Origin of the sequence: Faecalimicrobium dakarense (assembly GCF_000499525.1) — a bacterium.
Classification (GTDB): domain Bacteria; phylum Bacillota; class Clostridia; order Peptostreptococcales; family Peptostreptococcaceae; genus Faecalimicrobium; species Faecalimicrobium dakarense.
On the sequence record NZ_HG529431.1, the window covers coordinates 1 to 57671 of the forward strand.

A 57671-nucleotide genomic window follows, 5' to 3' on the forward strand; every position below is an offset into this window, starting at 1 on the left:
ATTGTTTTTCAACTTCCTTAGTTTACCAAAGTTATTTAACCTTGTCAACTTTTTTCTGTTGTCTTTCTTTTTGTTCGCCCTTTTCTTAAGGACAAGTATAACTATACCATCTCAAATTTATATCGTCAATACTTTTTAAAATTTTTTAAAATTTTATTTATTTTTTATTTATTCATATATTTCTATAAACTATATATACAGTTAAATTGTAGATATTTATAGTATTTTGAATACTATATCTATTTTGTGTAAAACTATATATAATCTAATGCAATATTATAAGGAGATGATTTTGTGACTAGTTTTAATGATTTAAAAAGTTTATATGAAGATGGATATAGATGCATTTATCATGATTGTACAAATAGCAACCATACAATATATCTTAAAAACTTTGATAATGAAAATTCACAAGCTCTTGAAATTGAAGTTAATGATGAAAATGAGTTCTCCCAATTTCAGAATTACATGAATGACTTAAAAATGTCATAGCTTTATAAATACATTTTCACAATAAAATAGGGAGTATTAATACTCCCTATTTTATTGTAACTATTCTCTTTATTAAGTTCAAAAGTTCTTCTCTATCTGTTTGTAATTGTTTTTTCTTCTCTTTATATTCTTGAAGATTAACAACTTTTTCTCTATGTTTATTCATAAAATCACATCCTAATTAACATTATTAACTATACTAATTAATTCTATACTTTAAGCCTATAACCTTCTATTTATTATAAAAATTTTCATAAAAATTTTCATTTTTTAAAGTAATATAGCTTAAAATGCGTATATAAATTATAATATTAAATTTAATTTTATAAATTGTTTTATTTATTAACTTTTTACTACTTCATTTGATCTTTAATCCATTTAGTAGCAACATCTAATTGTTTTGTTTCATTTTTTTCCTCAATTGTTGGCTTTATACCTTTTCCATTTATATAGTCTCCATCTGGAGTAAAGTACTGTGCTGTTGTTAACTTATATCCTGTTCCATCTTTTAATTCTCTTACACTTTGTACTAATCCTTTTCCAAATGTAGTTGTTCCTACAGATATTCCAGCTTTATTATCTAAAAGAGCGCCCGTAAGTATTTCTGATGCAGATGCACTTCCTTTATTAGTTAATATAGCAATAGGTAAATCTACTTTTCCTTTACCTGATTTTAGATACTCTGTATTTCCTTTATTATCCTTAGTATATACAATCGTTCCCTCACCTATTAATTCATCCGCAATTTTTTGACATATATCCAATAATCCACCGCCATTATCTCTAACATCTAAAACTAAACCTTTTATTCCTTTTTCTTGTAACTTATTAAGTGCAGCTTTAAAGTCTTTATATGTATTTTCACTAAATGAAATTATTTTTATATATCCAATGCCATCCTCTAACATTTCACTTTCTATACTCTTTGAAACTATTTCTTCTCTCTTAACTTTAACATTAAATTCTTTTCCATCTCTGTTTAATGTTAATTCAACTTCAGTTCCTGCTTTTCCTTTCATCATTCCTACTGCCTCATCAGAATTTTTAGAGAAAACAGGCTTTCCATCTACTTTTATTATTTTATCTCCAGATTGCACTCCACTCTTTTCAGCTGGAGAGCCTTCTATTGGAGCTATTACTGTTATGTAATCATCCTCAGATGTAGGACTTATATATATACCTATGCCTACATAAGATCCACTTGTTTGTTCTTTTAATCTTTCAAACTCTTCCTTTGTGTAGTATTGAGAATATGGATCATCAAGTCCAGAGAATAATCCTTTTATTGCTCCATCTACTAATTTTTTATCAGTTGGCTTTTGATAAAAGTCTTCCTTTATCATACCTTCTAATCCAACCATCTTGTTATACTTTTTATATCCCTCGTACATATCTTTAGATATTACAACTTTATCACCTAGTGCAATTTGAAAAGTTGATGTAAATAAAGCTGTAACTACTACGAGAACTATACCGTATATAATAGCTTTTTTCTTTGATATCATGTTTGATGCATCTCCTTTATCCTAATCTATTATATATTATATGACTAGCTATTCTTTTTATTACTATTTAGCATTTGTATTGATTTAAGTTATTTACTTATACTAAAATTCATGTTAGATGGATGTGTGAATTCATATCCACATTATACCATAGTAAAAGGGGTAGATTTTATGAAAAAAGAATTTAGAAGTAAGGTTATATCTAATAGAAAAAATCAAAGTTCTGATTTTGTATCTAAGCACTCATCAATAATTGTAGAAAAATTATTAGCAATGGACTGTATTAAAAATGCAGAAAATATTATGCTTTATCTAGATTTTAATAATGAAGTTCAAACAGATGAATTAGTCAATAAACTTTTATCTCTTAAAAAGATCGTTTCATCTCCAATAACTATACTTAATGAAAGAAAACTTATTCCATGCCAAATTAATGATTTGAAAAATGATATCCAAATTGGCGCTTATGGCATAAGAGAACCTAAAAAAGAATCTTCATGTGAAGTAAATATCTCTGACATTGATATAGTAATAGTTCCTGCTGTTGCTTATGATGAAAAATGCTATAGACTTGGATATGGTGGTGGATTTTATGACAGATTCTTAGAACAGTTAAGAGATGATGCCATAACCATAGGAATAGCTTTTGATATCCAAATATTTAATGATGTCCCAAAAGAACCACATGACGCTCAATTAGATTACATAGTTACAGAAACGAGAATACTAACCTCTTCATTATAATTATAAAAATATAAGCAAAAGCATTTTAATAAAGTAAATTTAATTAAGTGCTTTTGCTTTATCAATCCTTATATTAGGTATTTTATACTTATATTACTTTTTATCTTTCTTATCGCTATCGTCTTTATCACTTTCCCTATATTTTTCTAGTATGCCATTAACTTTTTTATCAATTTCATCTATTTCTTTTCCTGTAAGTATTTGTAATCCTTCTTCAATGCTTGATATTGCATATATATTAAACTTACCTTCTTGAACAGCTTCTACTACTTCATCTTTAAGAACTAGATTTTTAACATTTTGTATAGGCATCATAACACCTTGATTTCCTGTAAATCCTTTTATTTTACATACATCAAAGAATCCTTCTATTTTTTCATTTATTCCACCTATTGGCTGTATCTCTCCTTTTTGACTTACAGAACCTGTAACTGCTATATGCTGTTTAATCGGAATATCCGCTATACTAGAAATTATGGCATATAGTTCTGTACTTGATGCACTATCTCCATCTACTCCACTATAATTTTGTTCAAATGTAATAGATGTAGTTATTGATAGTGGTTTTTCCTTTCCATATCTAGACCCTAAGTATCCACTTAAAATCAATACGCCTTTATCATGAATACTTCCACTTTGCTTTATTTCTCTTTCTATATTTACAACACCACTTCTACCCTTATATGTAGAAGCTGTTATTTTAGATGGCTTTCCAAAAGAGTACTCTCCCGTACCCATTACAGCAAGTCCATTTATTTGACCTACTTTTTCTCCCTCTATATCAATTAATAAAGTTTGATCTTCAAACATTTCATTTAATTTTTCTTCATATTTATTACTTCTATATATCTTTTGATTTATAGCATTTTGGACATCGTCTCTAGTTACATATTCATTATTTTCATCACTTATAGTTGATGATTCATATATTATATCTACTATTTTATTAAACCTAGCTGTAAGCTTATCTTTATTGTCGCTCACTCTAGTACTATATTCTATTATTCTTTCTACTGCAGACTTATTAAAATGCTTTAAACCATCTTCATTGCATTTATTAGCTATTAATTGAACTGTTTTATATATGTTTTCTTCATTTTTATCAATTTCTATATCAAAGTCTGCCATTATTTTAAATAGATTTCTGAAATCTTCTTCATATGCATAAAGAAGACTATAATAATAGCTATCTCCTACAAGTATAACTTTTACATCTAAGTCTATCGGTTCCGGCTTTAATGTAGATGTAACTACATATCCATATTGCTTGTTCAAAGACTCTATTGCTATTTTCTCAGTCTTTAAGCTTCTTTTTAAAGAATCCCAAGAAAATGGATTCGATAATAAATCTTTTGCATTTATAATCAAATATCCTCCATTTGCTTTATGAAGTGCTCCTGGTTTTATTTCCATAAAACTAGTTGTTAGTGCTCCTATTTCATTTTTATATTCAATACAACCTATCATATTGTAATATGTAGGATTATTTTCAACTATTATTTTGCATTCATTACATTCGCTATTATCTATAAATAAATTAACCTTATATTTACTAAATAACTTTTCTTCATTTTTAGGAGACATCATACCTAATAGAGCCATTGGATTTTGTTGATTTTCTTCATTATCAACTTTAAATTTAGAAATGTTATTAACTATATCATCACATAAATCATTAATATATTTTTTAGTTTTTTCATCATCTCCATATTTACCTATTAAATACTGTCCGTAGAAATTCACTAAACTCTTTCCAACATTTTTATCTAACTCGAAATTTTTATTTTTATAATCTTCTTCACAGGCTTTAATCTTATCTATATATTCTTTGCTATCTTGATTAAGCTTTATTCCTTCTTCTCGTAGTCTTTTTATTTCTACTGTTGTAAGGTTCCCTAGTTCTTCTTCTTGCATTAGTGTTCCATCTTCTTTTATTGGAATACTCATTAAGCCCCTATCTGTAACTTGAAACTTAAATCCTCTGGGTTTTGAAAACTCATTTAAGTCTTCTATTATCTTTTGTATATTATTTTCTAATTCACTCATTAACAACCTATTATGATATTCGTACTCTTTAGAGTTAAATATTTTAGGAATTTCAGATTTAAGTTTATCTATAATATCTTCTATATCTTTTTTAAATAACTTACCTTCGCCTGATTTAAATGATAGTGATGTAGGCTCATTTGAATTCTTAAAGTTATAAACATATACCCAGTCTTTAAGTTCTTTTTGCTTTGCATGCTTTTTTATAAGTTTATTAGTATAGCTAGTCCTTCCAAGTCCGCTAGAACCTGCTACATATATGTTATATCCATTTTGCTTCATTTTAAGTCCAAACTCTATAGCACTAACAGCTCTATCTTGTCCAATTATTTCTCTTATTGATGTTATATCCTTAGTTGTATTAAAATTCATTCTATCTAAAACATTTTTACATTTTAAATTTTCTATATCTACTTTATATTTATCTATATTTAACATTTATTCACCTCTATGTAGTATTTTAATTTTTATTTTTCCCTACTTCATGGTAAATAATTAGTTATTATTAAATTTTCTTTAAATAAAAAAACCTAATAACCAAAATGATTATTAGATTCTTTATATGTACTTATAAATAGTATTATTATTCTGATTTAGATGTATTTAGTTCTATCCTATCTGGTAAATCAGTTAGGTTTGTTTCTACAACTACGTATGGAGAAGATTTTTCTTTATCTTTATATGTAGCCTTTACTCTCATTATATTTTTCTCATCTTCTTTTAAAAGGTCTATTTTGTCTATTTGAATTCCATGTTTACTATCATTACCTCTAGTTACTATTACGTATATTTTTTTATCTAACTTTACAGCTAATGCTCTCTCTTCATTTGTATATTTGTCCATTATATCTAATATTTTTTCTGGTATTGATTCTCTTTGTAATATCGTATAATCTACTGGCTTTGATTTTTCCATAAACATATTAGGTATAAACACGAATCCCCCAATTATAAGTATTAATACTAAAACGCCATATATTACGCCCTTAATATTAAATTTTATATTCAAATATATCACCCCCTTGTCTATTTAAAATATATGAAACTTGTTCAATTATTAGAAGAAAATTTATTAGTTTTCATACAAACTTGTAGGCGTATATTTTTAAACAATAAAAAAAGATATAACCTTACAAGGTTATATCTTTTTTATTATTTCTTAGATATTGTTTCTTTTATAGCTTTAACTATATCATCAGATGTTAATCCATATTTTTTTAATAATTCAGCTGGCGTTCCAGATTCTCCGAATGTATCTTTAACTCCTACTCTCTTAACAACAACCGGATATTCTTCACTTACTACTTCACTTACACTTGATCCTAATCCACCGATTATATTGTGTTCTTCAGCAGTTACTATAGCACCTGTCTCTTTTGCTGCATTTATTATTATCTCTCTGTCTATAGGTTTTATAGTAGACATATTTATAACTCTAACATTTATACCTTCTGATTTTAATGCTTCATGAGCTATAACCGCTTCATTTACCATTATTCCGCAAGCTATTATAGTAGCGTCATTACCTTCTCTAACTACTGTACCTTTTCCGATCTCGAATTTATAATTTTCGTCAAATAATGTAGGAACCGCACTTCTTCCAAGACGAACATACATAGGTCCATTGAATTTAGCTGCTTCTAATATCATTTGTTCAGTTTCTACACCATCTGCAGGAACTAAAACAGTCATGTTTGGTACAGCTCTCATTATAGCTATATCTTCTACACTTTGATGAGATGCTCCATCTTCACCTACTGTAAGACCAGCATGTGTTGCACATACTTTAACATTTAATTTAGGATATGCCGCTGAGTTTCTTATTATTTCGAAAGCTCTTCCTGTTGCAAACATAGCAAAACTACTTGCAAAAGGAATCTTTCCTGCTGCTGCAAAACCACAAGCTGCTCCTATTAAGTTTTGTTCAGCTATCCCCATATTGAAGAATCTGTCAGGGAATGCTTTATAAAAATCATTTGTTTTAGTAGATTTTGATAAATCTGCGTCTAAGACAACTACATTATCATTAATTTGACCTAATTTAACTAATGCTTTTCCATATGCCTCTCTAGTTGCTATCTTACTCATTATCTGCACCCCCTAATTCTTCTAATGCTTTTTCTAAATCACTATCGCTTGGAGCAGTTCCATGCCATCCAGCTTCATTTTCCATAAATGATATACCTTTACCTTTTACAGTTTTAGCAACTATCATAGTTGGTTTTCCTACTGTTTCTTTAGCCATATCAAGAGCTGCAAATATTTGATCAAAATCATGACCATCTATTTCTATTACGTTCCATCCAAAAGCTTTAAACTTATCTACTATTGGCCCGATATTCATTACTTTTGATACGTCTCCATCTATTTGAAGTCCATTATAATCTAAAAATGCCACAACATTATCAAGGTTATAGTGTGCTGCACTCATTGCTGCTTCCCACACTATTCCTTCTTGAACTTCTCCGTCACCAAGTAAAGTATATACTCTCCACGGTGCATTATCTAACTTAGATGCCATAGCCATACCGCAAGCTACTGAGAAACCTTGTCCTAATGAACCTGTAGACATATCAATCCCTGGGATATTTTTCATATCTGGGTGTCCTTGTAATAGGCTTCCAGTCTTTCTTAGTTTACTTAGCTCAGTCTTATCAAAGAATCCTTTTTGAACTAAAGTTGAATATAACACTGGTGCTGCATGTCCTTTTGATAAAACAAATCTATCTCTATCTTCCATTTTGCAATTATTAGCATCTACATTCATTTCATCAAAGTAAAGGGCTGTTAATATCTCAACAGCTGATAATGATCCTCCTGGATGTCCAGACTTAGATTCATGTATCATAGAGACTATATCTTTTCTGATATTACGTGCAATCTCATTTAATCCTTTATGGTCTCTCATGTAATTACCTCCCTGTGTTTGTAAAGTAAAAATTACTCATTATGTAATGTATTTTTTCTTTCAATCTCATATTATTATATCACTTTTGTATAGTTTTTTACTCATAATTTTTAAATAAAAGCTATTATGTGTATTTTTTAGCTATATTGAGATGCTTTATGTAAGATAATTTTAAATTTCTTATTTTTACATTTTAATATATAGCTATATTTATAAATATAATCCCTATTTTTAAAATTTTATTTATAATTTAGTTTGAAATGTTATATATATAAAATCATACATTAAATATATAATTTATACTCTTTCCATAAATATCATAATTATAATTTTTTTAAATAAAAAAAGATATTGATATTAAAAATAATATCAATATCTTTATAGTACAAATAGCCCTAAGCTTATCTGAAGGCTATTATCTACTTTTACCATCATATTCTTATCTAGACAACCAATCTTTTCTCTTAGCCTCTTTTTATCTATAGTTCTTATTTGTTCTAAGAGAATAACAGAATCCTTATTAAGCCCATATTCATTAGCACTTATTTCTATATGAGTAGGCAACTTAGCCTTATTAATTTGGGACGTTATGGCTGCTACTATAACAGTTGGACTATACTTGTTCCCTATATCATTTTGTATTATCAAAACAGGTCTAACACCTCCCTGTTCTGAGCCAACAACTGGGCTTAAATCAGCATAAAATAAGTATCCTCGCTTTATATCTGGGCTAGTACTCACCTTGAGCAATCTTCCCTTCTGAATTATCATCAGAAGATACTTCATTTGTCATACCTAATTCAGCTAATGATAGGTTAATTTGACCCATTTCCTTATAACCCTTGATCATATGCTCCTTGAAGTCTATTTTTTTCTTTTGAGTTATATAGAATTGAAAAGCAGCTTTTGCAAAATCTTCTCTATTGCTATTCTCCATCTGGACGATATAATCTACTTCAGATATTAGAGAATCCGGTAAAGTAAATATTATTTTTTCCTTGCTTTTATTACGCACAAAATCGCCTCCCGGAGTATACTATCAATTTTATTTTATCAAATAACTACCCGCTTGTAAAATTGCATCTTTTACCATATAAACACGGCTAACCCTTCTTGATACCATGCATAAAATTTCATAGTTTATAGTTCCTAAATCTTTAGCCATTCTTTCAACGGTCATATTATCTTCTCCAAATATTATAACCTCATCTCCTACTTTTATGTCTATTTCTTTATCTATTTTAACCATGCATTGATCCATGCATATTCTGCCAACAATATCAAAGGCCTTACCTTTTATAAGTACCTTAGGACTTCCTTGCATTCTTGTAAACCCATCAGCGTATCCAATAGGTATAGTTACGATTTTTTCTTTTTTACTACTTTTATACTTTAATCCGTAACTTATACCTGTGTCTGACTCAATATCTTTAATATGAGCTATTGTCGTTTTTAACTTCATAGCTGGTTTTAATTCCAGTCTATCTTTAATAACTTCATCAGATGGATAATGTCCATAAAGTACTATACCACATCTTACCATATCAAATTTCAAGTCTAGACAATCCATAATTGCCGCACTATTAGATACATGTTTTATAGGTATTTTTATACCCTTAGAAAGTAAGCTATCTACCATAAACTTAAACTTTTCTACTTGTTTATAAGTAAATTCTTTATCCTCTTCATCTGCCTTAGCAAAATGAGTATACATACCTTGTAATTCTATAAACTCTAAATCATGTATCTTTTCTATGTCATTCACTGAAGATTCATTACATAAAAATCCTATTCTAGACATACCTGTATCAACCTTAATATGAACAAAAGCTTTTTGTTTTATACTACTAGAAATATTGTTAATTTTTTCTGCCATTTCTAAAGAATAAACAGTAAGAGTTACATTATTTTTAATAGCTATTTCTAAAGAGTTTTCCGGAATATAACCTAAACATAATATAGGAAGTTTTATGTTATTTTCTCTTAATTCTATAGCTTCTTCCAATCTAGCTACTGCAAAGTAATCTACGTTTTCATTTTCTAAGTATTTTGCGACTTCAACTGACCCATGTCCGTATGCATTAGCTTTTATTACTGCACAAATTTTAGTATCTTCATTTAATAATTTTTTTATATTACTTAAATTAAATTTTATGTTATCTAGATTTATCTCCGCCCACGTAGGAGCTGTTATTATATTTTTCATATCTTTCTTCCCCTTATTTCTTATACTCAAAATCCTTATATGTCACTGTAAATCTAATATCATTTTTATCATCTAGTATTTCCATTTTTTCAGGTACTTTTGTCTTTGAATTAATGTATAAAACTTGCTTATTAAAATATTGATTATCCCCAGGTATTGAAGTTTCTAGGCATAAGTTTCCCTTAGATAAATTTATCATTACTTCCTCACTTTGAAGATAGTTTTTTATAAAATCACCTATAAACATATACTGGTCATTCTTTCCTACGTTAGGTAATTCTACAGTATCATTTATATCCGGGTTTTTTACTAATATTTTATCTTTATTATACTCTATAGTTTTACCTTTTAAGTGCTCAGGAGAAACTACTTCTAATTTATAATTGTCTGGCTTATTATAATTATGAATAAACACATAATTATGTGCACTTTTATTTCCTACAACTTCTACACTTGCTGTACATTTGTAAGAAGACATAGTTAATATTTTCTTTTGAAATTCTTCATATAATTCTTCTTTTGTGGACTCTTTCTTTTGACATCCTATGACAATACCTAAAATGCCGATAGTTACAATAATTATTACGGCCCACTTTTTCACTTAAGATCCTCCTATTGTATATTATTCATTATACATTGATTTAATTATATCATATCTGCATATTATTCCTTTTAAATTATTATCATCATCTACTACCGGAACTCTATTTATAGATTTCTTTATCATTAGGTTAGCTATATCATCAAATTTATCATTTTCATGAACCTTAACTATATCCTTAGACATTAAATCTTCTACTTTATATGCTGCTACCTTCTTCATATCCTCTTCTAATTTTTTATAGTCATCTAAAAATATTAGGCCTTGCATGAAATTTATTATGTGAGGAGATTCTATGTAAGTTTCTTTTTTCATTATATCAGTTTCAGAAATTATCCCTACAACCTTACTGTCATTATCTACTACAGGTAACCCTCCTATCTTTTCTTGAATTAATAATTTAGCTACACTTGCTAAACTATCATCTTGTTTTGCAATTATTACATCTTGAGTCATTATATCTTTTGCTGTTTTATTCTTCATTTTATCACTCCTTAATTATAGTCATTGCATTTGCTACTGCATATTCCTTACAGTGAGATATTGAAACTTTTATTTCTAAAACATTATAATCTATGCAAATTTGTCTTAGATTATTATAAGTTTTAACAACTGGCTTTCCTAAATCATTTCTTAAAACTTCAATATCATTAAAATTATAATTTCTTATGCCTGTACCTATAGATTTACTAACTGCTTCTTTAGCTGCAAAATTACCTGCTATAGTCTCAGCTTTAAATCCTTTTGACTTAAAATAATCTATTTCATTTTTTGTAAATATTTTATCCAAAAACCTTGGATTATTTTCTAAAATATTTCTTATTCTCTCAATTTCTATAATATCTACACCAATATCTAATATATTCATTATATCCTCCCAAAATTACCTATAGTATTATTGTATTACTATTAGATGATTCTATTCAATGACTTCTACTTTAAATTAAAAATATTTTATATACAAAAAGAGCTAGAAAAATTCTAGCTCTTTTTATATATAAAATTATAAAATCTTTTTTATATCCAATCAGCAGATTCAGTTACGATAACTATCTTTTCCTTATCTACATTCATGAATCCTCCAGAGATTTTAGCCTCTTTATATTTTCCGTCTTTTTTAATACGTAGAGTTCCAGTTGATAATCCAGCTACTAAAGGTCTGTGGTTTTTAAGTATACCTCTATCTCCTTCAGTAGTTCTAACTATTATCATCTCAGCTGTTCCATTGTAAAAGGTCTTATCAGGAGTAACAATTTCAAGTGCAAATTCGCTTGCCATTATTATCTACTCTCCTTTGATTTAGCAACAGCTTCTTCTATGTTCCCTACGAATAAGAATGCTGATTCTGGTAAAGCATCATGCTTTCCTTCTAATATTTCTTTGAAACTTCTTATAGTTTCTTTTAATGGTACATATTTACCAGCGAATCCTGTAAATTGTTCTGCAACGTGGAAAGGTTGAGATAAGAATCTTTGTATCTTTCTAGCACGAGCAACTGTTAATTTATCTTCGTCTGATAATTCGTCCATACCAAGTATAGCTATTATATCTTGAAGCTCATTATATCTTTGTAATATAGATTGAACTCCTCTTGCTACTTCATAATGTTCTTTTCCAACTATATGTGGGTCAAGAACTCTTGAACTAGATTCTAATGGATCAACCGCTGGGAATATACCTAATGATGCTATTTGTCTAGATAAAACTGTTTTAGCATCTAAGTGGTTGAATGTTGTAGCTGGCGCTGGGTCAGTTAAGTCATCGGCAGGTACATATACAGCCTGAACTGATGTTATAGATCCACTCTTAGTAGATGTTATTCTTTCTTGTAATCTACCCATTTCTGTAGCTAATGTTGGTTGGTATCCAACTGCTGATGGAGTACGTCCAAGAAGCGCTGAAACCTCAGATCCTGCTTGAGTGAAACGGAATATATTATCTACGAATAATAAAACGTCTTGGTTTTCTTTATCTCTGAAATATTCCGCCATTGTAAGTCCTGTTAATGCAACTCTCATTCTTGCTCCAGGTGGCTCATTCATTTGTCCAAATACTAGTGCAGTCTTGTTTATAACTCCAGACTCACTCATTTCACCATAAAGGTCATTACCTTCTCTAGTTCTTTCTCCAACACCTGCGAATACTGATATACCACCATGTTGAGAAGCTATATTGTTTATAAGCTCTTGTATAAGAACTGTCTTTCCAACTCCGGCTCCACCAAATAGACCTATCTTACCACCTTTTAAGTATGGCGCTAATAAGTCAACTACTTTTATACCTGTTTCTAGTATTTCAGCAGCTGGTTGTAATTCTTCAAAACTAGGTGCTGGTCTATGTATAGGTAATTGAGGAGCATCTTGTGGTGCCGCCTTTCCATCTACTGGTTGACCTAATACATTGAATATTCTTCCTAAAGTTGCATCTCCTACTGGAACACTTATTGGAGCTCCTGTATCTACAACTTCCATTCCTCTTACAAGTCCATCCGTTGAACTCATTGATATACATCTAACAGTGTCATCACCAACGTGTTGTGAAACTTCTGCTACTATTTCTTTATCTCCATGCTTTATCACTAATGCATTTAATAGATTAGGTAAGCTTTTTTCACTATTAAACTTAACGTCTAATACGGGCCCTATGACCTGAACTATTTTACCTACATTTGCCATGTCCTAACCTCCTTAATTATTGAGCTGAAGAAGCCCCTGCAACTATCTCAGATATTTCTTGAGTAACTGCTGCCTGTCTAGCTCTATTGTAAACTAATTCTAATTTAGATATCATCTCGTTAGCATTATCTGTAGCTGATTCCATAGCAGTTCTTCTTGCAGCTTGTTCAGATGCATAAGACTCTGCTATAGCTCCATACACACTTCCTGAAACATACTTAGGTAATATATAACCAAGTACTGCATCAGCTGAAGGTAAGTATTCAACTGCAGATTTATCTTTTTTAACTTCTTCTTTATTCTTATCTATTGTAACTGGTAGTAATCTAACTACTTTTGGTTCTTGAGTTAATGCAGATATAAACTCTGTATAAACAAGGTTCACCTCATCAACTTCCCCATTTTTATAAGCTTCCATAGCTCTTTGAGCTACTCTATTTGCATCTTCATATACAGCATCTTCTACAGAATATATAGAATCTATTATTTCGTAACCTCTCTTAGATAAAGAGTCTTTCGCTCTTTTACCTATAGATATTACTTTTGCTGTATTTTTTGAATTATGAGCAAGTACTGCTTTTAAAATATTAGAGTTGTAACCTCCAGCTAATCCTCTATCTCCAGCTATAACTATATAACATGCGTTATTAACTTTTCTTTCTTTAAGAAATACATTCTTACTGTTACCCGTATTTTTAGCTATATCTTGAACAGTGTTGTATAAAGTATTAAAGTAAGGTCTTGAACTTTCAGCTTGTTCTTTAGCTTTTCTAAACTTAGAAGAAGAAACAAGTTCCATGGCCTTAGTTATTTGCTTAGTACTCTCAACGCTCTTAATACGAGTTTTAATTTCCTTCATTCCAGCTCCTGCCAATTTGGTTACCTCCTTTTTTAAAAAGGATTACGCTTCTATAACAAATTTTTTCTTAAATTCATTTATAGCGTTAGTTAATTCTTTAGTGAAGTCTCCACTTTCAAGAATTTTCTTTCCTATTTCTGGATAGTTTGCATTTATAAATTCATACATTTCTTTTTCAAATCTTTGTATATTATTAACAGGTATATCTGCTAATAAATCATTAGTAACTGCGTGTATTATCATAACTTGATTTTGAACATCTATTGGTTGATGCTCACCTTGCTTTAATACCTCAACTATTCTTTCCCCTTGAGCAAGTCTCTTCTTTGTATCTTCATCTAGGTCAGATCCAAACTGAGCGAATGCTGCAAGTTCTTTATATTGAGAGTAAAGAAGCTTTAATGGTCCAGCAACTTTTTTCATTGATTTTATTTGAGCAGATCCTCCAACCCTTGATACTGATATACCTGGGTTAACCGCTGGTCTTACACCTGCGTAGAATAACTCTGGCTCAAGATATATTTGTCCATCCGTTATAGATATAACGTTAGTTGGTATATATGCAGAAACGTCTCCACCTTGAGTCTCGATTATAGGTAATGAAGTTATAGAACCTCCACCTAATTCATCAGATAACTTAGCAGATCTTTCTAATAATCTTGAATGTAAGTAGAATACATCCCCAGGATAAGCTTCACGTCCTGGTGGTCTCTTAAGTAATAATGACATTTCTCTGTATGCAACAGCATGCTTAGTTAAATCATCATATACTATAAGAACATGTTTACCTTCAAACATAAACTCTTCACCCATTGCAGTACCTGCATATGGTGCTAAGAATTGTAAAGGTGCAGATTCAGATGCAGAAGCAGATACAACTATTGTGTAATCCATTGCTCCACCCTTTTCTAATGTACTAACTAATTGAGCTACTGTAGAACGTTTTTGTCCTATAGCAACATATATACATATAACATCTTTACCTTTTTGGTTAAGTATTGCATCTATACATATAGATGTTTTACCTGTTTGTCTATCACCTATTACAAGCTCTCTTTGACCTTTTCCGATTGGAACCATTGCATCGATCGCTTTTATACCTGTTTCAAGTGGTTGATGAACAGATTTTCTAGCTATTATTCCTGTAGCTTCAGACTCAACTGGTCTAAATTTATCTGTATTTATAGGTCCTTTTCCATCTATTGGTTGACCTAATGCATTTACAACTCTTCCTACTAAGGCTTCACCAACTGGAACTGAGACTACGTTTCCAGTTCTCTTAACGATGTCACCTTCTTTTATTCCTTGATCACTACCAAGCATAACAGCCCCAACCATATCTTCTTCTAGGTTAAGAGCCATTCCGTAAACTTCACCTGGGAATTCTAAAAGTTCTCCTGCCATAGCATTTTCTAATCCGTAAACACTAGCTATACCATCTCCAACTTTTAAAACACTACCTGTATCAGTTAACTCAACTTTATTCTCATAATTTTTTATTTGTTCTTTAATTATAGAACTTATTTCTTCAGGTCTTAAGTTCATGGTTTCACCGCCATTCTAAGATATTACTTGAGATAATTGATTTTTCATATCGGCTAAACGCGCCTTAACAGTACCATCTATCTCTTCGTTTCCAAGTCTAACTAGAACTCCTCCTATTATAGACTCATCAACTTTATTTTCTAAAGTAACATTTTTATTGTATTTGCTTGAAAGTTTAGCCTCAAGCTGCTTTATTTCTTCTTGGCTCATAGATACTGCTGTTATTGCAATACCTTCTATGATATTATTCTTTTCATTTAATAACTCTTTGAAAGATTTTTGTATAGCTTCTATAGCTGATACTCTATCTTTATCTGCCATTATTTTTAAGAAATTGTTTAAGCTAGAGCTTATTTGTCCTGCAAAAACTTTTTCTAATAATTCTTTTTTTTCTCCCTTTCCTACAAGTGGAGATTTTAAAACACCATAAAAATCTTGATTCGATTTTAGTGTATCTACTACTGCATTTAGTTCTTCATATAACTTAGTAGTTGAGTTTGTCTCTTCTCCTACTTGAAATAGGGCTTCGGCATATCTTCCTGCGATTACATTTATCATTTAGCTTCGCCTACCTCTTTTATAAAGTTATTTATTAACTCTTCATGCTTAGATTTATCTAAGTCTTTCTCAATAACCTTAGATGCTGCTAATAATGCTATGTCTGATATATCATTTTTGATTTCGTTCATAACCTTTTGTCTTTCTTGAGCTACATCTTTGCTAGCTTTTTCTCTTAAGCTTTGAGCTTCTTGCTTTGCAGTAGATATTATTTCAGATTCTTTTTGCTCTGCTCTTAAAGTAGCTTGCTTTATTATTTCTTGCCCTTCATTCTTAGCAGAACTTATCTTTTCTTCGTATTCTTTCTTTAAAGATATACCTTCATTTTTAGTTCTTTCTCCATGAGCTAAGTTTTCTTGTATATCTTTTTCTCTAGCTTCTATTATACCTAGTACTGGTTTAAATAAAAGTTTCTTTAAAAGCATAAATACTAAAAAAGTATTTATAAGTTGAAATAATAATTCATATGATACGCCTATAAGTGGCTTTAATTCCATGTGTTATCCTCCTTTCTACTAATCACAATTTATAATTAGGAGATGGTAAAGCCATCTCCTAATTATAAAAATATTCTAATATTCTTAACCTAAAAACTTCATAAGTGGGTTAGCGAATAGAAGGATTATTGCTATAACTAATCCGTATATTGCTGAAGATTCTGCAACTGCAGCTCCAAGTAACATTGTTTGAGTTATATCTCCTTTTGCTTCTGGTTGATTACCAACTGCCTCTGCTGCCTTTCCTGCTGCGAATCCTTGTCCGATTCCTGCTCCTATACCTGTCATAACTGCAAGACCTGCTCCTATTGCTGAACCTGCTGCTAATATAGCTGTTTCCATAATTAATTTCCTCCTTAAATTTTTTAATTTTTAATTTTTTAAATTATTTTCGTTAATCTCCTACTGCTGCATTTCCAACGAAAACCATCGTTAACATTATAAATATAAACGATTGTAGTAACCCTGCAAATATATCAAAGTATAAATGTAGTGGTACTGGTATTAATAACTGACCAATTGGTATTGATAATCCTGGGATAAGTGTTGATAAATATCCTAAGAAATCATATAGTAATTTCATTATAACTGATCCACCTAATATGTTACCAAATGGACGGAAACTTAATGATATAGGCTTTGCTAACTCTCCTATTAAGTTAAGTGGTAGTAAAAGTGGAATTGGTTCAAGTAAACCTTTAAAGTAACCAAACCCATTAAACTTAACACCTGCATAGTAAATCATAAAGAATGTTATCAGTGCCCATGCTATTGTTGTATCTAAGTCTGTCGTAGGAGATCTAAATCCTAATAAACCTATTAGGTTTGAACATGCAAAGAATAAGAATAAACTACCTAGATAAGGTATCATATTTGGCATTCTTTTTACTGTCTTTTCACCCATTGTATCAGTTATGAATTTAGATAGTCCACCTATAGCAAACTCTAAAAATATTTGAACTTTACTTGTAGGTACTTTCTTTAAGTTTCTAGTTAGTAAGAACGATATTAAAGCTAAAGCAGCAATTATAATCCAACTTGTTACTACTGTATCACTTATTTTAAAGTTTCCTAAAAATAAAACCCATTTTGCCTGACTCATATTTACGCCTCCTTTCTTTTTAGCTTATCTATTAGTATTCTTCTTAACAATATGACGAACTTAGGACTAAGTAGACCTATTGCCACCCCTAGTATATTCAAATATGGGGCTTTTGCAGAAACTAACAGAACTATACCTATTATAGTCATCCTCACTACATATCGACTTGACATATGTATTTGAGCTTTGGAAGCAGTCATAGTTACTGCTTTGTCTATAGATAATGCTAACAATCTAAAGTTCAATATTGCTATGATTGCTCCAAAAACAATTCCTAACAGCATTGCTTTAGTAAAGTTTGATGTAATTAGTAATATTGCTAGTACAATGATATCAAATACTATAACTCCTTTTGTTATGTATTTTATCTCATTTCGCATCTTTATATCCATGATATCACTTCCTTTTCGTATAGGTAACCAAAGTCTTATAAACAGACATAAATGCTCCACCAATTCCAAGTATTATAAATATCAATAAAAATATTGGACTTGTATTCAATTTGGAATCGATAAATTGACCTATAAAGGCGCATCCTAATATAGGTATTAATATCATTAATCCCACTTGAGTTAGTAAAGAAAGCATAGTAGCTATTTCCAAATACGGATTTCGTTTACTCATAAATAGTACCTCTCACTATCATAAGATTATTTATTTTATTAAATTTTTATGCTTAATTTTTTAGTAAATTATATTTGATACCCAAAAAACTCTAATACAATTTTACCACTTTTTATGTGTTTTTCAAATGTTTTTTATCAAATTGATTAAATTTGATTTTTATTGACCTTTTTCGAGTATTTTTTTTCATTTTTTATTTTTTGACCTTTTTCGTATAAAGTTCTATAAAATTCGTGCTTATATATAAACTAAATTATAATTTTTATACATTATCTTTAATCTTAGACATATTTTTATTTTTATTATACGCCTAATATACGTAATTATCCATAAATACATTAACTTTTTTAGAAAATTATAGTTTGCTTTTTATATTCTGTATACAATCTTATTTTTCATTTTTTTTATAATTTTTTATGAAATTTCATTAAAATTTTTTAATATATGACAAAAGGGAATCTATATTTAATATAGATTCCCAATATTTCATTGATTATTTTGTTCCAAATAATCTATCTCCTGCATCACCTAATCCAGGTACTATGTATCCGTGATCATTTAATTTTTCATCTATAGATGCTACGTATATATCTACATCTGGATGATATTTTTGAACCTCAGCTATTCCTTCTGGAGCCGCAACTAAATTTACTAATCTTATAGAATTAGCTCCTCTCTTCTTAAGCACATCTATAGCTGCTACAGCTGAACCACCTGTTGCAAGCATTGGATCTACTACTATCATTTCTCTTTCTTCTATATCTTGTGGAAGTTTACAGTAGTATTCTACTGGTTGTAAAGTTTCTGGATCTCTATATAATCCTACATGTCCAACTTTAGCAGCTGGTATTAAACTAACTAACCCATCTACCATTCCAAGTCCGGCTCTTAATATAGGTACTATCCCTAACTTTTTCCCAGATATAACTTTAGAAGTTGCCTTCACTACAGGAGTTTCTATTTCTACATCTTCTAATTGTAAATCTCTTGTTATTTCATACCCCATTAACATTGTTATTTCTGTTAAAAGTTCTCTGAAATCTTTAGACCCAGTGTTTTTGTCTCTCATAAATGTTAACTTATGTTGTATTAATGGATGGTCTGTTACTATTACTTTATTCATATTCTTTTCCTCCTACTTACTGTACTTCTCTTCTATTGCTTTTATCATATCAACTCTTCTTGAGTGTCTATCGCCTTCAAATCCTGTATTTATCCAAGCTTCAACTATTTCTAAAGCTAAACCTCTACCTAAAACTCTTTCACCTAGAGATAGCATATTGGCATTGTTGTGAGCTTTTGACATCTTTGCAGAAAATACATCTGATACAACTGCGCATCTTATTCCTGGAATCTTATTAGCGGCTAAAGATATACCTATACCTGTTCCACAACATACTATTCCATAATCTACTTCGCCGTTTTTAACCGCATTAGCAACTGTTTCTCCATATATAGGATAATCAACTGATTCTAAAGAATTATTTGGTCCAAAATCTACACATTTAATTCCTTTTTCCTCTAAATATTTTACTATTTCTGTTTTTAAATTATATCCTCCGTGGTCACTTCCTAAGCCTATGATCATATGTATATTTCCTCCGAATTATATTTTAGTAAATTTTTCGTATATCATATAAATACTCAAATTATCAATATTATACACTATTTTTACAACTTTAGGAATAGTATAATCTAAATTTGTGAAAATGTTTTATTTTATACTTCTATAACTTTATATCCTGCTGATTTTAACAGTCTATTCATAATAGCTTGTCCAACTCCTTCAGTTGGAAATGCTTCTGAATATATTATATCTACATTTCTTTTATCCATTTCCCTCAATACATCAAATAAGTTACTTCCTACTTCTTCTAGTGAATCACCTAACGCTATAACTTCTCCAATATATTGTTTTTTATTCTTGCTTATACACATTACTCCTGTTTTTATATTATTTTTAGAATTATCTTCTGTCATGTTATTGATTCTATCTATTACCTTATCTTCATCACCAGATACGATATATACGTCTGCATTTGGTGCATAATGTGTGTATTTCATTCCAGGCGCCTTAGCCTTTTTATTATCTTCTTTCTTAGATAATGATGGGTCTATAGTAACTTCATTAATTACTTTTTCCAAATCTTCTTTTGTTATACTACCCGGTCTTAAAATCATTGGTATATCCACCGTTAAATCTAATACTGTCGACTCTAATCCAAAATTACTATCTCCACCTAGTACTATTCCACTAACCCTACCATTCATCTCTTCATAAACATGATTTGCTTTGGTTGGAGATGGTCTACCTGATATATTTGCAGAAGGTGCAGCTATAGGTACACCCGCTTCTTTTATTATTTCTCTAGCTATTTTATGAGATGGCATTCTAATAGCTACTGTATCTAATCCACCACTTGTAGTTTTAGGAACTATATCTTTTTTATTTAAAATTATTGTTATAGGTCCTGGCCAAAACTTATCCATTATAACTTCAGCTTTTTCGCTTACATCTTTGGCTAAATCATAAACTTCACTCTTATCATATATATGTACTATAAGTGGATTATCGCTAGGTCTACCTTTCGCTTCATATATCTTTTTAACTGCACTTTCATCTAATGCATTTGCACCTAATCCATACACTGTTTCTGTTGGAAATATAACTGTTTTTCCTTCTCTTAATAACTTAGCTTGCTTTTTCAATTCTTCTAAATCTATATTATTCATATCAATTTTGCTTATTATAGTTTTCATCTTTCGTGTACCCACCTTCATTTTTAGTTTTAGATGCAATTTACAATAACTGTTCCTACTAAAAAACCTATTATACAATATAGACTTCTTGATTTAGGAAATATCTCTTCTAATACAACATACATCATTGTACCTGCTGCAGTAGCAAGAAATACACCTATTAGAGAACTAAAAATACCTCCAAAGTATGCACCTAAAAAACTTCCTATACCCATAGGTATCCCTGCTATTACTGTAAATAATATTATTTTTGAAATCTTCATTTTTGATCCTACTAATCCCAAAGCCATCGCCAGCCCTTCAGGTATATTATGAAGTCCTATAATTATAGCTAAAGTCATACCTAAAGATTCTGCAGACATAAATGAAGACCCTATAGCTAACCCTTCTGGTAAGTTATGAAGTAGTATACTTATAAATATAAGATATCCTGACTTCATATCTTTTGATACATCTAACCTAGTTTTTATGTACATAGTCAAAAGTACTCCAACAAAGGTAAATATTACAGTATAAAGTACTCCCATTTGATCCATAGATTCACTCATTAAATCAAATGTAACTACTGCTAACATTATTCCCCCAGATAGGCCCATAAAAAAATCTAAATACTTGTCAACGTTTCTCTTGAAAATGACGGATATAATTCCTCCAAATCCAGTTCCTATGACTCCTGCTAAAAGTCCTATTATCGTTATTTTAAGTATCATATTTCCCCTCCTTATAAGCATATATAAACATTATATACTTGCTAAAGGTATAAGATAACTTAAAAATTCACTTGGCTTATGTCAATTGTATATAACTAAGTTTGGGTTTAATCCTTAAATCACTATAGAAAAATCCCTAAATTAATAGGGATTTATATTGCTAACATCTTTTCTGTTTGATCAACAGTTATTAAAGCATCTATCATTTCATCGATATCTCCATCTAGGAATGAATCTAGCTTGTATAATGTTAAGTTTATTCTATGGTCACTTACTCTTCCTTGAGGGAAGTTATAAGTTCTTATTCTTTCAGATCTATCTCCTGTACCAACTTGACTTTTTCTCTCTGCAGCTATACCTTTATTTTGTTCAGCTATAGCTTTGTCATTAAGTCTAGCTACTAGTATCTTAAGGGCTTGTTCTTTATTTTTCAATTGTGACTTACCGTCTTGGCAAGATACAACTTCTCCTGTAGGTATGTGTGTTACCCTTACTGCAGAGTCAGTAGTATTAACACTTTGTCCACCATTTCCTGAAGAACGGAAAACATCTATTCTTAAATCATTTGGATTTATATTTACTTCTACTACTTCAACTTCTGGAAGCACCGCTACTGTTGCAGTTGACGTATGTATTCTTCCCCCTGATTCAGTTGAAGGTATTCTTTGAACTCTATGAACTCCTGATTCATACTTAAGTCTTGAATAAGCTCCTTTACCTTTTATTAAGAAAGATACTTCTTTATATCCGCCAACACCTGTATCACTTGCACTTAGTAATTCTATCTTCCATCTTCTTCTTTCAGCATATCTAGAATACATTCTAAATAAGTCTCCTGCAAATAGAGCAGCTTCATCTCCACCAGCTCCACCTCTAACCTCAACTATAACGTTCTTTTCATCGTTAGGGTCCTTAGGTAATAACAGTATTTTAAGTTCAGCTTCTAATGGTTCTACTTGATCTTCCATTTCAGATAATTCCATTTTAGCTAATTCTCTTAATTCTTCATCTGATTCTTCTTGTAATATTTCTTTTGATTCTTTTATAGCATTTAATACATCCCTATACTCTTTGTACTTCATTACAATTGGCTCTAAATCAGAATGTTCTTTCATTAGTTTTTGCCAAGTCTTTTGATCGTTTATTATTTCTGGATCACTTATCTTTTCATTTAACTCTTTATATTTATCTTCTAGTACCTCTAGTTTTTTTAGCATACTTTCACCTCGTTAATTGTAACATATCAATTGTTCATTATATCATAGTTTAAAGCCTATAACAACTCTATCAATACCTTGTATATCCTTCTTTGTGTATATTTTAGTATATCCATTATTCTTCATAATCTCACAAACATCTTCAGCTTGATCATGTCCAACCTCATAAGCTAGTATTCCATTTTGTTTTAAAAACTCATGAGATCCTTTTGTTATATCCCTGTAAAAATCAAGACCATCAACTCCACCTTCTAAAGCATTATATGGTTCATAATCTTTAACTTGAGTATGTAAAGTCTTCATATCCTCTCTTCTTATGTAAGGAGGATTAGAAACTATAACATCAAATTCAACATCTTCATCTTCTATAGCGCTAAATAAATCTGATTTCACAAAATTTATTTTATGTTCTACATTATTACTTATAGCATTTTTCTTTCCTACTTCTAAAGGAATATCTGATATATCAAATGAAGTCAAGCTAGCATTTTCTAAATATTTAGCTAAACTTATAGTTATAGCACCTGACCCAGTACCTATATCTAATATATTGATGTTATTTTTATCTTTGCAAAGTTCTATTAATTCTTCTACTAATGGTTCTGTATCCGGTCTAGGAATTAATACACCCTCTTTTACATAAAAATCAAGTCCCATAAATTCTCTATTTTCAACTATATAAGCTACCGGTCTTCCATTTAATCTATCATTTATTAATTTTAAAAATATTTCTTCTTGCTCTTTCGTTAACTCTTTATTTAAATTCATATGTATATATATTCTATCCACATCTCCAAGAGATTTTTGTAGTAATAATTCTACATCTAACCTTGGAGTATCACTCATTTGAGTTAGATCTTCTGAGTATTTAATAATTATATCTCTTATTGTCATATCTGCTCCTCTATTTTTCATCTATTACAGCTTTTAATGCAGCTATTGCTACTTCTAATTGTTCATCATCCGGTTCTTTTGTTGTAAAGTTTTGCAACATCATACCTGGATATGCGACAATCTTAGTAAATTTATTATTATATTTCCCAAGAAATCTTATTATTTCATAAGATATTCCAGCAACCACCGGTATACATATTATCCTCATAGCTACTCTCATTATAGGATTTGGCCAGCCAAAGAAAGAAAACAGTATTATAGATATAAACATAACTATAAATAAAAAGTTAGTTCCACATCTTGGATGTAGTCTTCCAAATTTCCTTGCATTTTCAACCGTAAGGTCTAAATTATTTTCATAGCAATATATAGATTTATGCTCTGCTCCATGATATTGAAATACTCTTTCAATATCTTTATTTTTTGAAATTAATATTATGTACCCAAATAGTATACTTATTCTAATTAAACCTTCTATTAAATTAAGTAATAAATCGTTGCTTGCAAATTTAGAAAATATCCCTCCAACCATAGTTGGAAGTAGTATAAATAAACCTATTGATAATATTAATGATAATACTAACGAAAATAATAGTATTACATCATTTGCTTTATCTTTAAATACTTTCTTTATAAGCTTATCAAAGAAATCTTCCTCCTCCTCTTCTAAAAAGAACTCTGAAGAAAAATTTAAACTCTTTATTCCTTCAATCATAGTTTCAATTAATACAAACGACCCTCTTATAAAAGGAATTTTATCTATATTCTTCTCACTTATCCAGCTTTTTATTTTATTTTTCTTTATTATAATCTCTCCATCACTTTTTCTAACAGCCACAGCCCTTTTATATTTTGACTGCATCATAACACCTTCTATTAGAGCTTGCCCCCCGACAGCTTGTTTCTTCATATACTCACCTCTTAAATTTATACTTAAGCTACTTATGTTTTATTATAATACAAAAATACCCTTTAAAGTAAAACTTTAAAGGGACATATATATTGCAATAAATCTATTTTTCATCATTATATACTATATGACATTTTCTACATCTAGCTTCATAGCTTTCTACAGCTCCTACTTGTATTATAGGATCATCATATTTTGCTGGCTCTCCATTAATTAATCTTTGCGATCTTGTTGCAGGTTGACCACATACAGAACATATAGCTTGTATTTTATCAATAAATTCTGAAACAGCTAAAAGTTTAGGTGTTGGTCCAAAAGGTTCTCCTTTAAAATCCATATCTAATCCCGCAGCTATCACTCTTATTCCCTTATCAGCTAAATCTACTGCTATGTCAACGATTTTTTCATCAAAGAATTGAACTTCATCTATACCAACAACTTGAGTTTTGTTATCTATAAAGTCATATATTTCTCTTGGACTACTAATAGGTATTGCATTTACACTGTCTCCACTATGAGAAACTACATCTTCTTTACTATATCTATCATCTATTTTAGGTTTAAATACAACGATATTTTGCTTTGCTATTTTAGCTCTTTTTATTCTTCTTATAAGTTCCTCACTTTTACCACTGTACATAGGTCCAATTACAACTTCTATATATCCATGATTGACTGGTCTATACATACTTAGTACCCCCATTCTTTAATAATTCTTTTCTTCATTAGCTTGAATTTTAATAATATATATTTTAATTTAATCAAAAAGATTAAAGTTACATCGTCATTATCTCAATAAAAAATTCACTTCGCTCATTTCGCCAACGACATATAAACCAGGTCCGTTGCTCAAGCTTAGCAGTTGCAATTTAAATTCATCTAAAAATCAGATAATTTTAAATTCCTTCAATAAAATAGGAGTTGGCTTCCCAACTCCACTTTTTTGAAAACTAGTCCATTTTGAATCTCTTCTTGAACTTGTCTATTCTTCCACCTGCTTCTATATTCTTTTGCTTTCCAGTATAGAAAGGATGGCACTCAGAACATATTTCTATTTTTATCTCGTCCTTAACAGAACCAGCTTGGAATGTGTTTCCACAAGCACAACGTACTTCTACAGCTTGGTATTTTGGTTGTATATCTTTTTGCATTCTTAGTCACCTCTTCTCTTATTTTTATAAATTAAATATATTAATTTTTCGTTTTGCATTATCAACTACACCATTATAGCATAAGTTTTTTCTTGGTTCAAGGAGTTTTTGCATTCCTATTAAAGTGCTTTTATTGATTTTATAAACTCATCATTATTTCTAGTTCTCTTAAGAAGTTCGATAACTTTATCAGTAACTTCTAGTACAGAATTGTTACTCATTTCCCTTCTTAATCTCCATAATGCAGATTTTTCCTCTTCAGTAAGTAATAGGTCTTCTCTTCTTGTTCCAGACTTGTAAATATCTACAGCTGGGAATATTCTCTTTTCAGCTAATTTCCTATCTAGATTTAATTCCATGTTACCAGTACCTTTGAATTCTTCAAATATTACATCATCCATTCTAGATCCTGTCTCTACCAATCCAGTGGCAAGTATCGTAAGTGAACCTCCACCTCTTATATTTCTAGCAGCTCCGAAGAACTTTTTAGGTCCATGAAGTGCTCCTGGATCTAAACCTCCTGATAAAGTTCTACCAGTTGGAGATATAGTTAAATTGTAAGCTCTTGCAAGTCTTGTAATACTATCTAATAATATTACTACATCTTTTCCATGTTCTACTAATCTTTGAGCTCTATTTAAAACCATTTCCGCAACTTTAACATGATGACTTGATACTTGATCAAATGTAGAATAAATTACATCTCCATTTATAGATTCTCTCATATCAGTAACCTCTTCTGGTCTTTCATCTATTAAAAGTACTATTAATTCAACATCAGGATGATTTTTAGCTATACTATTTGCTACATTCTTAAGAAGACTAGTTTTACCAGCTTTAGGTGGAGCTACTATCAGACCTCTTTGACCTTTACCTATTGGAGATATTAAGTCTATTAATCTTGTTGCTATATCATTTTGACTTCTTTCTAATGTTAATCTTTCCTCTGGGTATATAGGAGTTAATAACTCAAATGCTCTTCTCTTTATAGCTGTATCTGGATTTTCATCATTTATTTTTTGAACATATAAAAGAGCTCTAAATTTTTCACCTGTTTTAGGGTGTCTAGTTATACCCTTTACTTTATCACCAGTTTTCATATTAAATCTTCTAATTTGAGATGGTGATACATATACATCATTTTCTGTAGATAAATAGTTTGACCCTCTTAAGAATCCAAATCCGTCTGGTAATATTTCAAGTACTCCCATTACTTCATCATCCTTAGAAGTATTAAATTCATCTACTATCTTAGATTCATCTACAACTTTTGGAGTATAATAATTTTTATTATTATTTCTTTGGTTATTATTATCTATGCCTTGATTTCTATTTTCGTTATTTGATTGTCTATTATCATTTCTTTGGTATCTATTTTCTGTATTTCTAGAGTATTTATTGTCCGATTCTTTTCTCTCATAAGACTTTACATAAGTCTTATTTTGAGCTTGTCTATTATCTGATTGTTTATTATTTTCTTGCGATGCCTGTATCGAAATATCATTTGTCTTTTCATTCTCTTCTTTAGCTATTTTTACTTCTTCTTTAACAGTATTTTTGTTATTTTCAGCTATTAGTTCAATTAATTCATTTTTCTTGTACTTACTAATTGATTTTATACCTAATTCCTTAGCTATATCTTTCAATTGAGGCAATGTCTTACTACCTAATTCATCTAATGTTATATTCTCTAAACTCAAAAAAATCCTCCTCATCTATTTTTCATTTATATAATTATATAATTTTCATATATTATTTTTGGAAATTAAAGGTGTGAAAAAGAAAAGTTTTACTTAACAATTAATTCTAATAATATCATCACTCATATACTAAGGTCAACCAATAAAAATCAAAACTAATTGTAACAGTAAAGTTAATTTTCATCTACTTATATATATTGAACACTTTTCTTAATTTTAAACTTAATTTATATAAAAATTTTATGACCATATAGCATATAAAATAGACAACATATTAATCATGTTGTCTATTTTAATTAGTATTTTATAAATTTTATATTTATTCCATATTATATTTTTTCATTAATTCAACTAATATATCATTTTTATCTAAATTATGGATTGCATCAACAAATCTTATTGTACCTGTTTTAGCCCTCATTACTACAGACTGAGTCTTAGCTTTATTACCACCTACATGTTTTACGCCTTCTAGTAAGTCCCCCTCTGTAATTCCTGTTGCAGCAAAGAATAAATTATCTCCTTTAGCTAAATCATCTATATCTAAAACTTTTTCAAGATCTTCATCAGAGTAACCCATTTCATGACATCTTACTCTTTCTTGCTCGCTTAATGGATATATCTGACCTTGCATATCTCCACCCATACATTTTATAGCTGCAGCTAATATTACTCCCTCTGGACCTCCACCAATGCCCATCATCATGTCTATACCTGTTTCTTCGAAGCAAGTAGCTATTCCTGTTGCCACATCTCCGTCCCCAAACATTTGAATTCTAGATCCTAATTTTCTAGCAGCTTCAACTATATCATTATGTCTTTCTCTATCTTGAACTGTTATAGTCATTTGTGTTGTTTTTTTACCTAAAGCTTTTGCTACAGATATAATATTTTCTTCTGGACTTTTAGTTAAGTCTATTGCTCCCTTAGCATTTGGACCTACTACAATTTTTTTCATATATGTATCTGGTGCATTTAATAAACTTCCCTTAGATCCCATAGCTATTACTGATATAGCATTTGGAAGACCTTTAGCTATTAAAGTAGTTCCATCTAAAGGATCTACTGCTATATCAACTTCCATGCTATCTTCATTTTGCATACCTACTTTTTCACCTATATATAACATAGGAGCTTCATCTAATTCCCCTTCTCCTATAACAACTTCTCCTGTAATCTTTACCGATTCAAAAGCTTTTCTCATTGCTTCTACTGCTGCTCCATCCGCACCATTTTTATCGCCCTTTCCCATAAATTGCGATGATACTAATGCTGCAGCTTCCGTTACCCTAACAAGTTCTAATGCTAAATTTCTATCCATAATAATATATTCATCTCCTTAGTTAGTCTTATTAAGGAAAATTATATATTATATTCGTTAATTAGTAAACATATATGTGTACTTTAAGTAATTAGTGTGATATATTAGTTCGTATTTTCAATATAGTATTGCTAATAAATTCTAATTTATATAGCAAATAAAAAATTACTTTGTTTAAGAAAATTACTTTATATATAAAAAAAGCTAGTCTTTAAAATAAAGACCAGCTTTTACTACATCATTGATGTAAGTACACTTAAAAGTGCTGTCATACTTGATACTACAAGAATTGCTACTATAAATATAGCTATAGCTTTATTTTTCTTTTTTTGTTTCACATTTGCCATTTATCTTCCCCCCAGTATTATTTATTTTTTGATTATCAAATTTATCGCCAATTTGTCTTAAATATTCTATAAATCCATCTCTAAGCTCTGGTCTTTTAAGAGCAAAATCTACAGTAGCCTCTAAAAATCCTAACTTATCTCCTACATCATATCTTCTACCATCAAAATTATAAGCATACATAGCTTCTTTTCTAGATAGCTCCTTTAAAGCGTCTGTAAGTTGAACCTCTCCACCCTTTCCTGCTGGTAGATCTTCTAATATATCAAATATCTCAGGAGTTATTATATATCTACCTAGTATAGCTATGTTAGATGGAGCCTTTCCTGGCTCTGGTTTTTCTACTAAATCTTTAACCTTATAAACTTTATCTTCTATATGTTTTGCCGCTATTATACCATACTTGTCCGTATCCTTTGCGTCAACTTTTTGAACACCTAATATAGTAGTTCTATATTCTTCATAAGCATCTATAAGTTGCTTTAGGCAAGGAACTTCATTATCTACAATATCATCTCCAAGCATTATAGCAAATGGTTCATCTCCTATAAAGTGTCTTGCGCAGTATATTGCATCTCCTAGACCCTTAGGTTCTTTTTGTCTTATATAATGTATATTTATCATATTAGATATACTTTGAACTATATCTAATAACTCTTTTTTCCTTTTTGCTCTAGCTCTAACTCTAATTCAACAGATTTATCAAAATGATCTTCTATTGATTTTTTATTTCTACCAGTTATTATAAGTATTTCTTCTATTCCAGATGCAACTGCTTCTTCTATTATATATTGTAATGTCGGTTTATCAACTATTGGTAACATTTCTTTTGGTTGTGCTTTTGTTGCTGGTAAAAATCTAGTACCCAAACCCGCAGCTGGTATTACAGCCTTCTTAACCTTTCTTTGCATAAAATTATTACCTCCACTAAATAAATTAATTCTCCTATCTTGTATATATAAAAAGCCCTATAAATAGGACTTTTGATATATATTTTAACATTAATATATTAAACTTGTCATGTAAATTATTTTGATACTAGTTTTTCAAGTTCTTTAACTAGACTATCAAATTTTTTAATTGTATCTTCTATTGGTTTAGTACTAGTTAAATTAATACCTGAATTCTTTAATAAATTTATAGGATAATCTGACCCGCCTCGTTTAAGAAAATTCATATAATTCTCTGGACCATTAGTTAATATATCTTGAGCAAAACTAACTCCTGCACTACATCCTGTAGCATATTTATAAACATAGAAACTATTATAAAAATGTGGTATTCTTGACCAACCTACTTTTGATAATTGATCTAACTCATAATCTTTTCCATAATATTTTTGTAAAAGTGCCCCCCAAGTATCATCTAATACTAGGGCATTTACACTTTCTCCTTTTTCAACCATATCATGTATACTTTTTTCAAACTCAGCATACATAGTTTGGATGTATAAAGTATCTTTTATTAAATCTAAATATTGAGTTATATAGTAAGCTTTTTCTTTATCATTACTAGCATTCTTTATAAGAGTTTCGTATAACAATGCCTCATTAGTTGTAGATGCCACCTCGTGAGTAAATATTGATGGATCTGAGTTAAAGTAACTTTGATTTTTAGAACTTATATATTCATATGCCGCGTGACCTAATTCATGAGCTAGCGTAGATACTGAGCCTAAACTATTGTTATAATTTAATAATACATAAGGGTGATTTCCATAAACCGATAAACAGTATGCACCACTTACCTTATTCTCATTAGAGTATACATCCACCCATCTTTCGTTAAACGCTTTATAAAGTATATCTCCATATTCTTCTCCAAGTGGAGCTAAAGCGGAATATACTATACCTTGGCCTTTATCGTAAGTAATATTTTTATCTATCGGCTCTAACATGGGAACAAACATATCATAATAGTATACCTTATCTAAATTCAAAACTTTTTTTCTAAGACTAACGTATTTATGAAGACTACCTGTATTTTTACTTACTGTATCTATTAATTTATCGTATACTTTGGTGTCTATATCATCTGATTTTAAATACATATCTAAAGATGAATCATATCCTCTTTCACTTGAATAGAATACATTCTTCTTTACTTGACCTATTAATAAGCCTGATAAAACATTTATATTGTCATCGTACGCTAAGAATTCACTTTGATACGCTTTTTTTCTATCCTCTCTGTCGGTACTTCCCATAGCTGAAGCATACTCAGCAGGAGTTAAATTTGTCTTTTTATCCATATTCTTAAATAAATCATAAAGACGACCTGGAAGAGAAGACATTGATGAAGTATTCGCAAGTATATCTTCGCTTTTTTCATCTAAGTAATGTTTTTTACATCTTCTAATATCCCCTAGATACATGCCATAATTTTTACTTATTTTCCTATCTGATATTATTTTTTCATATTCTTTATCTGATAGTTTTAATATCTCTAACTCTAAATCTGAACATATTCCCATATACTCTTTATAAGCTTTGCCCATGCTATCATTTAGGTCTAAATACTTATAAGAATTTTTATTTATATCTTGTTTTAATTTAACATACGCAGATAGTTTATTCACTCTTACATCAAGCTTTTCTTTAATACCTAAGGCAAAAGATAGGTGAGTTTTTGATTTTGTAACTTTTCCTATATAGTTTTTAAGCTCTTTAGTATCTTTACTAAATGATTTAAGCTCTTTTTTCCACTCATCATCACTTTTATATAATGATTGTAAGTTCCAACAAGCTTTAGTGTAATCAATGCTTGGTTTTTGTTGCTCTTTTTTACTCTCTTGTTCATCTTTTTCTTCGTTATTATTCATAAAATGAGTAATATAATTAATCTTGCTAATACATTGTGCATCAGTTTTTGTGCTCATTGGTATAGTACAAAAAATAGATATACATAAAGGTATTATTACTTTACACAGTTTTTTACCCATAAAAAGCCATCCTTTCAATAAAATCTACTTATCTATTAGGATGGCTTTTTGAGTCCATATTATTCAACTATTACCATTAGAAATTTTTTATAACTTAAATACTTATCCACATATTTATACACATATTCACAGGTTACTTTATGACAAAAAATAAGTTTTTCCAGTATATATAATTATGTTAATTTTCTCATTTTTTTTACTTTCTAACAGTTTATTAACATTTTTGTAGTTATCAACAATTTTTACAACTTATCAACCTATTTTTGTTAATAAGTTCTAGTAATTAATCTATTTATTTAGATATCTAAACAAAAGTTCATTTGTAACATTTTGTCGAACTTTGAAATTTCAACATCTTTAGGTATTACTTATTTTATCCACAATTCATTAACATTTTGTCCATACCATGTTGATATATCATTTATCATTAGCTTGAACATACTTTAGTAACTAAAACAGTCATATCATCTTCAACATTTCCATCTTGTATATCTATAGCTCTATCTAATATTAAGTTTGCTATTTCCTTAGGATTTGTAGTATCTATCTTTTGTATAAAGTAAATTAACCAGTTATCACCTAAGTTCTTATTTTTACCTGCATCAAGTATTCCATCAGAAACCATTATTATATAATCTCCATCTTTCACCTTTACAGATTTTCTATCTAATTTTATATCTGATAATATTCCTACTGGAAGAGATGATGATGATACTAAATCTATATCTTCATTTTCTCTTTTTATATAAGTAGAACACGCTCCCATCTTTATAGTTTCTAAAGATCCTTTCTTTAAATCCATTATGCCTAAATCTAGAGTTGAAAACATCTCATCTGAAGATTTTAATAATAACACATTATTTATAGTATTTATAATTATTTCATCTTCAATTTTTGCATCTATCATTTTTTCTAATATATCAATAGTAATTGCAGATTCTTCATATGCCTTTTTCCCTTTCCCCATACCATCACTTATTGCTATCATATATTTTCCATCATTTATATCCATGTATGTATAGTTATCCCCGCACAATATATGTCCATCTTTAGACATAGAAGATACCTCTGTTACAGCTTTATATTTTTGTGATTTAGTTAGAACTATTTTACACCTTTCACCTAATGAATGACACCCTATCTTTTGTGCTGATAAACTTTCTTCAACAAAATCTGAAACTACTTCTATTAGCTTATTTTCACAAACACAACCACTGCTACAAGTTTTCTTCTCTATAGTTATTTCAAAATCATCTTCACCTTTACTTATATAACTAACTCTGTCAACCTGTATGCTATTTCTTTCTAAATGATCCTGTATGCTTTTTTCTTTTTCTATATCTAAAATTATGCTACTTTCTAAATCATTTGATAGTGATTCGATAGATTTAGATATACTTCTAATTTGATTAGATATTAGTTTTCTACTTTCTGAAAACTTTAGATTCCAATTATAATCTATTGCAAACATTTTATAATAGTAATTTGACACTTTTATTATCGCTTCTGGTTTTATACATTCTTTAATAAACTCATCTGATGCATCATCTATAGTTATCTCTCCATTTTCCTCTAGCTTTTCTAAAATTTCATACATTAAGCTGTAGGTATGATTAAATTTCATTTCCCAACAACGTCTTTTCATTCCACAGTTTCTGCATTCATCGTTATGTATCATATCAACAACAGTTGCAATATCTCTTTGGTCTATTACCTTTTCTTTTTCTCTTATCTTATCAAATGTATAAGCAAGTTCATCATATGCCTTATACATATTTATAAGTCTATTATTAGTTAAATTTTTACTTCTCATTATATAATCGTATATTACTTCATTTGAAGTTATATTTGTTTTTACAAACTTCTCAAACCTTGCGAAAAATTTCTCTGGTAATATAACTACAATTAAACAAGCTATTAACATATCTCTAATTTGCGTTAAATTCGAAGTAATTCCAGAAGTATATGCATAAATTATTATCCAACTTAATATATATCCTAATATACAGAAATATTTATTTAATTTACTAAAAGCTCCACCAACAAGACCTGCAAAAGAATATATTCCCATATATATAATAGATCCTACATTATTTATTATAAATGCTATTCCAACTATTACTCCAGAAGCTGATCCCATAGGGGAGCCACCTAAAATTGCAGATACTAAAATTAGTACAGTTGCCAAAACTGTTCTAAGAGAAACACCTAATAATGATATATCGCCTATTCCAATTATGCTAAAAGTCATTATTAAACTTATAGATATGGCTTCTTCAGCTCTAACAGATATCCTATTATTTGCATTAGTTAATAATCCTATTCCAAATGAAAATATATAAGTAGCTACAAAAGTAATTATACTTTCAATAAAAGCTAAGAATATATCATACATATAAGTGTCAGATAGAAATGCTTGTCCTATAGATATAGGTATAATTATTGCACTACCTATAAGTGCTAACTTTAATATAGAGGTTATACCTTTTAGCTTTTTACTAATAATCATAAGTATAAATATACATACTGTATATTTAAGATTATAGGTCATACTATTAGTTGATAAAAATGTACCTGCTAACACAGATATAAATACAGGTAATTTATATCTTTCTATTCTTAATATATATAAGAAAAACGCCACTCCTAATGGAGCTATTGATCCTACCAAGATAGATCTGCTTAATAAAAATCCCATTACTGAAAATAAAATTGTATTTGCATCAACATATCTTTTTATCTTTATATTTTTTAAATCTAAGTTTTTATTTTTTACACTTGCTACAGTTTTCTCCATAAAAAATCTCCCCCTCATTTGCTTATAAAGAAATTGTAGCAAAGAGGGGGATTTTTTTTTGTCATATTCGGTTTTGCTTGTCCTAAAATATTAAGACATTTTTTGTGACTTTTGACATATTAAGCCTTCCAAATTATCGTATTCACTTACTATTATATTTTCTATTTCTAGGTTTTCCATTATTATATTTAATATTTTTACACCAGCCGTTATAATATCCGCTCTTTTAGGCTGTAAGCCTTTTAATGTTTTTTTATCACTTAATGTCATTTTCTTTAAATTTTGTAGAATTGTTTTTATATCTTCATGGCTTATGCTACTATTATGTATTTTTTCCATAGAATATACTTCTAATTCTTGATTAACCGCTGCTAGAGATGTTATTGTTCCACCGATGCCCACAAGTTTTTCTATTTTCCTTTCCTTAATATAATTTAGCGTATCTCTAATTTCATCCAATATAAATTCAGACATATCTTCAAACTCTATTTCACATATAGGATCTTCCCTTAAAAACTTTTCTGTCATTCTAAGCGCACCTACATTTTCGCTTTTTGCAAATTTTATTCCTTCTCTATCTCCTATAATAAATTCTGTGGATCCTCCGCCGATATCTATAACTAATATATCTTTTTTATCTTCTAAGCCCTCTAGTACCCCTTTAAATCCTAGATTAGACTCTTCATTACCACTTACTATCTCAACATCTATACCTGTCTTTTCTTTGGCTAAATCAACAAAATAATTTCCATTTTTACTATCTCTAAGTGCAGATGTTCCCATACAATAAATATATTCACATTTTTGTTCCTTACAAGTAAGTTCAAACTCTTTTAAAGCGTCTATATTTCTTTTTATAGCATCTTCTTTTATATATCCATTTTCATCTACACCTTGTCCGATTCTAGTTGTATTAACAAACTTTTCTCTATTTGTTATTTTACCATCTATATAATCTGCTATTAATAATCTCATTGAATTAGTACCTATATCTATAGCTCCTACTTTCATTACTTTTCTCCTTATCTTTCGTTTAGTTGTAATTCTCAATTATGTAAAAAGAAGGCAACTAAGTTACCTTCTTCCCATGTCAATATATATAGTTTCATCTGGCTTAACCATATTTAATCGTTCTCTTGCAATGGTTTCTAAGTCTTGAGTCTTGTCAAATTTTTTAAGGTCTTTTATCTCTTTCTTCGTGTCACTTATTTGCTTATTTAAGCTTGCTATCTCGCCTTTATATTCTTTTAACTTCGTAAGTTGAAATACAAACCCCGTTATTAAACTTACACAAATGAAAAGTACAAATACAGACATAACCATAAACTGGCCAGAAAATTTTTTTCTTATGTTCATCTCTAATCTACACCCTTTTTCTTTTTATTTTTCTTTTTGTTTTATTTTTAGATTTTCTTTTTACAACATTCTTTGTTGCTAAAATCATATTAGGTATATAAAATATCATATCAAATAAAAAGTGTATTGAGTAGATTATAATGTAATACAAATTGTTTGAAATACTGACTATGTATTTTACAGTTTTTATGAAAAAACTTGTTATTAAATAAATTATTTTATTTATTATTGATAAAATAAATTTACTTACGGTGTTGTAATATAAGATAAAACCAATAAATAGTGCGGCAAAATGATAATATCTAAGTTCAAAAGATTCTACAGCGTTTACTGTTATAAATATTACCATGGTAGCTAAAATCCAAAATATTGCATCAAACACTACTGAAAAGTATTTCATAAACTTAAAATTGGATTTTAGCGCCCTATAAATATCAAACAGTACACCTATAATTATTCCGCCATAGATAGTTGCATAGAAAGAACTCGCGTCTTGAGTAAATGGCATCATCTACTTAAATACTTTCTTAAAGAAATTTTCTTGTGGCTGTTTAGGTTTAGTATATACTATAGAATTTATTGTTCCAGTTACACTTATAATATTTTCATCTATGCTTAATTTTCCCATGTCTAGATTCTCACCTTCTATTACCATTGCACCTGCAGAAGTTTTCACTTCTACCTTTTTGTCATTAAAAGAATATATATGCTCTACACCCGAAACAACTAAGTTTTCTCTTTCTTTCAATGTTATATTATGTTCCATAAGATCCCCCCAGTTAATATTTCAATTCATACTACTATAAATATACTGCGGGAATACTAAATTTATTCTACTATCTCATACATTTCTTTAGCATCATTTTTTAGTACATGCTCTCTTATTTCACTTATTTTAAATTTCATTATTTTTTCCCCGAATTTTATTTCTAATAAATCGCCTATATTAACTTCTGATGAAGATTTGGCTACTTTTCCGTTTATAGTAACTATACCTTTATCACAAGCATCCTTAGCAACTGTTCTTCTTTTTATTATTCTTGATACTTTTAAAAATTTATCTAATCTCATATTTCATCCTCCTAAGTTGTAACCTTTGCTATTATATAACTATACAGAAAAAGTGTGGTAATTATCCCACACTTTTTTCACTAATTAATTATCCATTTATTATATCTTTTAACCCTTTTCCAGCTTTGAATACTGGAGCTTTAGAAGCTGGTATTTCTATAACTTCTTCTGGGTTTCTTGGGTTTCTACCTTGTCTAGCAGCTCTTTCTCTTGTTTCAAATGTTCCAAATCCAACTAATTGAACTTTTTCACCTTCTACTAATGCTTCTTCAACAGATTTCATAAAAGCGTTTAATGCAGCTTCTGCTTCCTTCTTTGTTAATTCACTTTTCTCAGCTATTTTTGATACTAATTCAGCTTTGTTCACGATACTACCTCCTAAAGTTTTTATAATATAGAATTTCATTTTTAATAAAAATTCTAGATTTTTGACAAATTTATTTTATAGTTTGTTGGCCTTAGCCTTATTCCAAAGTTGGTCCTTTTCCTCAAGTGTCATTTTTTCAAAATCTTTATTTTGATTCATTGCACTTTTTTCCATAAACTCAAATCTATTTATGAATTTTTGGTTTGTACAGTTCAGGGCTTCTTCTGGGTTTATATTTAAGAATCTAGCTAAATTTACTATAGAAAATAATAAATCTCCTAGTTCTTCCTTTATGTATTTTATATTTCCTGCTTTGCATTCGTCAAGTAATTCTTGATATTCTTCTTCAATTTTTTTAAATACATCCTCTATTTTATCCCAGTCAAATCCAACAAGTGCTGCTTTATTTTGGACCTTGTCAGCTTTTAAAAGTGCTGGTAAATACTTTGGTATTCTCTTTAATCCATCAGTTATACTAGTCTCACCTTTTTCCTCTTGCTTTAATTCTTCCCAAGTTTTTTCAAACTCAGACATATCTAAGTTTTGTCCATTGAAAACGTGAGGATGTCTATGTATAAGCTTTGTACATATTCCATTTATAACTTCTTTTAAATCGAAGTATCCTTCTTCTTGTCCTATTTGACAGTGGAATATTACTTGTAGGAGAATATCTCCTAGCTCCTCTATGATTTCATCTATATCATCATTATCAATAGCTTGGCAAAGCTCATAGCTTTCTTCTATAAGGTATTTTTTTAGTGATTCATGTGTTTGTTTTTTATCCCAATCACATCCAGATGGACTTCTTAATGTACTCATTATTTTTTCTAGCTCATGTACTGTATTATACATCTTTTTAGTACTTTTTGGTATATATAAGCTACTTAAATAACTAAATAAATTTTCACTTCTATCTAGTTCATGTAATGGAACATACTTCTTACTCTCTAGATTCTTAACACCTGCACCATTTACTATACATACTTCTTGGTCATAATCATAATATTCCATTAACTTTAGCTTTATATTTGATGCTATAAAATGATCATATATTTGAGTTACTATCATGTTAGTATCTGTATCTATATATGAATTTTCTATTTCAAAAGCATCTAGTAATTTAAACCCATTCGCTGGGTCTATAGCTAAATAATTAAACATAGCGTCTACAAAGCTCATAGAAGCTATTGTTTCCACTTCTATGTTGTTTTGTTTAGCTAGTCTTTCTATTATGCTTACAGTCTTTTCTGCGACCCTTGGATGGCCTGGTACTGCATATACTAAATCTCCATCCTTAGATGCTTCTATGATAAACTCAGAAATTTTACCGTATACATTTTCAAAATTTTCTTCGCTATCATAAAAATGGTCTAGAGAAGTATATTGTATAGTTTCTTTAAGCTTGTCCACAGTAGGATGTTTTTCTGTTCTTAGAAAAATTCTAGAACTTGATTGTAAAGCTTCTAATGCACCTTGGCTTATTAGAGAATAATCTCCTGGTCCAAGTCCTACAATACTTATTTTTCCCATATTATAACTCCTCTTACTTATTTAATAACACAAACAAAGGAAATTTTCTACATATAATTATTCCCTTTGTTTGTATTTTTATTTTTTCTATCTCATAAGGTTAAGTTTTTTAAGTAATTTATAAATCTTATCACCTTTTGGCATAGTTAATACTTCTTCTTTTTTAATTCCACCTATGAATAATAGTACTAATCCATAAACAACCGCACCTATTGCAATTGCTACAACAGTTGCTAATTTGCCACCTATTATTCCACTTAGTAATCCATACCCTAGCTTAACTACAACAAACATAGTTATAACTGTTATTAATGGCTTTATAACAAACTCTTTAGGTGAGAATCTTATATGTGTTGATCTTTTTATATAAGATAATTCTATTAAAACTGCTATTAAGTAAGCTGATACTGTTCCTAATGCAGAACCAAATACATTTATCTCTGGTATAGCTGTTAAAGTATAACTTATAACTATTTTAAATAACATACCTACACCTAATGCTATAACTGGAACCATTGGTTTTCCCATACCTTGAAGTATACCATTCATAGTTTGCATTAATCCTAAGAACACTACACAAGGAGTAAGAACTAAAAGTAAAGTTCCTACCATTGGTGGTTGACTGGGATATAAAAGCCTCATTATAGGTGATGCAAGTGCTGCAATACCAAATGCTGCTGGAAGTACCATTAATGATGTTACTTTTATAGCACTTTTTATATCTTTTTTAGCCTTTGCTTTGTTGCCTACTGCATATGATTCAGATATAGCTGGCACTAAACTCATACTCATTGCAATAGTTATTACTGATGGTAAGTTTATTATTGCCATAGCAAACCCAGTTAATTGACCAAACATTGCATTTGCTTGATCAACAGTGAACCCTGCTACAGCAAGTCTTCTTATAACTATAACAATATCTACCATATTAACTAAAGGCATAACTGATGCACCTATTGTTATAGGTATTGCAACCACTAAGATTTTCTTTAATATTCTAGAGACAGATTCGTCCTTGAAATGCTTACTTGCTTTTATCTCAGCCTTACGTTGCTTTCCTTCTCTTAAGTAAGCTAAAATTAAGTAAATTATAGAAACTATAGCTCCTATAGTAGCCCCAGTTATTGCACCTGCAGCTCCTAATTCAGGACCATTAGAATTCATTAGATAATATGCTAATCCTAACCCTAAAGCAACTCTGAAAAATTGCTCTGCGATTTGAGAAACTGCTATTTTTGTCATTTCCTTTCTACCTTGGAAATATCCTCTATATGAAGACATCACAGGCACAAATAAAAGCGCTGGTGAAATTGCAATCATTGCATAATATGCACCTGGATTTTTTATTATATTGTTTACTATGTAATTCGCACCAAAGAAAAATATAGCAAATGCTATAAGTCCTGTCATAAATAATATTGTATATGACACCTTAAATATCTTATGTGCTCCTTTATAATCACCAATTGCTGATTTTTCTGAAACTAATTTAGCAAGTGCAGTTGGAAAACCTGCTGTTGCCAATGTTAAAAATAAAGTATACACAGGATATGCTGCTTGATAATATCCCATACCTTCTTCCCCTATTAAGTTTCCAAGAGGAATTCTAAAAAATGCACCTATTATTTTAACGAGTATACCTGCCGCTCCAAGTATAAAGGCGCCTTTTAAGAATGAGTCTTTATTCTTGTTATTATTCATAACACAACCTCCATCTTATTTATATAACAAACTTTAATATATCATATATTCAACAACTTATTCAATATATTACTATAACTTTAAAAGACCCTAAAAATTTAGGGTCTTTTTTAAAAATAACTATTGAACTTGTTTTCCTAAGAAATTAGCAGCTATTTTTAATATTTTTTCTTCACCTTCAGATAAAGCATTCGACTCTTTAGAAACTAGTATTATTGAGCCTATACAGTCTCCTGAAGAACTAACTATAGGCATTATTACCTGGCTAGTATACTCCATCGAATCATCTTTATGCAAAGGTACTATTTTACTATTATCGCTATGTTTTACTTCTCTATTTTCTATTAGCTGTTCTAGTTCATCACTTATGCTTTTCTCTTTATAATCTTTTTTAGCTAATTTTGAAACAGCTATTATAGAATCTAAATCCGTAACGACAACTCCATAACCTAAAGTTTCTCCTAAAGTTTCTGCATATTCTTGAGAGAATTCATTTAGTTCTCCTATTGGTGAGTATTTTTTTAATATTACTTCTCCATCTTTTGCTGTAAATATTTCTAGCGGATCTCCTTCTCTAATTCTTAGAGTTTTCCTTATTTCCTTAGGAATTACAACTCTTCCTAAATCATCTATTCTTCTAACAATCCCTGTCGCTCTCATTAAATTAATCCCTCCATTAGTAACTTTAAGCTTATTTTTACCAATGAAAAGAAAATTATGCAAAAAAAGCTATGTTTTACTAAACATAGCCTTTTATTTTTAGAATTTTACACTCTCCATTACTTTTTCATTTTTTTCTATCTTTGCATCTTTTGTTAATTTCTTAATAGTTTCTGTATATTTATTACCTAATAATTTATCTTTTATAGTATCTTTAACTTCATCAAAAGTTAATTGTTTTTGTTTTTTATCAGTTACTTTTATTATATGATATCCAAATTGAGTTTCTACTAATTCAGATATTTCGCCTACTTTTAATTTCCAAGCAGCAGCCTCAAACTCAGGAACCATTGCCCCTTTTTCAAAGAAATCTAAATCTCCTCCATTGGCACCTGAACCTTTATCATCTGAGTATTCTTTTGCTAAAGCTGAAAATTCTTCTCCACTTTTAGCTTTTTTTAATATATCTTCAGCCTTTTTCTTAGCCTCTGCTTTTTTAGCTTCAGGAAGAGGTTTGTTATTTTCATCAACTGTAGATATTAATATATGAGATGCTCTTACTTTATCTTCATAAAATTCTTTTTTATTATCTTCATAGTATTTTTTTATTTCTTCATCGCTTATTTTTGTAACTTTTTTAAAGTTATCTTGGTAATTTTGTATTGCTAAACCAATTTCTTGTTCTTTCTTTATATCTTCATTAGTTATTCCAAGCTTTTTCATATTTTCTTTGTAAGCTTTATTTTCTGCTATGCTTTTTTCAAATTCTTTAAATTTCTTATCTACATCTTCTTTAGATGGTAATAAATTTTCTTTCTTAGCTTGTTCATATAATATTTGAGTATTTATCATTTGTTCCATAACTGAATCTTTAAAGAAATCTTTATATTTTTTACCTTTTTCTACTTCCATGTCCCATATGCTTTCTCCATACATGGATTCAGTAGCTTGTTTATTTAAATCTAAAGCCTTTTTATACTCCCCAACAGTTATCTTCTTATTATTTACTGTTGCTACAACATCATCGTCCTTAGTACCACTACTACAAGCAGTCACAGACACCCCTAACATTATAGACATAGCTATTGCCATTATCTTCTTCAAATTAAAACACCCTTTCTGTTATTAAGTTATTTAACACTACACATTTTTTCTAGTAATTCTTCCAATTCTGTAACTATATTATACCCTACTTTTTCCTTTGTCTTGTATCTAGTCGTAGGAATTAATAATATCTCATCTTTAACTTGTCTTATTTTTTCTATTTTAAGCTTTTTACATAGAGTCTTTATATAAGCTATCTTTAATAAGCATTGAACTGCTTTTGGTATATCTGAGAATCTATCTTCTAACTCTTCAGATACATCATTCATATCATCTTTATTTTCTATAGAAGCAATTTTTTTTATACATTTCTATTTTCAATAATTCATCAGTAATATAAGTATCTGGTATATATGCATTTACACTTAAATCGATTTCTACATCCACTTCCTCAACTATTGGTTCACCCTTAACCTTTTTAATAGCATCATTTAGCATTTTTACATATAACTCATATCCTATCACCGCCATATGACCATGTTGTTGAGAACCTAATATATTACCTGCTCCCCTTATTTCAAGATCTCTCATAGCTATTTTAAATCCTGATCCAAACTCAGTAAATTCTCTTATAGCTTTTAATCTTTTTTCAGCTATTTCACTAAGTACTTTATCTTTTTCATACATTAAATATGCATAACCTTGTCTAGAACTTCTTCCAACTCTACCTCTTAACTGATAAAGCTGTGCTAGACCCATTTTATCTGCATCATATACAATCATAGTATTAGCATTTGATATGTCCATACCAGTTTCAATTATTGTTGTGCAAACCAATACATTGAACTCTTTGTTTAAGAATCCTAAAATTATATTTTCAAGTGCCTTAGATGTCATTCTTCCATGTGCCACAGCAACTCTTGCATCAGGTATTAATTTTTGTATCATGCTAGCCATTTCTTCTATATGTTCAACTCTATTGTAAACAAAAAATACTTGGCCACCTCTACCTAATTCTCTTTCAATCTCATCTTGTATTATACTTTCCTTACCTTCTGTAACATAAGTAATTACTGGATGCCTTTCTTGAGGAGGTTCTTCTATAACACTCATATCCCTTATTCCACTAAGAGACATATGAAGAGTTCTTGGAATAGGTGTAGCAGATAATGTAAGCACATCTACAGTGGATTTTATTTGCTTTAATGCTTCTTTATGTCTAACTCCAAATCTTTGCTCTTCATCTATAACTACAAGTCCTAAATTAGGTAAAGTTATATCTTTAGATACTATTCTATGAGTACCTATTAGCACATCTACTAACCCTTTTTTAGCATCTTCTATAATTTGTTTTTGTTGCTTTGGAGTTTTAAATCTACTTAAAACTTCTACTCTTATTGGATAGTTTTCAAATCTTTCTTTAAATGTATTGTAATGCTGTTGAGCAAGTATTGTAGTAGGAACTAATACTGCAACTTGCTTTTGCTCCATACAAGCCTTAAATATTGCTCTTATGGCTACTTCTGTTTTACCATATCCAACATCCCCACAGATAAGTCTATCCATAACTTTATCTGATTCCATATCTTTTTTAGTTTCTTCGATAGCTTTTAATTGATCATCTGTTTCCTGATGAGGAAATAGTGATTCAAATTCACCTTGCCAAGGTGTATCTTTATCAAACTTATATCCTTTTACTTTTTCACGCTTAGCATAAAGTTCTATAAGATCTTTTGTCATATCCTCTATTTCTTTTTTAACCTTAGCCTTAGCCCTACTCCATTCATTTGTTCCAAGTTTATTTAATTTAACCTTTTCAACATCTGCACCTATATATTTTTGAACCTTGTCCATTTGGTCTATTGGTACATATAAATTATCTCCACCATGGTAAACTATTTTCATGTAATCCTTTTTAATAGAATTAACAGTAATTTGCTCAATACCTGTATATCTACCAACTCCACTATTTTCATGAACTACATAGTCACCAACATTTAAATCCATAAATGATTCGATTTTTTTACCTTTTTTGGCCTTATTTGATTTTGAAGCCGATGTTCTCTTATGAACACCTATCATTTCATTATCAGTGATAATTGCAAATTTTATAGATTTATATTCAAATCCATTACTTATACGAGCAGGTATAATTACTATTTGAGATGACTTTAATTCCATATCTCTTTCTTTAGCTATTATAGCTTCTAGACCTAAATCTAATAAGTCAGAATGTAGTTTTTTAGCTCTATCTAATGTATTTGTTGCCAAAATAATTTTGTAACCGTTGTATTTTAATCTATTTAGTTCTTCAACTAAAACCTCCGATTTAGCATTGAAATTTGGTATTTCTCTACATTCAAAATTAACAATAGACTTTATATTAAAATCATTTATAGGCTTCGGAAGCAGTGTATTTAATACTAACTTTTTATTTTGTGAAATAAACTCTAAATCACTGTAACCATATAGTAGTTTACCTTGATTTTTTATAGCTAATCCTCTTTCAAGGTTTAACTTATAGTTTTCTCTAAATTCATTAGTATAATTTTCACATCTTTCTTTTGTCCTACTTATATCATTGAAAAATACGATTGCATCATCCTTTAAATAAGTAAATAAACTTTTATTTTCATCTGTATATATATAATCTATATAATTTTCTATACCTTCAAAATAAGTTTTACTAGATATATTGTCTATATCGTTGAATATATCTTCATTAGTATTTTTTGTAGTATCTTTTTTTATTCTGTTAACAGCATCTTCAGTTATAGATGGATATATAAACTCCCTAGATGGCGTTATAGAAAACTCTTTTATTTTCTCTATAGATTTTTGTGAAAATACATCAAAAGTTCGTATAGAATCTATCTCATCATCAAATAATTCCATACGAATTGGGTTTGTATATTCTAAAGAAAAATATCTACTATCCCGCCTCTTATACTAAATTGTCCAAATCCTTCTATAGCTGATACTCTTTCATACCCTAATGAAACTAAGTTTTCACTTAATTTTTCTAAATTAATAATATCTCCTATTTTATAAGTAGATATATTTTCTAATAATATCTCCTTCGGTGTATATTTTTTCATAATAGCTTCAATAGATGTTACTAAAATTATATCTTCACCTTTAGCTAATTTTAGCAACACCTTTAATTTTTTAGCTTCTTCATTTCTATCCTTTGCATCTAGATGATAAAAGTGAATATCTCCAAAACCTAAATATTCTACCTTATCTTTAATATAAAAACTTAAGTTCTCATATATTTTTTTAGCTTCTAAATCGCTATTTGCCACAAACACAATCTGCTTATCTAGGTCCCTAAATATAGAATATGCTATATGAGGTTTTTGCATTGGCAAAAGACCATTAATTAGTAATGATCCTTTATTTTTTTGTATGCAATTTATTATATCTTTATATTCTTTTGAATTTTGCAAAGGGTATATAAATACATCTTCTTTCATTTAAATCCCCCTCTTGCTATCCATTATACTTATTCATAGATAAATCTATATTTTCTCTTATAATACAATCTATCGCATTACAAGCCTTCTCTAATCCTGTTGCTAAGTCAATAGCTTCTTCTTTTCTAAATCTTGATAATACAAAGTCAGCTAAGTCTTGTCCTGGTATTGGTTTAGAAACACCAACCCTTACTCTTGGAAAATCTGTTGATCCAAGGCATTTAGTAATCGATCTCATTCCATTATGAGTTCCACCGCTACCTTTTTTTCTTATTCTTATTTTTCCAACATCTAAATCGATATCATCATATACTACTATTATATTGCTCAAATCCACTTTATAGTATTTATATATATCTATTAAAGTTTCTCCACTTAAATTCATATATGTTTGTGGCTTAACTAATAAAACTTTTTCTGTTCCTACTCTTCCTTCTCCAATTAAAGCCTTATGTTTTATCTTCGTCACACTTATCCCATATTCCTTCGCCAACATATCTATAACATCAAAACCTACATTGTGTCTTGTCTTATCATATTGTTTTCCTGGATTTCCTAACCCTACTATTACGTACATTTCGTCTCCTCCTTTGATTGTTAATTATGTAAAACTTTCTTAGCCCATACACGGCTTAAAATAATCGATCAATACTATAAAAATAAAAATTTAATAAATCGTATTTCGTCAACATTATCATAATCGTTGCTAATGATATAAATGGTGCAAATGGTATTTTTCTTATTTTGCCTTTTTTTATAAAAATTAAATACATGCAATATATAGAAGCTAAAATAAAAGATAAAATAATTAAATAAAAGCTATAATTGTATCCCAACGCAAAACAACATAAGCCAAATAAGCCTATGTCTCCTTCTCCTAATCCTTTGGTTGTTTTCGCTAGTACAAATGGTATCATTAGCCCTATTAATAATGCTATTATATAGTTTATCAATTCTTCTTTAGAAGTTATTGTTATTAGGAAAATTGCACCTTGAACAATTATACCACTAACTAATGTTATATCATATATGTATGTTGTTTTATAGTCTATTATTGAGATAATTATTATAAATGGTAATAGTGATATATATTTAATAAGGTCTGATGTTGATTGATATTTATAATAAATTATCACTGTAGTTAATATTATACTTACGTATATAAATAATGTTATATACTTAGTTCTTATTATTTCTTTGCATATTTTATATAAGCATTTATCTGCTAAATATGCTAATATTATAGAAATTCCTATTATATAAATCATAATTTTATATAATAGTAGGGTTAATATTAGTATTAACCTTATTTCATATCTTTAATTCAATGTACTAATTATTATATAAAAAAGATAATCGAATTAGCGATTATCTTCTCTCTTACATAAATAGGTTTAAATACCAATTTATTATATTAGTTCCACATAGAACTGTTATTAATGCACCTACAGATATAAATGGTCCATAAGGTATCATTGAATTGTATTCTTGTTTTTTTATTTTACTGTATATTATTACTTCTATACCATAAATCGCCCCTACATATATACTCAGAAGTATTGTTAAAAGCCCTCCTTTTATTCCAAGGAATAAACCTGTCATAAAGAAGAGTTTTATATCGCCTCCACCCATTACTTCTTTTTTAACTATAAGTTCTATTATATTTATAAGTAGTAGCATTCCTCCACCACAAATTACAGCTCCTAGTATGCTATCTTTTAACCCTACGCCTTGACCTGTTAAGTTGAATAGTACTGCAAATATTGATCCAAATATTATTAGGCTGTCTGGTATTATAAAGTGGTCTATATCTATAAATGTTATTATTATAAGTAGTGATATTAGTGCTAAATAGTATATGGTTATAATATTTAATCCATATACATGAAATAATAACACAAATAATATACCCGTTAATAGCTCTATTAACGGATATCTTGGTGATATTTTTTGACCACAGTATCTACATTTTCCTTTTAGGAATACCCAACTTAATATTGGTACAAGGTCTAGTGGCTTTAATCTATTGTTACAGTTATAGCAATGTGACGGTGGATTTGATATTGATTGATTATTTGGTATTCTGAAGATACATACGTTATAAAAGCTACCTAGAATTATACCAAATATAAATGAAACTATTGTAAAATATATATCCATATCATTAATTCTCCCTAAATTTTACGATTAATCTTTAATATATAAAATTGACTATTAATTTTCCTGAATCTTTCTTATTTTTCATGTTCCCAAAGTTGAAATTAGCCTCTAAATTATTAGACATTTGATTTGTATTTAGATTTAATATTATAGAAGGATTCTTATGATTTAAAGTTCCAATATGATTATTGTTAAATTTAATATCACTTAATTTTAATTTTCCTTCTACCTTTAATTGTACTGCTTTTATATTTTTAAATTCATTGTGACTAGTCGCTATCTCTCTGTCAATACCTCTAGCCCTAATCATAGTTGGTGAACTTCCTTTGTCTATTTGTATACTCATATTTCGAGTTTCGTTATATTGTTTTTCATTTCTTTTATTTTTATCATTTCCTACAGTAGCATAAGCTTCTACTTCATATCCATTTTCACTATTTTGCCATTCATAAACTATATCTCCATTAGATTGACTTGTACTATATTTTTCTCCATACACGATCATTCCATATCCTGATGAAACTTTTTCTTTATCTATTGCTAATTTACCGTCAATAATAAAATTAGCTTTATTACTATTATGTTTAGTAAATAAAACTTCATACCATGTTCCATTTTCATTACCTTGTAATGTATATTTACCATTATTCAAATTTAAATTTTCAGTTTTACCTACTTCTTTTACTCCATAAAATGTTGCATGATTCAAATTAATTTTTATATTTTTAAGTATTGTATGTGGACTTACATAAATTTTAATTTTATCAATATCACTCGCCTTACTTGATGTATTATGAACCTCTGCTTGATTATTTTGATAGTCTGGATTGTATCCTATATAAGCATTTGAGTGCCCACTATTACCATTATCGTTATCTCCTCTGATATAAAACTCTTCTTGATTCCTTAAATCTTGATGCCCAAATTTTCCGTTATCATCTATCCATGTATATAAAGAATCCTTATATAATCCATTTTGTTCTTCAAATTTAGATTTATCTGCAGTCCAAAATCCTATCGCTAAAGATTTTTCCTTATCTATATCATCAGGATGTGGAATTTCATCTTTAGGCGGCTCTATCGGTGGTTTTTCTGGTTCTTCCGGCTCTGCTGTACCTCCACCAGTAATATTATCTAATCTTGACACTACCTCAAACTCATATTTATTAAAATTATCTTTTTTACTTTCATATCCCATGGTTACTTTATATGGATTATTTCCAGTTATTATAAATGGTAGGGTATTAGCTTTTATAGTTCCATCCTTTACGAAATCAATTTTAACTCCATTTTTATCAATAATTGATATAGTATACTTAATATTTCTATTTTCTTTATCTATTTCTACTGTATATTTAGAATCATAATTACTTTCTCTATTGCCTATTATTATATATTGATAATTAAACTTTGATATAGTCTTGTCATCTAGTTTTGGTTTAATTACCTCTACAACTCCTTTTTCCAAAATATCCTCTTTGTCATTAATTTTTTGAATTTTTTCATTTTTTGTTTCTGCCACTAATTCATAATCATATGCATTTTTATTTCCATCTTTATCCAAAAGTAATTTTATACTTTTTGCTTGCTCTAAATCATTAGTCAAATATTTATTAATATCATTCATAGTTAATTGACCGCTATTTATATTCCCTTGTTCTTTAACTGATGTAGTTGATTTATTTATAATTTTATATCCTATAAATATAACTGTAGTAATTATAAAAATAGAAACTAATAATTCTAGCAATGTAAATCCTTTATTATTTAGTTTTTTCAAATACACTTTCCCCCAATATATAATAATATTTAGTAGTTCATACCACCCATTAGTCTTGAAGTATATTCATAGTCAGAACATCTACTTAAAACACTTTCTTTAGAAATTTTACCTTGTCTATATAAATTAGTAAGTTCTTGATCCATTGATTGCATCCCAATTTTTGATCCTGTTTGTATTATATTTTGAATTTGATAAGTCTTATTTTCTCTTATTAAATTTCTTATAGCTGGTGTTGTTATCATAACTTCAAGAGCTGCCACTCTATTTCTTCCATCTATCGTTGGTATTAATTGTTGAGATACTATACCTTCACAAACAGTAGATAGTTGTGTTCTTATTTGTTGCTGTTGCTCCGCTGGGAACATATCTACTATTCTATCTATAGTCTTAGCAGATCCTATCGTATGAAGTGTAGAAAATACTAAATGACCTGTTTCTGCTGCTGTTAATGCTATAGAAACTGTTTCTGGATCCCTCATCTCTCCTACCAAAATAACATCTGGATCTTGTCTAAGCGTTGCTCTAAGTGCTGAATTAAAGCTTTCTGTATCACTGCCAATTTCCCTTTGATTTACTATGCTTTTTTTATGATGATGTACATATTCAATTGGATCTTCTAGTGTTATTATGTGTCTTTCTTTATTAGTATTTATTATATCTATCAAACTCGCTAATGTTGTACTTTTACCACTACCTGTTGGTCCTGTTACTAGAACTAAACCTTTATGTTTTTGGGCAAATGTAGCCATAACATCTGGTAATCCTAAAGTCTGAAATGTAGGTATTGTTGCCGTTATAGTTCTTATTGCAATTGCATAGTTGCCTTTTTGTTTGTATGCATTAACCCTAAATCTATCTCCATTGTCAAGAGCTACAGAGAAATCTACTTCTCCATGTTCTTGCAATCTTTTGAAGTTTTTAGGTGTTGTTATTTCCCTGGACATATCTTCTGTATCTTGTGGTGTTAAGTTCTCATCTCTAAGATTTACAAACTTTCCTTTTATTCTTGCTCTTGGTGGACAATCAACTGTTATATGTACATCTGATGCTCCAAGTTCTACTGCTATTTCTAATAGCGCAAATATATTCATATAAGTATTTATCTCCTTACTAAAATTTATTTTGAGAATGCAATAAATATATCACTTCTTATACTAGAGTTCGGACCAGATATATCTCCATCTCTTAATTTAATTCCACCATTAAACTCTAATGTTATCCCTTTTTTACTTTTATCTATCTTTTTTCTAATATTTTTGTTTACTTTATCTATCTTTTCTCCATTTATGATTAAATCATTTAGTTGCATACCTGTATGCTCTATATAGATATCTATATAATCATAATCATTATATGAAAAACCATATTCTTTATAAACTTTATGGGTTTCATCTCTATTTATGATATCCATTTGCATAAAAGGATTTCCATTTAATATCCCATCTGGCATGTACTGAATTTTTATTTTATCATTTTTGATACTTATATTCTCTGGCCCTAGAGATCTAACTTGATTACTTGATATTGTTGTTTCATTAGCAACCTTAAATGATTCATTTGGTTTATCTAAATCCCAATCATCAGTAGTATGTATTCTTATGTGATATTCGCTTAGTGGCTTTGGCGTATGAGAATCATCTCCATCTTGATTTTCATTATCTTCTGATAAATTTGAAGAAGATGCCAATATTCTTATACCTTCTAGACTAGTATCTTTTTTACTAAAATACTTATCCTCAAGTTCTACATTTATATCAATATTATACTCGTAATCATTAAAAGATGAGGATATCATATTTGAATTATTGTATTTTTTATTACCTTGTATTAACTTTCTTTCAATATCTAACGTTATATTGTATTTATTTTTACTACCATTTTCATTTATAAGTATATGAGAGTACTCCTTTTTAGACTTATCATTATTAAATAATATTTCTTCTGATTTATCTTTACTTTGGTTTGAATCATTATATATTATTAGTCTTCTTTCTCTATTATCTAACGGCTTATTTTTAATTTGTTTTCTCAGATTTTCTATTTCTGTTTGAGCTACATTTAAAGCTTTTATATCTCTATCATTTTTTGTATTAACTCTAATAGTAGTATTTAATATCCTAAAGAAAGCAAACATTATAAGTGTAATAATAGCTAATGATACTAATAATTCTAATAATGTAAAACCTTCATTTGTATTATTTTTCATATATTATTTGCTCCTCCAAGAAATAACTTCATAATCTATGTTACATGTCTCTTTATATTTCTCTCCACTTACATCACTAACTGTTACATTTATCTTACTACTTAAACTTTCTTTAATTTCTTTAATTTTTAGAGTAAATGTTGTAGAGTTATTTGTTTCTTTTTCTGTTATATTGACATCAATATTTGCTATTTCATCACTCGTCCATGTTTTATGGTTAATATTATATAATTCATCCCCTTTGCTAACATCTACACTTTCTATAAATTCAGATATTATGTCTTCTATAACAGATTCTGCATCATATTTTTTCTGTAAAGATTCCTGATTTTTAGTTGTAGACTTTAGCTGATTTCCAATTTGTATAGTAAATGAAAGTATAATTATAGTAACAATAGCCATCGCTAATATAACTAACGTCATTGATGAACCATTGTTTCTCTTTAACTTATTAATATATTCCTTCAATATTCCACCACCTTTATGCAAATAAATTGCATCTCAGAAAATTATCTATAAGATGCAATTTAAAATATGTCATATTAAATTATTATTAATTCAATGTATCTTGGAACGGATTGTACTTGCCATGCTTCCAAGTCGCTGGATTATCAGTCTCTAACTTGATTATATCTTTATCTGAACTATAAACTATAAAGTCAATATTTGCTGATATATCTCCACTTGCTTTTGATGTTACTTTCACATCTATAGTATTTGATGCATCTCCTACGCAATCGGGGTCTGGTTTTCTTCCTCCACTTTGAGTCGGTGTTCCATATAGAACATTTCCTTCAAGCATATTTTTACATTCTTTATCTAAGTGATAATTAGTATCTTCTATAGTCCAATATACCCTTTTAGCAGTTTCCTTTTTTACTTCAGTCATTTTAGCACTCATATTATAATCCATTACTTGTGTTATATTCTTTTGTTCTTCCAGGTAATAAATTAGTTCTCTTATTCTTCTATAGTCTCCCTCTACATTTAATGACATTGGTATTGCATAGAAATTAGTATAGTTTACACTATCTGATATTTGATAGTTGTTTAATTTTATATCTAAACTTTTCATAATCTTATCAAGCCCTATTAAAAATAAACCATCTTCCATATCATGACTTAGTTGTCTACTTTTTGCTTTAGCTTCTCTTGTTAAGCTATCTAGTTTTTCTTGTTTTACAGGGAGTTCTTCTAATTCTTGCTTATAACCATTTAACTCGCTTAATGAACTTTCAAGATTATTTTTAGATTTCATAAATTGAGTAAATTTAGGAAACACGAAAAAATAACCATATAAACCTAAAATTAAAACTACTCCTAATGTGACCAATAACCCCTTAGCGCTAACTTCTTTTTTTAATATATCTGTTTTAAATAAGTCTTTTATATCTGTTTGCCATATGCTCTTTTTATCTTCAACTTCTTTGTTAGATTCTTTTATTAATTTACTCATTAGTTATCATTCCCTCCTTTAATTTAGCTGTTATGCTAAAGCTATAGGAAGTTTTCTTACTATTTTCATCTTCTGATATTTTCTCAGTTACTCCTGAAAACTTAACTTCTTCAAAATAAGGTAATAACTTAATATTATATACAAATTTAGCAGCATCAGTTGGAGTAGCTGCACTACCTCTCATACTTATGCTATTAGGTACTTTATCATATAAAGGAATTTCTTTATTTTCTGTTTTACTATCCTCAGTTTTATTCTCATCATTTGAATCATTATTAATATTTTCATTACTTGTACTATTTTCTTGTTTTTCATCTTTTGGTGTATAAGATAATCTTAAGTTTTCTAGCCAAACTTTATAAGGAATATTTTTATCTATAGCCGTAAGCATGTCTCCCCATCTAGGCTCTTTATTTATAAGCTTGTCGTATATTTCTATTTCTTCTTGCTTAAGTTTAATCTTATTTTCTATATTATCAATTTGCTTATATTCTTCTTTAATCTCTGCTATTTGAGTATTAACTCCTTCTAGCTTATTATCAGTTAATTTTTTCATCATAATTAATGAAAGTATCGGTATGTAAAGTACAACTAATCCTAATGGAATTATCTTTAAAATTTTTGATATCTGTTTTTTTCTCTCTTGTTGTCTTTTAACTTCTAAAGGTAATAAATTCATTCTATTGTATTGAGATTTTTCAGATTCTCTTAACATACATCCTATAATGTCAACTATCATATTAAGCTCACTATATTGAATATCCCCTTTTATATCCGTATATATATCGTATAAATTCTCTATACCTGATATTATTTCGCTACTAAACAGTTTAGAGAAATTTTTTCTAATTTCTTCATTATGAGCATATTTTCCGACTATCAAAATAGTATCTACTATCTTCCCAAAGTTCCTTGATGAGTAATAGTTCATAAGGCCATTAGCTTCATCAACTAGTCTCATATAATCATAATCTTGTGCATTGTTGCCTAACTTAACAGGAACGTTATCGTGAATATAAAGAGAATCTTCTTTATATATTTCTATAGCACTACTATAATCTCCAGTATCAACAATCATAATATCACTATATTCGACTTCTTTTAATACTCTTGAATATGATGCTGGTAATATATCTATACACTCTAGTTTTAAGTTATTTTCAGTAAAAATATCTATTATAGTTTCAGCTTCTTTAGTGTATAAACCAGCTAGTATTAAATCTAAATATTCTTCACCCTGGTCACTAAACTCCCTTAATACCTCATATGAAAAATTATACTCCTCTCTCTCAAGAGAAATCATTTCATCTATTTCCATAGACATAATAGCATCTAAATCTTTTGAATCTATTTTGGCTATCTTATTAGATTTAACTATTACATCATTCGTGTTTAAACATAAAATAGCACTCTTTGCCTTTGATTTATTTATTTTAAGAGCGTATTTTAATAAATTATATTTATCTGTGAAATTTGGTTCTACGTCATCTGATGATAAAAAATATACATCATCTATGATGAATTTGTCTTTCTTATAATATCCATCAACTACAGAAATAAAATCTCCATAGTAGGATATATAAAGTCTACTCATTTGTATATTTCCTCCTAAATCGCGTCATAAATACTTAACATTGGTAAAAATACACCTATTACTAAAAATGCTACCATTACCCCAACCATTACTATCATTATTGGTTCAATCATTGACACCATTCTATTTAAATATATTTCTGACTCATGTTCATAAAACTCTGACATTTGGTCACTTATATTCTCTAATTGACCAGTTTGCTCTCCTATAGAAAGCATTTGTATAAGAACAGGATCAAAGTAACCCGATTTTTCAAGATTATCTGCCAAAGTTTCCCCTCTTATAACCCCTTCTTTTGCCTCTTGTACTGCTTTTTCTGCTATTGAGTTATTTAAACCCTCTCTTATATAATCTAACCCTTGAAGTAATGGGAATCCCGTTGAAACAAACAAATAAAGTGCCTTAGAAAATCTCATTGATACAATGGCATTTATACCTTTATTAAGTAAAGGTATTTTTGTAACTAAAACATCTTTATTGTGCCTACCTATAGGTGTTTTTATATACTTCTTGAGTAATAAAGATCCAATTATTATTGCTATTAAAACTAGATACCAGTATTTTTTCATAAACATACCTATATTCATTATAAATCTGCTTAAAGGTGGCATAGTTGCTCCAACTTCTACGATAGATTCCATCATCTTTGGCATTACAAAGCTAGTAAATATAAATAACATAATAAAGCTTACTAGTCCAACTATAGTTGGATATGTGGATGCATTCCTTATTTTTTGAGTTATCCTATGTTCTCTCTCATAAAATGTAGACATGCTTTTTAATACATCTTCAAGAGTTCCTGTAGCCTCTCCAGTTGCCACCATTGCTGATAATAGCTTAGGAAACTTTGATTTATCATCTAACATAGAATCTGCTAAAGTTGAACCTGATTTTATATCATTTACTAAACGATTTATTTCTTCTGATAATAGCTTATTACCTGACCTTTTTGCTAAACTCTCTAGACCGCTTATACTATTTATACCTGATGAAATTATTATTCCATATTGTCTACAGAAGTGGCTTATTGTATCTGATTTAAGCTTTTTCTTAGAGTTTTTATTATTACTAAATAAAGAGTACTCTCTATGTTCTTTAATTTCTAAAGCTCTAATTTTTTTCTCTTTTAGCTTTCTTCTAGCATCATTAAAATCATTGGCAGTTATTATCCCCTTGGTTTTCTTGCCATTTAACATTAACGCTGTATATTTGTAATTCTTCATCTAACCACCTCTTATTGAGCTGTGAATGTTACCTTTAACATTTCTTCTATTGTAGTAGTTCCGTCTAAAACTTTTCTTACTGCATCATCTTTTAAAACTTGCATTCCATGTTGTTTTGCCATCTCTAATATTTCATCTTCTTTTGCACCTGAATTTATTAAATTTCTTATCTCTTTATTCATCATAAGAAATTCATAAACACCAATTCTACCTTTATATCCTTGATTACCACATCTAGGGCAACCTACTGTTTTGTATAAAGTCACTTCTTCATTTGCTAAACATCCTAAGGCCTGTTTTTCTCCCAATTCAGCGTTATATGGTTCTTTACAATCATCACATAACTTTCTTACTAAACGTTGAGATACAACACCTATTACAGATGATGTTATCAAATAACTGGCAACATTCATATCTATAAGTCTTGATATTGCACCTATTGATGTATTTGCATGAAGCGTACTTAAAACTAAGTGACCTGTTAGAGATGCCCTTATTGCAATTTCTGCTGTATTTAAATCCCTTATTTCCCCAACCATTATAATATCCGGATCTTGACGCATAAAAGCCCTTAATGCATTTGCAAAATCAAGACCTGCTTTTACATTTATTTGTGATTGATTTATACCTTCAAGCTCATATTCTATTGGATCTTCTATAGTTAATATATTTTGCTCTACGCTATTTAATTGATTAAGCATTGAATACAGTGTAGTTGTTTTACCGCTTCCTGTTGGTCCTACTACTAATATAAGACCATACGGCTTTGATAATAACTCATCATATGCTTTAATATTATCATCATTTAAACCAAGTCCATGTTTTCCAACCATAAAGCTAGCTTTATCAAGTACTCTCATAACTACTTTTTCATCTTTACTAGTTGGCATTGTCGATACTCTAAAATCTATACTCTTGTTATCTATATTTTGAATA

The 57671-nt window shown here is 29.1% G+C and carries 57 protein-coding genes and 2 pseudogenes (1 of these 59 running past the window's edge); 2 read left to right on the plus strand and 57 right to left on the minus strand.

The genetic code is table 11. The features are described 5' to 3' along the window. Positions 1-294: 294 nt before the first annotated feature. Entirely contained in the window at positions 295-492 is a 198-nt protein-coding gene (locus tag BN899_RS17050) for a hypothetical protein (RefSeq protein ID WP_042277969.1), read from the plus strand. Positions 493-845: 353 nt separating this feature from the next. Here BN899_RS17050 and BN899_RS17055 read toward each other — a convergent pair whose 3' ends face one another. Next, positions 846-1997 carry a S41 family peptidase gene (locus tag BN899_RS17055; protein WP_042277971.1) on the minus strand — a complete coding sequence of 384 codons (1152 nt, stop codon included), beginning with the start codon at positions 1995-1997 and terminating at the stop codon, positions 846-848. Positions 1998-2168: 171 nt separating this feature from the next. On the opposite strand from BN899_RS17055, the gene BN899_RS17060 reads away from it, so the two are divergent. After that, a complete protein-coding gene (locus BN899_RS17060; RefSeq protein ID WP_042277973.1) occupies positions 2169-2741 on the plus strand; it encodes a 5-formyltetrahydrofolate cyclo-ligase in 573 nt (190 codons plus the stop codon). Positions 2742-2834: 93 nt separating this feature from the next. Here the strand turns inward: BN899_RS17060 and BN899_RS17065 are convergent, their stop codons facing one another. From BN899_RS17065 to BN899_RS17340, 56 genes and pseudogenes are all read right to left on the minus strand, one after another. Further along, complete coding sequence (locus BN899_RS17065; protein WP_042277976.1) at positions 2835-5225, minus strand: Lon protease family protein; 2391 nt, start codon at positions 5223-5225, stop codon at positions 2835-2837. Positions 5226-5370: 145 nt separating this feature from the next. Beyond that, on the minus strand, positions 5371-5805 hold the full coding sequence (locus BN899_RS17070; RefSeq protein WP_242824229.1) for a hypothetical protein: 435 nt from the start codon (positions 5803-5805) through the stop codon (positions 5371-5373). Positions 5806-5939: 134 nt separating this feature from the next. Then, positions 5940-6875 carry a transketolase family protein gene (locus BN899_RS17075; protein ID WP_042277980.1) on the minus strand — a complete coding sequence of 312 codons (936 nt, stop codon included), beginning with the start codon at positions 6873-6875 and terminating at the stop codon, positions 5940-5942. Next, a complete protein-coding gene (locus tag BN899_RS17080; RefSeq protein WP_042277981.1) occupies positions 6868-7695 on the minus strand; it encodes a transketolase in 828 nt (275 codons plus the stop codon). Before BN899_RS17080 ends, BN899_RS17075 begins: the two co-directional genes overlap by 8 nt. 378 nt (positions 7696-8073) lie before the next feature. Beyond that, a complete protein-coding gene (locus tag BN899_RS17085) occupies positions 8074-8436 on the minus strand; it encodes a type II toxin-antitoxin system PemK/MazF family toxin (RefSeq protein ID WP_147568601.1) in 363 nt (120 codons plus the stop codon). Beyond that, entirely contained in the window at positions 8426-8710 is a 285-nt protein-coding gene (locus BN899_RS17090) for a hypothetical protein (RefSeq protein WP_042277986.1), read from the minus strand. Before BN899_RS17090 ends, BN899_RS17085 begins: the two co-directional genes overlap by 11 nt. Positions 8711-8740: 30 nt before the next feature. Beyond that, complete coding sequence (alr, locus tag BN899_RS17095) at positions 8741-9901, minus strand: alanine racemase (RefSeq protein ID WP_052356898.1); 1161 nt, start codon at positions 9899-9901, stop codon at positions 8741-8743. Positions 9902-9914: 13 nt separating this feature from the next. Then, the gene (gene gerS / locus BN899_RS17100; protein ID WP_042277988.1) at positions 9915-10502 is read right to left on the minus strand and encodes a germination lipoprotein GerS; all 588 of its coding nucleotides are present in this window, start codon (positions 10500-10502) and stop codon (positions 9915-9917) included. 21 nt (positions 10503-10523) lie between these two features. Then, on the minus strand, positions 10524-10985 hold the full coding sequence (locus BN899_RS17105; RefSeq protein WP_042277990.1) for a CBS domain-containing protein: 462 nt from the start codon (positions 10983-10985) through the stop codon (positions 10524-10526). A 4-nt stretch (positions 10986-10989) separates the two neighbouring features. Then, on the minus strand, positions 10990-11370 hold the full coding sequence (gene acpS / locus BN899_RS17110) for a holo-ACP synthase (RefSeq protein WP_042277992.1): 381 nt from the start codon (positions 11368-11370) through the stop codon (positions 10990-10992). Positions 11371-11519: 149 nt separating this feature from the next. Beyond that, positions 11520-11780 carry an ATP synthase F1 subunit epsilon gene (atpC, locus tag BN899_RS17115; RefSeq protein ID WP_042277994.1) on the minus strand — a complete coding sequence of 87 codons (261 nt, stop codon included), beginning with the start codon at positions 11778-11780 and terminating at the stop codon, positions 11520-11522. A gap of 2 nt (positions 11781-11782) precedes the next feature. After that, positions 11783-13177 carry a F0F1 ATP synthase subunit beta gene (atpD, locus tag BN899_RS17120; RefSeq protein ID WP_042277996.1) on the minus strand — a complete coding sequence of 465 codons (1395 nt, stop codon included), beginning with the start codon at positions 13175-13177 and terminating at the stop codon, positions 11783-11785. A gap of 16 nt (positions 13178-13193) precedes the next feature. Further along, positions 13194-14051, minus strand: a complete 858-nt coding sequence (gene atpG / locus BN899_RS17125; RefSeq protein WP_042277998.1) for an ATP synthase F1 subunit gamma — start codon at positions 14049-14051, stop codon at positions 13194-13196. A gap of 27 nt (positions 14052-14078) precedes the next feature. Next, positions 14079-15581 (minus strand): F0F1 ATP synthase subunit alpha, encoded by a 1503-nt coding sequence (gene atpA / locus BN899_RS17130; protein WP_042278000.1) that lies wholly within the window; start codon positions 15579-15581, stop codon positions 14079-14081. 15 nt (positions 15582-15596) lie between these two features. After that, positions 15597-16139 (minus strand): F0F1 ATP synthase subunit delta, encoded by a 543-nt coding sequence (locus BN899_RS17135; RefSeq protein WP_042278003.1) that lies wholly within the window; start codon positions 16137-16139, stop codon positions 15597-15599. Next, positions 16136-16636, minus strand: a complete 501-nt coding sequence (gene atpF / locus BN899_RS17140; protein WP_042278007.1) for a F0F1 ATP synthase subunit B — start codon at positions 16634-16636, stop codon at positions 16136-16138. The genes BN899_RS17135 and atpF overlap by 4 nt, the downstream gene beginning before the upstream one ends. A gap of 84 nt (positions 16637-16720) precedes the next feature. Beyond that, entirely contained in the window at positions 16721-16978 is a 258-nt protein-coding gene (gene atpE / locus BN899_RS17145; protein WP_042278009.1) for an ATP synthase F0 subunit C, read from the minus strand. Between the two features lie 52 nt (positions 16979-17030). After that, complete coding sequence (atpB, locus tag BN899_RS17150; protein WP_042278011.1) at positions 17031-17738, minus strand: F0F1 ATP synthase subunit A; 708 nt, start codon at positions 17736-17738, stop codon at positions 17031-17033. Between the two features lie 2 nt (positions 17739-17740). Continuing rightward, positions 17741-18130 (minus strand): ATP synthase subunit I, encoded by a 390-nt coding sequence (locus tag BN899_RS17155; protein WP_042278013.1) that lies wholly within the window; start codon positions 18128-18130, stop codon positions 17741-17743. A gap of 4 nt (positions 18131-18134) precedes the next feature. Continuing rightward, positions 18135-18362 carry an AtpZ/AtpI family protein gene (locus BN899_RS20880; protein WP_042278015.1) on the minus strand — a complete coding sequence of 76 codons (228 nt, stop codon included), beginning with the start codon at positions 18360-18362 and terminating at the stop codon, positions 18135-18137. Between the two features lie 493 nt (positions 18363-18855). Then, entirely contained in the window at positions 18856-19485 is a 630-nt protein-coding gene (gene upp / locus BN899_RS17165; protein ID WP_042278017.1) for a uracil phosphoribosyltransferase, read from the minus strand. A gap of 12 nt (positions 19486-19497) precedes the next feature. Further along, complete coding sequence (rpiB, locus tag BN899_RS17170; RefSeq protein ID WP_042278018.1) at positions 19498-19950, minus strand: ribose 5-phosphate isomerase B; 453 nt, start codon at positions 19948-19950, stop codon at positions 19498-19500. A gap of 131 nt (positions 19951-20081) precedes the next feature. After that, positions 20082-21122, minus strand: coding sequence for an L-threonylcarbamoyladenylate synthase (locus BN899_RS17175; protein WP_042278020.1), 1041 nt, complete (start codon positions 21120-21122; stop codon positions 20082-20084). 29 nt (positions 21123-21151) lie between these two features. Continuing rightward, on the minus strand, positions 21152-21832 hold the full coding sequence (locus BN899_RS17180; protein WP_042278022.1) for a ZIP family metal transporter: 681 nt from the start codon (positions 21830-21832) through the stop codon (positions 21152-21154). A 152-nt stretch (positions 21833-21984) separates the two neighbouring features. Then, a complete protein-coding gene (gene prfA, locus BN899_RS17185) occupies positions 21985-23049 on the minus strand; it encodes a peptide chain release factor 1 (protein ID WP_042278024.1) in 1065 nt (354 codons plus the stop codon). Positions 23050-23091: 42 nt separating this feature from the next. After that, positions 23092-23964 (minus strand): peptide chain release factor N(5)-glutamine methyltransferase, encoded by an 873-nt coding sequence (gene prmC / locus BN899_RS17190; protein WP_242824230.1) that lies wholly within the window; start codon positions 23962-23964, stop codon positions 23092-23094. Continuing rightward, entirely contained in the window at positions 23954-24853 is a 900-nt protein-coding gene (locus tag BN899_RS17195; RefSeq protein ID WP_042278027.1) for a DUF1385 domain-containing protein, read from the minus strand. Before BN899_RS17195 ends, prmC begins: the two co-directional genes overlap by 11 nt. Before the next feature lie 103 nt (positions 24854-24956). Continuing rightward, on the minus strand, positions 24957-25541 hold the full coding sequence (locus tag BN899_RS17200) for a thymidine kinase (RefSeq protein WP_042278029.1): 585 nt from the start codon (positions 25539-25541) through the stop codon (positions 24957-24959). A gap of 262 nt (positions 25542-25803) precedes the next feature. Then, positions 25804-26004 (minus strand): 50S ribosomal protein L31, encoded by a 201-nt coding sequence (rpmE, locus tag BN899_RS17205; RefSeq protein WP_042278031.1) that lies wholly within the window; start codon positions 26002-26004, stop codon positions 25804-25806. Positions 26005-26123: 119 nt separating this feature from the next. Then, positions 26124-27719, minus strand: coding sequence for a transcription termination factor Rho (gene rho / locus BN899_RS17210; RefSeq protein ID WP_042278033.1), 1596 nt, complete (start codon positions 27717-27719; stop codon positions 26124-26126). Between the two features lie 304 nt (positions 27720-28023). Continuing rightward, positions 28024-29025 (minus strand): class II fructose-bisphosphatase, encoded by a 1002-nt coding sequence (gene glpX, locus BN899_RS17215; protein WP_042278035.1) that lies wholly within the window; start codon positions 29023-29025, stop codon positions 28024-28026. 315 nt (positions 29026-29340) lie between these two features. After that, positions 29341-30281: pseudogene (gene galU / locus BN899_RS17220) on the minus strand (UTP--glucose-1-phosphate uridylyltransferase GalU). A gap of 116 nt (positions 30282-30397) precedes the next feature. After that, positions 30398-32311 carry an oligoendopeptidase F gene (gene pepF, locus BN899_RS17225; RefSeq protein WP_052356899.1) on the minus strand — a complete coding sequence of 638 codons (1914 nt, stop codon included), beginning with the start codon at positions 32309-32311 and terminating at the stop codon, positions 30398-30400. Positions 32312-32738: 427 nt separating this feature from the next. Continuing rightward, on the minus strand, positions 32739-35108 hold the full coding sequence (gene spoIIE, locus BN899_RS17230; protein ID WP_042278037.1) for a stage II sporulation protein E: 2370 nt from the start codon (positions 35106-35108) through the stop codon (positions 32739-32741). A 90-nt stretch (positions 35109-35198) separates the two neighbouring features. Beyond that, positions 35199-36119 (minus strand): Ppx/GppA phosphatase family protein, encoded by a 921-nt coding sequence (locus BN899_RS17235; RefSeq protein WP_042278039.1) that lies wholly within the window; start codon positions 36117-36119, stop codon positions 35199-35201. 63 nt (positions 36120-36182) lie between these two features. After that, positions 36183-36464 (minus strand): FtsB family cell division protein, encoded by a 282-nt coding sequence (locus BN899_RS17240; RefSeq protein WP_042278041.1) that lies wholly within the window; start codon positions 36462-36464, stop codon positions 36183-36185. A 7-nt stretch (positions 36465-36471) separates the two neighbouring features. Beyond that, on the minus strand, positions 36472-36975 hold the full coding sequence (gene yabQ / locus BN899_RS20885; protein WP_042278043.1) for a spore cortex biosynthesis protein YabQ: 504 nt from the start codon (positions 36973-36975) through the stop codon (positions 36472-36474). After that, entirely contained in the window at positions 36976-37230 is a 255-nt protein-coding gene (locus tag BN899_RS17250) for a YabP/YqfC family sporulation protein (RefSeq protein WP_042278046.1), read from the minus strand. Positions 37231-37292: 62 nt separating this feature from the next. Then, a complete protein-coding gene (locus BN899_RS17255; protein ID WP_042278048.1) occupies positions 37293-37535 on the minus strand; it encodes an RNA-binding S4 domain-containing protein in 243 nt (80 codons plus the stop codon). 88 nt (positions 37536-37623) lie between these two features. Beyond that, on the minus strand, positions 37624-37902 hold the full coding sequence (locus BN899_RS17260) for an HU family DNA-binding protein (RefSeq protein ID WP_042278050.1): 279 nt from the start codon (positions 37900-37902) through the stop codon (positions 37624-37626). Positions 37903-37977: 75 nt separating this feature from the next. Then, a complete protein-coding gene (gene yabN, locus BN899_RS17265) occupies positions 37978-39432 on the minus strand; it encodes a bifunctional methyltransferase/pyrophosphohydrolase YabN (protein WP_042278052.1) in 1455 nt (484 codons plus the stop codon). Between the two features lie 87 nt (positions 39433-39519). Further along, positions 39520-41133 (minus strand): putative polysaccharide biosynthesis protein, encoded by a 1614-nt coding sequence (locus BN899_RS17270; protein WP_042278053.1) that lies wholly within the window; start codon positions 41131-41133, stop codon positions 39520-39522. Positions 41134-41253: 120 nt separating this feature from the next. Continuing rightward, positions 41254-41793 (minus strand): stage V sporulation protein T, encoded by a 540-nt coding sequence (spoVT, locus tag BN899_RS17275; RefSeq protein WP_042278054.1) that lies wholly within the window; start codon positions 41791-41793, stop codon positions 41254-41256. A gap of 99 nt (positions 41794-41892) precedes the next feature. After that, on the minus strand, positions 41893-42897 hold the full coding sequence (locus tag BN899_RS17280; RefSeq protein ID WP_052356900.1) for a peptidylprolyl isomerase: 1005 nt from the start codon (positions 42895-42897) through the stop codon (positions 41893-41895). Positions 42898-42923: 26 nt separating this feature from the next. Further along, positions 42924-46313, minus strand: a pseudogene (gene mfd, locus BN899_RS17285) (transcription-repair coupling factor). A 16-nt stretch (positions 46314-46329) separates the two neighbouring features. Then, a complete protein-coding gene (gene pth, locus BN899_RS17290; RefSeq protein ID WP_042278055.1) occupies positions 46330-46890 on the minus strand; it encodes an aminoacyl-tRNA hydrolase in 561 nt (186 codons plus the stop codon). Positions 46891-46945: 55 nt separating this feature from the next. Then, positions 46946-47581, minus strand: a complete 636-nt coding sequence (locus BN899_RS17295) for a prepilin peptidase (RefSeq protein WP_042278057.1) — start codon at positions 47579-47581, stop codon at positions 46946-46948. A gap of 112 nt (positions 47582-47693) precedes the next feature. Beyond that, positions 47694-48473, minus strand: a complete 780-nt coding sequence (locus tag BN899_RS17300) for a prepilin peptidase (protein ID WP_042278058.1) — start codon at positions 48471-48473, stop codon at positions 47694-47696. 34 nt (positions 48474-48507) lie between these two features. Beyond that, entirely contained in the window at positions 48508-50253 is a 1746-nt protein-coding gene (locus BN899_RS17305) for a prepilin-type N-terminal cleavage/methylation domain-containing protein (RefSeq protein ID WP_042278059.1), read from the minus strand. Between the two features lie 29 nt (positions 50254-50282). Then, entirely contained in the window at positions 50283-51347 is a 1065-nt protein-coding gene (locus BN899_RS17310) for a type IV pilus twitching motility protein PilT (protein WP_042278060.1), read from the minus strand. A 26-nt stretch (positions 51348-51373) separates the two neighbouring features. Then, a complete protein-coding gene (locus BN899_RS17315; RefSeq protein WP_042278061.1) occupies positions 51374-52462 on the minus strand; it encodes a PulJ/GspJ family protein in 1089 nt (362 codons plus the stop codon). A 3-nt stretch (positions 52463-52465) separates the two neighbouring features. After that, complete coding sequence (locus BN899_RS17320) at positions 52466-52930, minus strand: hypothetical protein (protein ID WP_042278062.1); 465 nt, start codon at positions 52928-52930, stop codon at positions 52466-52468. A gap of 85 nt (positions 52931-53015) precedes the next feature. Then, on the minus strand, positions 53016-53918 hold the full coding sequence (gene pilO / locus BN899_RS17325) for a type 4a pilus biogenesis protein PilO (RefSeq protein ID WP_042278064.1): 903 nt from the start codon (positions 53916-53918) through the stop codon (positions 53016-53018). Further along, positions 53911-55512 (minus strand): PilN domain-containing protein, encoded by a 1602-nt coding sequence (locus BN899_RS17330; protein WP_042278066.1) that lies wholly within the window; start codon positions 55510-55512, stop codon positions 53911-53913. The genes pilO and BN899_RS17330 overlap by 8 nt, the downstream gene beginning before the upstream one ends. Before the next feature lie 14 nt (positions 55513-55526). Next, positions 55527-56735 carry a type II secretion system F family protein gene (locus tag BN899_RS17335; protein WP_042278068.1) on the minus strand — a complete coding sequence of 403 codons (1209 nt, stop codon included), beginning with the start codon at positions 56733-56735 and terminating at the stop codon, positions 55527-55529. Between the two features lie 11 nt (positions 56736-56746). Then, positions 56747-57671: the 3' portion of a GspE/PulE family protein gene (locus tag BN899_RS17340; RefSeq protein ID WP_242824231.1), read on the minus strand. 203 nt of this gene lie beyond the right edge of the window; 925 of the gene's 1128 nt are visible here — the last part of the coding sequence; its start codon lies beyond the right edge, outside the window — the gene reads right to left on this strand; its stop codon occupies positions 56747-56749.

Bases quoted from the DNA above. Each gene is read 5' to 3' on its own strand.
- BN899_RS17055 (WP_042277971.1), bottom strand. From the start codon at position 1,997: ATGATATCAAAGAAAAAAGCTATTATATACGGTATAGTTCTCGTAGTA.
- BN899_RS17060 (WP_042277973.1), top strand. From the start codon at position 2,169: ATGAAAAAAGAATTTAGAAGTAAGGTTATATCTAATAGAAAAAATCAA.
- BN899_RS17065 (WP_042277976.1), bottom strand. From the start codon at position 5,225: ATGTTAAATATAGATAAATATAAAGTAGATATAGAAAATTTAAAATGT.
- BN899_RS17075 (WP_042277980.1), bottom strand. From the start codon at position 6,875: ATGAGTAAGATAGCAACTAGAGAGGCATATGGAAAAGCATTAGTTAAA.
- BN899_RS17080 (WP_042277981.1), bottom strand. From the start codon at position 7,695: ATGAGAGACCATAAAGGATTAAATGAGATTGCACGTAATATCAGAAAA.
- alr (WP_052356898.1), bottom strand. From the start codon at position 9,901: ATGAAAAATATAATAACAGCTCCTACGTGGGCGGAGATAAATCTAGAT.
- BN899_RS17105 (WP_042277990.1), bottom strand. From the start codon at position 10,985: ATGAAGAATAAAACAGCAAAAGATATAATGACTCAAGATGTAATAATT.
- acpS (WP_042277992.1), bottom strand. From the start codon at position 11,370: ATGAATATATTAGATATTGGTGTAGATATTATAGAAATTGAGAGAATA.
- atpC (WP_042277994.1), bottom strand. From the start codon at position 11,780: ATGGCAAGCGAATTTGCACTTGAAATTGTTACTCCTGATAAGACCTTT.
- atpD (WP_042277996.1), bottom strand. From the start codon at position 13,177: ATGGCAAATGTAGGTAAAATAGTTCAGGTCATAGGGCCCGTATTAGAC.
- atpA (WP_042278000.1), bottom strand. From the start codon at position 15,581: ATGAACTTAAGACCTGAAGAAATAAGTTCTATAATTAAAGAACAAATA.
- BN899_RS17135 (WP_042278003.1), bottom strand. From the start codon at position 16,139: ATGATAAATGTAATCGCAGGAAGATATGCCGAAGCCCTATTTCAAGTA.
- atpF (WP_042278007.1), bottom strand. From the start codon at position 16,636: ATGGAATTAAAGCCACTTATAGGCGTATCATATGAATTATTATTTCAA.
- atpE (WP_042278009.1), bottom strand. From the start codon at position 16,978: ATGGAAACAGCTATATTAGCAGCAGGTTCAGCAATAGGAGCAGGTCTT.
- atpB (WP_042278011.1), bottom strand. From the start codon at position 17,738: ATGAGTCAGGCAAAATGGGTTTTATTTTTAGGAAACTTTAAAATAAGT.
- BN899_RS17155 (WP_042278013.1), bottom strand. From the start codon at position 18,130: ATGGATATAAAGATGCGAAATGAGATAAAATACATAACAAAAGGAGTT.
- BN899_RS20880 (WP_042278015.1), bottom strand. From the start codon at position 18,362: ATGAGTAAACGAAATCCGTATTTGGAAATAGCTACTATGCTTTCTTTA.
- upp (WP_042278017.1), bottom strand. From the start codon at position 19,485: ATGAATAAAGTAATAGTAACAGACCATCCATTAATACAACATAAGTTA.
- rpiB (WP_042278018.1), bottom strand. From the start codon at position 19,950: ATGATCATAGGCTTAGGAAGTGACCACGGAGGATATAATTTAAAAACA.
- BN899_RS17175 (WP_042278020.1), bottom strand. From the start codon at position 21,122: ATGAAAACTATAATAAGCAAAATTGATATGAATAATATAGATTTAGAA.
- BN899_RS17180 (WP_042278022.1), bottom strand. From the start codon at position 21,832: ATGATACTTAAAATAACGATAATAGGACTTTTAGCAGGAGTCATAGGA.
- prfA (WP_042278024.1), bottom strand. From the start codon at position 23,049: ATGCTAAAAAAACTAGAGGTACTAGAAGATAAATATAAAGAGTTAAAT.
- prmC (WP_242824230.1), bottom strand. From the start codon at position 23,964: ATGAAAAATAGAGGAGCAGATATGACAATAAGAGATATAATTATTAAA.
- BN899_RS17195 (WP_042278027.1), bottom strand. From the start codon at position 24,853: ATGAAGAAACAAGCTGTCGGGGGGCAAGCTCTAATAGAAGGTGTTATG.
- BN899_RS17200 (WP_042278029.1), bottom strand. From the start codon at position 25,541: ATGTATAGACCAGTCAATCATGGATATATAGAAGTTGTAATTGGACCT.
- rpmE (WP_042278031.1), bottom strand. From the start codon at position 26,004: ATGCAAAAAGATATACAACCAAAATACCAAGCTGTAGAAGTACGTTGT.
- rho (WP_042278033.1), bottom strand. From the start codon at position 27,719: ATGAGGAGGATTTTTTTGAGTTTAGAGAATATAACATTAGATGAATTA.
- glpX (WP_042278035.1), bottom strand. From the start codon at position 29,025: ATGGATAGAAATTTAGCATTAGAACTTGTTAGGGTAACGGAAGCTGCA.
- pepF (WP_052356899.1), bottom strand. From the start codon at position 32,311: ATGGGTAAAAAACTGTGTAAAGTAATAATACCTTTATGTATATCTATT.
- spoIIE (WP_042278037.1), bottom strand. From the start codon at position 35,108: ATGGAGAAAACTGTAGCAAGTGTAAAAAATAAAAACTTAGATTTAAAA.
- BN899_RS17235 (WP_042278039.1), bottom strand. From the start codon at position 36,119: ATGAAAGTAGGAGCTATAGATATAGGTACTAATTCAATGAGATTATTA.
- BN899_RS17240 (WP_042278041.1), bottom strand. From the start codon at position 36,464: ATGAACATAAGAAAAAAATTTTCTGGCCAGTTTATGGTTATGTCTGTA.
- yabQ (WP_042278043.1), bottom strand. From the start codon at position 36,975: ATGATGCCATTTACTCAAGACGCGAGTTCTTTCTATGCAACTATCTAT.
- BN899_RS17250 (WP_042278046.1), bottom strand. From the start codon at position 37,230: ATGGAACATAATATAACATTGAAAGAAAGAGAAAACTTAGTTGTTTCG.
- BN899_RS17255 (WP_042278048.1), bottom strand. From the start codon at position 37,535: ATGAGATTAGATAAATTTTTAAAAGTATCAAGAATAATAAAAAGAAGA.
- yabN (WP_042278052.1), bottom strand. From the start codon at position 39,432: ATGGGAAAAATAAGTATTGTAGGACTTGGACCAGGAGATTATTCTCTA.
- BN899_RS17270 (WP_042278053.1), bottom strand. From the start codon at position 41,133: ATGAATAATAACAAGAATAAAGACTCATTCTTAAAAGGCGCCTTTATA.
- spoVT (WP_042278054.1), bottom strand. From the start codon at position 41,793: ATGAGAGCGACAGGGATTGTTAGAAGAATAGATGATTTAGGAAGAGTT.
- pth (WP_042278055.1), bottom strand. From the start codon at position 46,890: ATGTACGTAATAGTAGGGTTAGGAAATCCAGGAAAACAATATGATAAG.
- BN899_RS17295 (WP_042278057.1), bottom strand. From the start codon at position 47,581: ATGATTTATATAATAGGAATTTCTATAATATTAGCATATTTAGCAGAT.
- BN899_RS17300 (WP_042278058.1), bottom strand. From the start codon at position 48,473: ATGGATATATATTTTACAATAGTTTCATTTATATTTGGTATAATTCTA.
- BN899_RS17310 (WP_042278060.1), bottom strand. From the start codon at position 51,347: ATGAATATATTTGCGCTATTAGAAATAGCAGTAGAACTTGGAGCATCA.
- BN899_RS17315 (WP_042278061.1), bottom strand. From the start codon at position 52,462: ATGAAAAATAATACAAATGAAGGTTTTACATTATTAGAATTATTAGTA.
- pilO (WP_042278064.1), bottom strand. From the start codon at position 53,918: ATGAGTAAATTAATAAAAGAATCTAACAAAGAAGTTGAAGATAAAAAG.
- BN899_RS17330 (WP_042278066.1), bottom strand. From the start codon at position 55,512: ATGAGTAGACTTTATATATCCTACTATGGAGATTTTATTTCTGTAGTT.
- BN899_RS17335 (WP_042278068.1), bottom strand. From the start codon at position 56,735: ATGAAGAATTACAAATATACAGCGTTAATGTTAAATGGCAAGAAAACC.